General features: G+C 68.1%; 56 protein-coding genes and 1 pseudogene (2 of these 57 only partly in view). 43 read left to right on the forward strand and 14 right to left on the reverse strand.

Annotation, left to right across the window (positions count from 1 at the left end):
• The 27 genes from gcbA to ACYAF3_RS07655 all read left to right on the forward strand — a co-directional run.
• Positions 1–25, forward strand: the 3' portion of a protein-coding gene (gene gcbA, locus ACYAF3_RS07525) for a diguanylate cyclase GcbA (protein WP_003106227.1). It extends 1,604 nt beyond the left edge of the window; the window shows 25 of its 1,629 coding nt (coding positions 1,605–1,629); its start codon lies off the left edge, out of view; the stop codon is at positions 23–25.
• 77 nt (positions 26–102) lie between these two features.
• Positions 103–2,076 (forward strand): methyl-accepting chemotaxis protein CtpL, encoded by a 1,974-nt coding sequence (gene ctpL, locus ACYAF3_RS07530; protein WP_003112328.1) that lies wholly within the window; start codon positions 103–105, stop codon positions 2,074–2,076.
• Between the two features lie 159 nt (positions 2,077–2,235).
• Complete coding sequence (locus ACYAF3_RS07535; protein WP_023130337.1) at positions 2,236–4,011, forward strand: protein-disulfide reductase DsbD; 1,776 nt, start codon at positions 2,236–2,238, stop codon at positions 4,009–4,011.
• A 143-nt stretch (positions 4,012–4,154) separates the two neighbouring features.
• Complete coding sequence (aroQ, locus tag ACYAF3_RS07540; RefSeq protein ID WP_003095385.1) at positions 4,155–4,598, forward strand: type II 3-dehydroquinate dehydratase; 444 nt, start codon at positions 4,155–4,157, stop codon at positions 4,596–4,598.
• Positions 4,599–4,621: 23 nt separating this feature from the next.
• Positions 4,622–5,086, forward strand: coding sequence for an acetyl-CoA carboxylase biotin carboxyl carrier protein (gene accB / locus ACYAF3_RS07545; protein ID WP_003123531.1), 465 nt, complete (start codon positions 4,622–4,624; stop codon positions 5,084–5,086).
• Positions 5,087–5,103: 17 nt separating this feature from the next.
• A complete protein-coding gene (gene accC, locus ACYAF3_RS07550) occupies positions 5,104–6,453 on the forward strand; it encodes an acetyl-CoA carboxylase biotin carboxylase subunit (RefSeq protein WP_003095391.1) in 1,350 nt (449 codons plus the stop codon).
• A 110-nt stretch (positions 6,454–6,563) separates the two neighbouring features.
• Complete coding sequence (locus ACYAF3_RS07555; RefSeq protein ID WP_004347772.1) at positions 6,564–7,430, forward strand: EI24 domain-containing protein; 867 nt, start codon at positions 6,564–6,566, stop codon at positions 7,428–7,430.
• 80 nt (positions 7,431–7,510) lie between these two features.
• On the forward strand, positions 7,511–8,395 hold the full coding sequence (gene prmA / locus ACYAF3_RS07560; RefSeq protein ID WP_003107506.1) for a 50S ribosomal protein L11 methyltransferase: 885 nt from the start codon (positions 7,511–7,513) through the stop codon (positions 8,393–8,395).
• Positions 8,396–8,490: 95 nt separating this feature from the next.
• Entirely contained in the window at positions 8,491–9,768 is a 1,278-nt protein-coding gene (locus tag ACYAF3_RS07565) for a DUF3426 domain-containing protein (RefSeq protein ID WP_046638600.1), read from the forward strand.
• 203 nt (positions 9,769–9,971) lie between these two features.
• The gene (dusB, locus tag ACYAF3_RS07570; RefSeq protein WP_003095402.1) at positions 9,972–10,970 is read left to right on the forward strand and encodes a tRNA dihydrouridine synthase DusB; all 999 of its coding nucleotides are present in this window, start codon (positions 9,972–9,974) and stop codon (positions 10,968–10,970) included.
• On the forward strand, positions 10,967–11,290 hold the full coding sequence (gene fis / locus ACYAF3_RS07575; protein ID WP_003121116.1) for a DNA-binding transcriptional regulator Fis: 324 nt from the start codon (positions 10,967–10,969) through the stop codon (positions 11,288–11,290). Before dusB ends, fis begins: the two co-directional genes overlap by 4 nt.
• Positions 11,291–11,369: 79 nt before the next feature.
• Positions 11,370–12,977: a bifunctional phosphoribosylaminoimidazolecarboxamide formyltransferase/IMP cyclohydrolase gene (gene purH / locus ACYAF3_RS07580; protein WP_003105151.1), complete on the forward strand. Its 1,608-nt coding sequence runs from the start codon at positions 11,370–11,372 to the stop codon at positions 12,975–12,977.
• A gap of 103 nt (positions 12,978–13,080) precedes the next feature.
• Entirely contained in the window at positions 13,081–14,370 is a 1,290-nt protein-coding gene (purD, locus tag ACYAF3_RS07585; protein ID WP_003105150.1) for a phosphoribosylamine--glycine ligase, read from the forward strand.
• 103 nt (positions 14,371–14,473) lie between these two features.
• Complete coding sequence (gene retS, locus ACYAF3_RS07590) at positions 14,474–17,302, forward strand: hybrid sensor histidine kinase/response regulator RetS (protein WP_003095412.1); 2,829 nt, start codon at positions 14,474–14,476, stop codon at positions 17,300–17,302.
• A 243-nt stretch (positions 17,303–17,545) separates the two neighbouring features.
• Positions 17,546–18,139, forward strand: a complete 594-nt coding sequence (locus ACYAF3_RS07595; RefSeq protein WP_003095417.1) for a MarC family protein — start codon at positions 17,546–17,548, stop codon at positions 18,137–18,139.
• Between the two features lie 424 nt (positions 18,140–18,563).
• The gene (gene urtA, locus ACYAF3_RS07600; RefSeq protein WP_003105144.1) at positions 18,564–19,829 is read left to right on the forward strand and encodes an urea ABC transporter substrate-binding protein; all 1,266 of its coding nucleotides are present in this window, start codon (positions 18,564–18,566) and stop codon (positions 19,827–19,829) included.
• A 146-nt stretch (positions 19,830–19,975) separates the two neighbouring features.
• On the forward strand, positions 19,976–21,565 hold the full coding sequence (gene urtB, locus ACYAF3_RS07605) for an urea ABC transporter permease subunit UrtB (protein WP_023116788.1): 1,590 nt from the start codon (positions 19,976–19,978) through the stop codon (positions 21,563–21,565).
• The gene (gene urtC / locus ACYAF3_RS07610) at positions 21,562–22,641 is read left to right on the forward strand and encodes an urea ABC transporter permease subunit UrtC (RefSeq protein WP_003112319.1); all 1,080 of its coding nucleotides are present in this window, start codon (positions 21,562–21,564) and stop codon (positions 22,639–22,641) included. The genes urtB and urtC overlap by 4 nt, the downstream gene beginning before the upstream one ends.
• Positions 22,638–23,495: an urea ABC transporter ATP-binding protein UrtD gene (urtD, locus tag ACYAF3_RS07615; protein ID WP_003105136.1), complete on the forward strand. Its 858-nt coding sequence runs from the start codon at positions 22,638–22,640 to the stop codon at positions 23,493–23,495. The genes urtC and urtD overlap by 4 nt, the downstream gene beginning before the upstream one ends.
• Before the next feature lie 136 nt (positions 23,496–23,631).
• Positions 23,632–24,330 carry an urea ABC transporter ATP-binding subunit UrtE gene (gene urtE / locus ACYAF3_RS07620; protein WP_003105134.1) on the forward strand — a complete coding sequence of 233 codons (699 nt, stop codon included), beginning with the start codon at positions 23,632–23,634 and terminating at the stop codon, positions 24,328–24,330.
• Positions 24,331–24,413: 83 nt separating this feature from the next.
• A complete protein-coding gene (locus ACYAF3_RS07625; protein WP_003121119.1) occupies positions 24,414–24,866 on the forward strand; it encodes a GNAT family N-acetyltransferase in 453 nt (150 codons plus the stop codon).
• A gap of 8 nt (positions 24,867–24,874) precedes the next feature.
• Positions 24,875–25,717: an urease accessory protein UreD gene (locus tag ACYAF3_RS07630; RefSeq protein ID WP_003121120.1), complete on the forward strand. Its 843-nt coding sequence runs from the start codon at positions 24,875–24,877 to the stop codon at positions 25,715–25,717.
• 1 nt (position 25,718) lies between these two features.
• Entirely contained in the window at positions 25,719–26,021 is a 303-nt protein-coding gene (locus ACYAF3_RS07635) for an urease subunit gamma (protein WP_003099389.1), read from the forward strand.
• Between the two features lie 8 nt (positions 26,022–26,029).
• Positions 26,030–26,548: an L-methionine sulfoximine N-acetyltransferase gene (locus tag ACYAF3_RS07640; protein ID WP_003099390.1), complete on the forward strand. Its 519-nt coding sequence runs from the start codon at positions 26,030–26,032 to the stop codon at positions 26,546–26,548.
• Between the two features lie 16 nt (positions 26,549–26,564).
• A complete protein-coding gene (locus tag ACYAF3_RS07645; RefSeq protein WP_003095450.1) occupies positions 26,565–26,870 on the forward strand; it encodes an urease subunit beta in 306 nt (101 codons plus the stop codon).
• A 62-nt stretch (positions 26,871–26,932) separates the two neighbouring features.
• The gene (gene ureC / locus ACYAF3_RS07650; RefSeq protein ID WP_003099392.1) at positions 26,933–28,633 is read left to right on the forward strand and encodes an urease subunit alpha; all 1,701 of its coding nucleotides are present in this window, start codon (positions 26,933–26,935) and stop codon (positions 28,631–28,633) included.
• Positions 28,634–28,751: 118 nt separating this feature from the next.
• On the forward strand, positions 28,752–30,119 hold the full coding sequence (locus ACYAF3_RS07655; protein ID WP_003162684.1) for a hypothetical protein: 1,368 nt from the start codon (positions 28,752–28,754) through the stop codon (positions 30,117–30,119).
• A gap of 9 nt (positions 30,120–30,128) precedes the next feature.
• Here the strand turns inward: ACYAF3_RS07655 and ACYAF3_RS07660 are convergent, their stop codons facing one another.
• The gene (locus ACYAF3_RS07660; protein WP_003099395.1) at positions 30,129–30,395 is read right to left on the reverse strand and encodes a DksA/TraR family C4-type zinc finger protein; all 267 of its coding nucleotides are present in this window, start codon (positions 30,393–30,395) and stop codon (positions 30,129–30,131) included.
• A 125-nt stretch (positions 30,396–30,520) separates the two neighbouring features.
• Between ACYAF3_RS07660 and ACYAF3_RS07665 the strand changes: the two genes are divergently transcribed.
• Positions 30,521–31,135 (forward strand): hypothetical protein, encoded by a 615-nt coding sequence (locus ACYAF3_RS07665; RefSeq protein ID WP_003121124.1) that lies wholly within the window; start codon positions 30,521–30,523, stop codon positions 31,133–31,135.
• A 100-nt stretch (positions 31,136–31,235) separates the two neighbouring features.
• Positions 31,236–31,982: a hypothetical protein gene (locus ACYAF3_RS07670; RefSeq protein ID WP_003095466.1), complete on the forward strand. Its 747-nt coding sequence runs from the start codon at positions 31,236–31,238 to the stop codon at positions 31,980–31,982.
• A 6-nt stretch (positions 31,983–31,988) separates the two neighbouring features.
• Here the strand turns inward: ACYAF3_RS07670 and ACYAF3_RS07675 are convergent, their stop codons facing one another.
• Positions 31,989–32,852 carry an isocitrate lyase/PEP mutase family protein gene (locus ACYAF3_RS07675; protein WP_003121125.1) on the reverse strand — a complete coding sequence of 288 codons (864 nt, stop codon included), beginning with the start codon at positions 32,850–32,852 and terminating at the stop codon, positions 31,989–31,991.
• Between the two features lie 207 nt (positions 32,853–33,059).
• On the opposite strand from ACYAF3_RS07675, the gene ACYAF3_RS07680 reads away from it, so the two are divergent.
• On the forward strand, positions 33,060–34,325 hold the full coding sequence (locus ACYAF3_RS07680) for an Hsp70 family protein (RefSeq protein WP_003095476.1): 1,266 nt from the start codon (positions 33,060–33,062) through the stop codon (positions 34,323–34,325).
• 164 nt (positions 34,326–34,489) lie between these two features.
• Here the strand turns inward: ACYAF3_RS07680 and ACYAF3_RS07685 are convergent, their stop codons facing one another.
• On the reverse strand, positions 34,490–34,759 hold the full coding sequence (locus tag ACYAF3_RS07685; RefSeq protein WP_058133593.1) for a PsiF family protein: 270 nt from the start codon (positions 34,757–34,759) through the stop codon (positions 34,490–34,492).
• A 27-nt stretch (positions 34,760–34,786) separates the two neighbouring features.
• A pseudogene (locus tag ACYAF3_RS07690) lies at positions 34,787–34,906 on the reverse strand (PsiF family protein); the annotation flags it as partial.
• A 154-nt stretch (positions 34,907–35,060) separates the two neighbouring features.
• Between ACYAF3_RS07690 and ACYAF3_RS07695 the strand changes: the two are divergent.
• Positions 35,061–35,600 (forward strand): MOSC domain-containing protein, encoded by a 540-nt coding sequence (locus tag ACYAF3_RS07695; RefSeq protein ID WP_003095483.1) that lies wholly within the window; start codon positions 35,061–35,063, stop codon positions 35,598–35,600.
• An 88-nt stretch (positions 35,601–35,688) separates the two neighbouring features.
• Entirely contained in the window at positions 35,689–36,033 is a 345-nt protein-coding gene (gene osmE, locus ACYAF3_RS07700) for an osmotically-inducible lipoprotein OsmE (RefSeq protein WP_003095488.1), read from the forward strand.
• 43 nt (positions 36,034–36,076) lie between these two features.
• On the opposite strand, the gene ACYAF3_RS07705 is transcribed toward osmE, so the two are convergent.
• Entirely contained in the window at positions 36,077–36,484 is a 408-nt protein-coding gene (locus ACYAF3_RS07705) for a Rho termination factor N-terminal domain-containing protein (RefSeq protein ID WP_003095492.1), read from the reverse strand.
• 146 nt (positions 36,485–36,630) lie between these two features.
• Here ACYAF3_RS07705 and brlR point away from each other — a divergent pair, with 146 nt between their 5' ends.
• Positions 36,631–37,443: a c-di-GMP-binding multidrug transporter transcriptional regulator BrlR gene (brlR, locus tag ACYAF3_RS07710; protein ID WP_003095496.1), complete on the forward strand. Its 813-nt coding sequence runs from the start codon at positions 36,631–36,633 to the stop codon at positions 37,441–37,443.
• Position 37,444: 1 nt separating this feature from the next.
• Here brlR and ACYAF3_RS07715 read toward each other — a convergent pair whose 3' ends face one another.
• A complete protein-coding gene (locus ACYAF3_RS07715; RefSeq protein ID WP_016253955.1) occupies positions 37,445–39,514 on the reverse strand; it encodes an AsmA family protein in 2,070 nt (689 codons plus the stop codon).
• Between the two features lie 298 nt (positions 39,515–39,812).
• On the opposite strand from ACYAF3_RS07715, the gene ACYAF3_RS07720 reads away from it, so the two are divergent.
• Positions 39,813–40,346, forward strand: coding sequence for a ferritin-like domain-containing protein (locus tag ACYAF3_RS07720; RefSeq protein WP_003161885.1), 534 nt, complete (start codon positions 39,813–39,815; stop codon positions 40,344–40,346).
• Positions 40,347–40,621: 275 nt separating this feature from the next.
• Positions 40,622–40,894 (forward strand): hypothetical protein, encoded by a 273-nt coding sequence (locus tag ACYAF3_RS07725; RefSeq protein ID WP_003161884.1) that lies wholly within the window; start codon positions 40,622–40,624, stop codon positions 40,892–40,894.
• Between the two features lie 113 nt (positions 40,895–41,007).
• On the opposite strand, the gene ACYAF3_RS07730 is transcribed toward ACYAF3_RS07725, so the two are convergent.
• From ACYAF3_RS07730 to ACYAF3_RS07740, 3 genes are read right to left on the reverse strand one after another with little or no spacing between them, the layout of a single operon-like run.
• Positions 41,008–41,775, reverse strand: coding sequence for a molybdopterin-binding protein (locus ACYAF3_RS07730; protein ID WP_003112308.1), 768 nt, complete (start codon positions 41,773–41,775; stop codon positions 41,008–41,010).
• The gene (locus ACYAF3_RS07735; RefSeq protein WP_015647955.1) at positions 41,772–42,386 is read right to left on the reverse strand and encodes a cytochrome b/b6 domain-containing protein; all 615 of its coding nucleotides are present in this window, start codon (positions 42,384–42,386) and stop codon (positions 41,772–41,774) included. Before ACYAF3_RS07735 ends, ACYAF3_RS07730 begins: the two co-directional genes overlap by 4 nt.
• A gap of 53 nt (positions 42,387–42,439) precedes the next feature.
• Positions 42,440–43,063, reverse strand: coding sequence for a hypothetical protein (locus ACYAF3_RS07740; RefSeq protein WP_003095513.1), 624 nt, complete (start codon positions 43,061–43,063; stop codon positions 42,440–42,442).
• Positions 43,064–43,200: 137 nt separating this feature from the next.
• Here ACYAF3_RS07740 and ACYAF3_RS07745 point away from each other — a divergent pair, with 137 nt between their 5' ends.
• Together ACYAF3_RS07745 and ACYAF3_RS07750 are read left to right on the forward strand one after the other, a co-directional pair.
• Positions 43,201–43,890, forward strand: a complete 690-nt coding sequence (locus ACYAF3_RS07745) for a heavy metal response regulator transcription factor (RefSeq protein ID WP_003095515.1) — start codon at positions 43,201–43,203, stop codon at positions 43,888–43,890.
• Positions 43,869–45,260, forward strand: coding sequence for a heavy metal sensor histidine kinase (locus tag ACYAF3_RS07750; RefSeq protein WP_003095517.1), 1,392 nt, complete (start codon positions 43,869–43,871; stop codon positions 45,258–45,260). The genes ACYAF3_RS07745 and ACYAF3_RS07750 overlap by 22 nt, the downstream gene beginning before the upstream one ends.
• Here the strand turns inward: ACYAF3_RS07750 and ACYAF3_RS07755 are convergent.
• The 3 genes from ACYAF3_RS07755 to ACYAF3_RS07765 form a co-directional block, all read right to left on the reverse strand.
• Positions 45,251–46,567 carry an MFS transporter gene (locus ACYAF3_RS07755; RefSeq protein WP_003095519.1) on the reverse strand — a complete coding sequence of 439 codons (1,317 nt, stop codon included), beginning with the start codon at positions 46,565–46,567 and terminating at the stop codon, positions 45,251–45,253. The genes ACYAF3_RS07750 and ACYAF3_RS07755 overlap by 10 nt on opposite strands.
• A 219-nt stretch (positions 46,568–46,786) precedes the next feature.
• The gene (desB, locus tag ACYAF3_RS07760; protein ID WP_003121132.1) at positions 46,787–47,899 is read right to left on the reverse strand and encodes a fatty acid desaturase DesB; all 1,113 of its coding nucleotides are present in this window, start codon (positions 47,897–47,899) and stop codon (positions 46,787–46,789) included.
• On the reverse strand, positions 47,896–48,996 hold the full coding sequence (locus tag ACYAF3_RS07765) for a ferredoxin reductase (protein ID WP_003123551.1): 1,101 nt from the start codon (positions 48,994–48,996) through the stop codon (positions 47,896–47,898). Before ACYAF3_RS07765 ends, desB begins: the two co-directional genes overlap by 4 nt.
• Positions 48,997–49,154: 158 nt before the next feature.
• On the opposite strand from ACYAF3_RS07765, the gene desT reads away from it, so the two are divergent.
• From desT to ACYAF3_RS07790, 5 genes are all read left to right on the forward strand, one after another.
• Entirely contained in the window at positions 49,155–49,784 is a 630-nt protein-coding gene (gene desT, locus ACYAF3_RS07770; protein WP_003107570.1) for a TetR family transcriptional regulator DesT, read from the forward strand.
• Between the two features lie 229 nt (positions 49,785–50,013).
• On the forward strand, positions 50,014–50,517 hold the full coding sequence (ureE, locus tag ACYAF3_RS07775; protein WP_003095526.1) for an urease accessory protein UreE: 504 nt from the start codon (positions 50,014–50,016) through the stop codon (positions 50,515–50,517).
• The gene (locus ACYAF3_RS07780) at positions 50,514–51,185 is read left to right on the forward strand and encodes an urease accessory protein UreF (RefSeq protein WP_003095528.1); all 672 of its coding nucleotides are present in this window, start codon (positions 50,514–50,516) and stop codon (positions 51,183–51,185) included. The genes ureE and ACYAF3_RS07780 overlap by 4 nt, the downstream gene beginning before the upstream one ends.
• 10 nt (positions 51,186–51,195) lie before the next feature.
• Complete coding sequence (ureG, locus tag ACYAF3_RS07785) at positions 51,196–51,810, forward strand: urease accessory protein UreG (protein ID WP_003095530.1); 615 nt, start codon at positions 51,196–51,198, stop codon at positions 51,808–51,810.
• A 29-nt stretch (positions 51,811–51,839) separates the two neighbouring features.
• Positions 51,840–52,412 (forward strand): HupE/UreJ family protein, encoded by a 573-nt coding sequence (locus tag ACYAF3_RS07790; RefSeq protein WP_003135459.1) that lies wholly within the window; start codon positions 51,840–51,842, stop codon positions 52,410–52,412.
• Between the two features lie 16 nt (positions 52,413–52,428).
• Here ACYAF3_RS07790 and ACYAF3_RS07795 read toward each other — a convergent pair whose 3' ends face one another.
• Both ACYAF3_RS07795 and ACYAF3_RS07800 read right to left on the reverse strand, forming a co-directional pair.
• Positions 52,429–53,451: a FecR family protein gene (locus ACYAF3_RS07795; protein WP_116349842.1), complete on the reverse strand. Its 1,023-nt coding sequence runs from the start codon at positions 53,449–53,451 to the stop codon at positions 52,429–52,431.
• Complete coding sequence (locus tag ACYAF3_RS07800; RefSeq protein ID WP_031756958.1) at positions 53,444–53,980, reverse strand: sigma-70 family RNA polymerase sigma factor; 537 nt, start codon at positions 53,978–53,980, stop codon at positions 53,444–53,446. The genes ACYAF3_RS07795 and ACYAF3_RS07800 overlap by 8 nt, the downstream gene beginning before the upstream one ends.
• Positions 53,981–54,177: 197 nt before the next feature.
• Here ACYAF3_RS07800 and ACYAF3_RS07805 point away from each other — a divergent pair, with 197 nt between their 5' ends.
• A protein-coding gene (locus ACYAF3_RS07805; protein ID WP_277882987.1) for a TonB-dependent receptor crosses the window boundary here: on the forward strand, positions 54,178–54,861 show its 5' end (the start). 2,253 nt of this gene lie beyond the right edge of the window; the window shows 684 of its 2,937 coding nt (coding positions 1–684); it begins with the start codon at positions 54,178–54,180; its stop codon lies beyond the right edge, outside the window.

Genomic DNA, 54,861 nt, shown 5'->3' on the forward strand with positions numbered 1-54,861 from the left:
GGTATATCGTCCCGACGCTCGATAATGGCCTTTTGTCATCAGTCGGTAACCGAACGGAAATAACCTGCGGTCTCGCCGTTCCGTAGTCGGACGAGACTCGCCATGCGCCTCAAGCAACTCACCAACCTCAACACCCTGCTCCTGCTCACCGTCTGCCTCGCCCTGGGAATCACCCTGTGGTGGTCGCAACGCGCCATGGAGCGGCCCTTCCAGTTGCTCGACCAGTACCTGGAGCTGTCGCAGCGCTTCGACGAACAGGTCGCGCGCAACATCCGCCAGTACCTCGGCAGCGGCGACGCCGTGCGCCAGCAGGCCGCGCTGCAAGCCCTGGAAAGCCTCGCCGAGGCCTTGCCGGAGCTACCGCCGGACCTCGCCCGGACCCTCGCGCCAAGCCTCGCGGAGTTGCGCGAATTCAGCGCCGGCGACCTGCTCGCCGCCGGCAAGCTCGCCGGCGACCCGCAGGGCCTGCTGCTACAGGCCGAGCGCGACCTCACCGGCAACCTGGAACAATGGTCCGCCTACCTGGACGCCGCGGCGGGGCAGCCCCAGGCCGGCGCCTACCGCACCCCGCTGCTGCTCGCCAGCCTGCACCTGACCCGCCTCAGCCTGGCCCGCGCCAAGCTGGTGGAAAGCGCCAACCCGGCCCTGGCCGGCGACGTCGAGCGCGAATTGGCCAACCTGCGCGAGCAGGCCGGGCGGATCGAGGCCTTGCCGCTGCTCGGCGTGCTCGACGAGCAACGCTCGGCCAGCGACGACTTCGCCGCCATGATGGGGCTGGCCGGCGACGCCGAGGCTGGCGCCGGCAATGCCGAAGACCGCGGCGTGGCGCTGCGGCGCGAACTCGCCAGCCTGCTGCAACGCTATCCGGACGAGTTGCGCCGCACCCGCGACCTGATCGAGCGTCGCCAGCAACTGTCCGCCGACACCGGCGCCAGACTGGACGCGGTGCGCCAGGCCCTGGCCACCCTGGAACCGCAGGTGCGCGGCGAACGCCAGCGCCTGCAAGGCCAGGTACGCCTGATCCAGGGTGGGATGATCGCCCTGATCCTGCTCATCGCCCTCGCCATCGACAGCCTGCAAAGACGCCTGGCGCGGGTCCTCGGGCAACTGGTGCCGGCGCTCTCGGCCTGGGCCGACGGCGACTTCTCGCGCCCCATATCCCTGCGTACCCGCACCGAGGACCTGCGCAACCTGGAAGATTCGCTGAACCGCCTGCGCAGCTTCCTCGCCGAGCTGGTCGGCGCGATCCACCGCCGCGCCGAACAGGTCGCCGGCAGCAGCCAGACCCTGGCCGAGGTCAGCAGCGGCCTGCACGCCGGGGTCGAGCGCCAGGCCGGCGATACCGGGCAGATCCGCGACGCCCTCGGCGACATGGAAGCGGCGATCCAGCAGGTCGCCGGAGACGCCAGCCAGACCGCCGACGCCAGTCGCAGCGCAGGCCAGGCAGTGGAGCATGGCCAGCGGGTGATCGGCGAGAGCCTGGGCGGCCTGCGCGAGCTGGTCGACGAGGTGCAAGGCAACGCCCAGTCGATCGAGCGCCTGGCCGAGGAGTCGGCGACCATCGGCAGCGTGCTGACGGTGATCCGCTCGATCGCCGAACAGACCAACCTGCTCGCCCTCAATGCCGCCATCGAGGCCGCCCGCGCCGGCGACCAGGGCCGCGGCTTCGCCGTGGTCGCCGAGGAAGTCCGCTCGCTGGCCCAGCGCACCGCCGGCGCCACCGAGGAGATCCAGCAGCTCATCGGCCGCCTGCAACAGGCCGCGCGGCAATCGGTGGAGGCCATGCGCAGCCAGGTCGAGCATGCCGAACGCACCGCCGAACAGGCCGGCGCGGCGGAAGGCGCGCTGGACGAAGTGGTCGCCGCGATCCATACCATCGGCGTGATGGCCGAACGCATCGCCGAAGGCTCGACCCAGCAGAGCCAGGCGGTCGGCGAGATTCGCTCGCACAGCGAACGCATCCACGCCCTGGGCGGGGAAAACCTGCGGCTGATCGGCCATAGCCGCGAACAGGGCGAGCAACTGCGGCAACTGGGCGGCGACCTGCGCACCACGGTGCAGGCCTTCCGCCTGTGACCCTGCGGCGACGTGCCGCAAGGCGCCAGAGGAACCGTCTGGCTTCGGACCGGTCGGATACCGCTCAGCGGAACCGGGGCAGGACCTGATCAGCCGCACGGGGCTCGATCGGGCCCGGCTTTCCGCTATCATTCCGGCTTTTGATCCGACGAGATATCCATGCGCCGCCTGCTGACCCTGATCCTCCTGCTGGTCGCCCTGCCCGCCGGCGCGGGCCTGTTCGACAGCCGTCCCGGCGCCTCCCTCGGCGGCGGCCTCGATGGCGGCGACTTCCTCAAGGTCGACCAGGCGTTCAAGCCCAGCGTCGAGCGCAGCGACGCGCAGCACGTGCTGCTGCGCTTCGTCAACGCCGAGGGCTACTACCTCTACCGCCACCGCTTCCAGTTCAAGGTCGAGCCAGCCCAGGTCAGCCTCGGCCAGGTGCAGCTGCCGGCGGGCAAGCAGCACCACGACGAGTACTTCGGCGATACCGAGGTCTACTACAACATCGTCGACCTGAAGATTCCCCTGAACAACCCGGCCCGGCAGCCCTATACCCTCGTGGTGACGTACCAGGGCTGCGCCGACAAGGGCCTCTGCTACCCCCCGGAAACCAGGCGCTTCGACATCGACGGCGGTGCCGCGACGCCAGCCGCGAGCGACGCGGCCGGCAAGGGCCCGCTCGAGCACAAGGGCAAGCGCAGCCTGCTGTTCTTCTTCCTCGCCGGCCTGACCCTGACCTTCACCCCCTGCGTGCTGCCGATGCTGCCGATCCTCTCCGGAGTGGTCCTGCGCGGCCGGCCGGGCGGTGGTCGCGGCTTCGTCCTGTCGCTCGCCTACGTGCTGCCGATGGCGCTCTGCTTCGCCCTGCTCGGCGCGCTGATGGGCATGTTCGGCGCCAGCCTCAATCTCCAGGCGCAATTGCAGTCGCCCTGGGTACTGGTGCCATTCGCGGCGTTCTTCGCGCTGTTCGCCGTGGCCATGTTCGGCTTCTTCGAGCTGCGCCTGCCCGGCTTCATCCGCGAACCGCTCGACCGCCTGGCCGGCGATGCGCGCGGCGGCTCGATCCTCGGCGCGGCCACCCTCGGCGTGCTTTCCAGCCTGCTGGTCTCGCCCTGCGTCTCCGCCCCGCTGGCCGCCTCGCTGCTCTATATCAGCGCCAGCGGCGATGCCTGGGGGGGCGGCCTGCAACTGTTCGCCCTCGGCCTGGGCATGGGTACGCCGCTGGTGGTGTTCGGCGCCGGCGGCGGCGCCCTGCTGCCCAAGAGCGGAGCCTGGATGAACGGCGTGCGCAACGCCTTCGGCGTGCTGTTGCTGGCGGTCGCCGTGTGGCTGCTGGAGCGGGTGGTGTCCGGCCCGGTGGCGCTGATGCTCTGGGGCATGCTCGCCGGCGGCGCCGGCCTGGCCCTGGGCGCCCTCGAATTCACCCCGAAGAGCGCCGCACGCCGCCTGCTGCAACTGCTTGGCCTGATGTTCCTGACCTACGCGGTGGCCGCCTGGATCGGCGCCCTGCAGGGCGAGTCGGACCCGATCCATCCGCTGGGCCGCTCGGTGCCGTCGATCCATGCCGGGCCGCCGAGCACGCCCGGCGAATGGCAGAACCTGACCACCCCGGCGCAGTTGGACGCCGCCCTGGCCGAGGCACGTCAGGCCGGCAAGCCGGTGCTGCTGGACTGGTATGCGGACTGGTGCATCAGTTGCAAGGTCATCGAGCGCCAGGTTCTCACCGATCCCACGGTGCAGGCACGACTGCCGGCCTACCGCCTGCTGCGCTTCGACATCACCGAAAGCAACCCGGCCCAGCGCGGCCTGCTGGACCGCTACAACCTGTTCGGTCCGCCGGCGATCCTGTTCTTCGCCCCGGGCGGTGACGAATGGAGCGACTTGCGCGTCATCGGAGAGATCGACGCCGCCGGGCTCGCCGAACGACTGCGCCGGGCCGCTACCCGGCAGTGACATGCGCTGACATACTTCTGCCGCAATTGCCGGTCAACATGCGGCGATCTACTGCAATCTAACAGTGACTGGACAGTCATACGGAAATTCCGGCATAGTGCCCGCTTGCCGTTTGCAGCCTGTACAGGACAATCAACAAGACAATGGCGACCCTCCTCGTATTGCACGGGCCGAATCTGAACCTGCTGGGCACCCGCGAGCCCGGCACCTACGGTTCGACCACCCTCGGGCAGATCAACCAGGACCTCGAGCGCCGCGCCCGCGAAGCCGGCCACCACCTGCTGCATCTGCAAAGCAACGCCGAATACGAACTGATCGACCGGATCCATGCCGCACGCGACGAAGGCGTGGACTTCATCATCATCAATCCGGCGGCATTCACCCATACCAGCGTCGCGTTACGTGACGCGCTGCTTGCGGTGAGCATCCCATTCATCGAAGTGCACCTGTCGAACGTGCACAAACGTGAACCTTTCCGGCATCACTCCTACTTCTCCGACGTGGCGGTAGGGGTGATCTGCGGTCTCGGCGCCACAGGCTACCGCCTGGCCCTGGAATCCGCCCTTGAACAACTTCAACGCCCCTGACCTCACTGGGAGTGCTAGCGCTAATGGACATTCGTAAAGTCAAGAAACTGATCGAGCTGCTGGAAGAGTCCGGTATCGACGAGCTGGAAATCCGCGAAGGCGAAGAGTCGGTACGCATCAGCCGCCACAGCAAGACCGCCGCCCAGCCGGTGTACGCACAGGCTCCGGCCTTCGCCGCGCCGGCGCCGGCGCCGGCAGCCGCCGCTCCGGCCGCCGCTGCCGCGGAAAGCGCCCCGGCCGCGCCGAAGCTGAACGGCAACGTGGTTCGCTCGCCGATGGTCGGCACCTTCTACCGCGCCGCCTCGCCGACCTCGGCCAACTTCGTCGAAGTCGGCCAGAGCGTGAAGAAAGGCGACATCCTGTGCATCGTCGAAGCCATGAAGATGATGAACCACATCGAAGCCGAAGTTAGCGGCACCATCGAGTCGATCCTGGTGGAGAACGGCCAGCCGGTTGAGTTCGACCAGCCGCTGTTCACCATCGTCTAAGCCGCGGGGAACCTGCGATGTTGGAAAAAGTGCTGATCGCCAACCGCGGCGAAATCGCCTTGCGCATCCTTCGCGCATGCAAGGAGCTGGGGATCAAGACGGTGGCGGTACACTCCACCGCCGACCGCGAGTTGATGCACCTGTCGCTCGCCGACGAATCGGTGTGCATCGGTCCGGCCCCGGCCACCCAGTCGTACCTGCAGATCCCGGCGATCATCGCCGCGGCCGAGGTCACCGGCGCCACCGCGATCCACCCCGGCTACGGCTTCCTCGCCGAGAACGCCGACTTCGCCGAGCAGATCGAACGCTCCGGCTTCACCTTCGTCGGCCCGACCGCCGAGGTGATCCGCCTGATGGGCGACAAGGTCTCGGCCAAGGACGCCATGAAGCGCGCCGGCGTCCCCACCGTGCCGGGCTCCGACGGCCCGCTGCCGGAAGATGAAGAAACCGCCCTGGCGATCGCCCGCGAGGTCGGCTACCCGGTGATCATCAAGGCCGCCGGCGGCGGCGGTGGTCGCGGCATGCGCGTGGTCTACGACGAATCCGAGCTGATCAAGTCGGCCAAGCTGACCCGCACCGAGGCCGGCGCGGCGTTCGGCAACCCGATGGTCTACCTGGAGAAGTTCCTGACCAACCCGCGCCACGTGGAAGTCCAGGTGCTTTCCGACGGCCAGGGCAACGCCATCCACCTCGGCGACCGCGACTGCTCCCTGCAGCGCCGCCACCAGAAGGTGATCGAAGAGGCGCCGGCCCCCGGCATCGACGAGAAGGCTCGCCAGGAAGTCTTCGCCCGCTGCGTCCAGGCCTGCATCGAGATCGGCTACCGCGGCGCCGGCACCTTCGAGTTCCTCTACGAGAACGGCCGCTTCTACTTCATCGAGATGAACACTCGCGTGCAGGTGGAGCACCCGGTATCTGAGATGGTCACCGGTGTCGACATCGTCAAGGAGATGCTGCGCATCGCCTCCGGCGAGAAGCTCTCGATCCGCCAGGAGGACGTGGTCATCCGCGGCCATGCGCTGGAATGCCGGATCAACGCCGAAGACCCGAAGACCTTCATGCCCAGCCCGGGCAAGGTCAAGCACTTCCACGCCCCCGGCGGCAACGGCGTGCGCGTCGACTCGCACCTCTACAGCGGCTACAGCGTGCCGCCGAACTACGACTCGCTGGTCGGCAAGGTCATCACCTACGGTGCCGACCGCGACGAGGCGCTGGCGCGGATGCGCAATGCCCTGGACGAGTTGATCGTCGACGGTATCAAGACCAATACCGAACTGCACAAGGACCTGGTGCGCGACGCCGCCTTCTGCAAGGGCGGGGTGAACATCCATTACCTGGAGAAGAAACTGGGTATGGACAAGCACTGATCCGTCAGTCGCTGCGCACAAGGGCTGCCTCCGGGCGGCCCTTGTCGTTTCCGCCTGCCGGCCGCCCCAACGGTGCTATCCTCGTCGCCCCTCCACCACCGGACTCCTGCATGGAACGCATCCGCCGCTGGTACCGCCAATCGCTGGCCGCCGCGACCGAGGCCGCGACCTGCTTCGCCCTGGGTTTCAGGGAAAGCCTGCAACCCGCCGCACTCTTCCGCTCCGCGAGCCTGTGCATTCTCGTCAGCGTGCTGTGCACCTGGCTGTTCGTGCATTTCTTCGAACCGATCATCCGCCTCTGCGGCTGGGCCGCGCTGTACACGGCATTCAGCGTGGCCAACTTCGCCCTGATCCCCAGCGGCTCGCTGATCGAGGCCGGCAGCGGTGGCCCGTACTTCGATCCGCTGGCGGCCTTCAACGGCCTGGCGGGACTGGCGCAACTGGCGTTCTATTTCGTCGGCTATGCCGCGCTGTTCTTCGTCGTCCTGTACGCCGCCAGCATCGTCTTCGGCATCCGCCTGGGCCTGCGCATCGGCCTGCTCGGACAACTGAAGGAACAGGTCCGCCAACGCTACCCGCGACTGGCACCTGCCTCCGGCGAAAGGATCTCGCTGTGGCGTGCCGCCGGCTTCCGCCTGGCACCCTGGCTGGGCGTTTCCGGATCGATCCTGGTCGGCCTGCTGGTTCCGCTCTACAACGGTGTACTCCTGCTGCTGGCGCTGGCCTACCTGAACATCCGCTTCCTGCTGCCCGCCACGCTGGCCGGGCTGGCCGATGCCGGCGAGCAGCTCGCCGTACTTCGTGCTCGCCGCGGCAGCCTGTTGCTGTTCGGCCTGCTGATACTGCTCCTGGCGCTGGTGCCGCTGCTCAACCTGCTGCTGCCGGCGGTGCTCGGCGGCGGTACCTGCCACCTGGCCAATCGCGGCCTGGCGCAACTGCGCGGCGAGGCCACGGCAGAGAGTGGCAGCGCCGGCTAGCCTCAAGTAAGCTTGCGCGGTGGAAAACGGGTCGCCCCTGGGCGGCCCGTTTCGTTTACAGCCGCAACAGAGGTCGCCCCATGCCCTGGTTACAAGTTCGCCTGGCCATCACCCCGGAACAGGCCGAAACCTACGAAGACGCCCTGCTCGAAGTCGGCGCCGTCTCCGTGACCTTCATGGACGCCGAAGACCAGCCGATCTTCGAGCCGGACCTCGGCACCACCCCGCTGTGGTCGCGCACCCACCTGCTGGCGCTGTTCGAAGCGGACACCGACGAGACCGCCCTGCTCGCCCACCTCGCCTTGCTTACCGGCGGCGACCTGCCCGAGCACCATGTCGAGGAAATCGCCGACCAGGATTGGGAACGCAGCTGGATGGACAACTTCCAGCCGATGCGTTTCGGCCGCCGCCTGTGGATCGTGCCGAGCTGGCACGCCGCCCCCGAGCCGGACGCGGTCAACCTGCTGCTCGATCCGGGCCTGGCCTTCGGCACCGGCACCCACCCGACCACCGCGCTGTGCCTGGAATGGCTCGACGGCCAGGAACTGGCCGGCCGGCAGGTGCTCGACTTCGGTTGCGGCTCGGGAATCCTCGCCATCGCCGCGCTGCTGCTCGGCGCCGAACGGGCGGTCGGCACCGACATCGATCCACAGGCCCTGGAAGCCTCGCGCGACAATGCCTCGCGCAACGGTATCGAGCCCGCGCGGTTCCCTGTCTACCTGCCGGCGGACCTGCCGCAGCGACAGGCCGACGTGCTGGTCGCCAATATCCTCGCCGGCCCGCTGGTTTCCCTCGCCCCGCAACTGACCGGCCTGGTACGTCCCGGCGGCCTGCTGGCGCTGTCCGGCATCCTCGCCGAGCAGGCCGCGGAGGTCCGCGCGGCCTACTCCGCACACTTCGATCTCGACCCGACCGCCGAGCGCGAAGGCTGGATCCGCATCAGCGGCCGCCGCCGCGCCGATTGATGGCGCGCCGCCAGCCACCACTGATCCCGCCCCACTGCCTTCGTGCAAGAAGCTTGGGGTAGACTAGCCGCCGGATTTTCCCTACGGATCGCCGCATGAGCGAAAGCGTCATCACCCAATGTCCCCATTGCAGCACCAGTTTCCGCGTCAACGACGCGCAACTGGGCGCCGCCAATGGCGCGGTCCGCTGCGGCACCTGCCTGAAAGTCTTCAACGCCCTGCAACACCAGGTCGGTGGCGCGCCGCGCGCGAACGCTCCTTCGGCAGCCGAAGCGAAGCCGGCCGCCGCTCCGCCACCCGCGCCCAGCGTCGCGGCCGCCACCTCGGCCGCGCCCCCGGCAGCGCGCCCGCGCGACGAAACCCTGTGGATCCATGACGACCTCGACCTGGACAGCCTCAACCTCGACGAGGAACTGGCCAAGCTCGACGAATTCGAGCTGAACCAGGAATTCTCCAGCATCGAGAAGGCCCCGCGACCGGCGGAAAGCCTGCTGGCGCGCCGCGACGACGAACGCGATCCACATGACGAACGCTGGGCCGAGGCGCTGATCGCCGATGCCGAACCGGCCCAGCCGGCGCGCGGCAATCCGCGCCAGGAACCGAGCCTCGGCGAACCGCTGGCGGAAGAGCGGGTATCCTTCGTGCCGCTGCGCCGCGCCGAGGATCCGCCGGAACTTCGCCTCAGCCTCGATGACGACAATGACGACGAGCCCAGCCTCGGCAAGCGCCGCCACGGCCTGAGCGCCCTGGATGAAGACGACGAGGAAAGCGCCGAGGAACAGTCCGTCGCGCCCCTGGGCAGCGCCCGCAAACCGGACGAGGCGCCGGTCGAGAGTCTCGACCAGTTGCGCGACGAGCCGCTGCAACTGGCCTGGGAGAAGCCCCGGCGCCAATGGCCGCGGCGTCTCGGCTGGCTGCTGCTGATCCTGCTGGCGCTGGGCGGTCTCGCCGCTCAGTACATCGCCTACCATTTCGACGAACTGGCGCGCCAGGACGCCTATCGCCCCTGGTTCGCCCAGCTCTGCCCGGAAATCGGCTGCACCCTTCCCTCCAAGGTCGACGTGGAGCAGATCAGGAGCAGCAACCTGGTGGTCCGCAGCCATCCCGAATTCAGCGGCGCGCTGGTGGTCGACGCGATCATCTACAATCGCGCCAGCTTCTCGCAGCCGTTCCCGCTGCTGGAACTGCGCTTCGCCGACCTCAACGGCCACCTCATCGCCAATCGCCGCTTCAAGCCCGGCGAGTACCTCGGCGGCGAGCTGGCCGGACGAACGGAAATGCCACCGCAGGTACCGATCCACGTGTCGCTGGACATCCTCGACCCGGGTCCGAAGGCGGTGAACTACAGCCTGAGCTTCCATTCCCCGGAGTGACCGGAAAGACCTCGCCGGTCGCCGCCAGGCCGCTACGCCCACCCGCTCGCGCGGAGCGCCAGGCGCAAGTGCCGCTCGTCTTCCAACTGTAAGAACTAAGGAATCGGCTGTTCAGAATTTATCCAAAACAGCCTTTATCCGGTCATCCAGAGCGGGTATCATGCCCTCCCTTTTTTCGCAGCACCGCAAGACAGGGAAGCCCCATGTCGGTGGTACGCATCGGCCCATATACACTGCCCAACAGACTGATCCTCGCGCCGATGGCCGGGGTGACCGATCGTCCGTTCCGTCAGCTTTGCCGTCGCCTTGGCGCCGGGATGGTGGTATCGGAGATGGTGACCAGCGACGTCCGCCTGTGGAACAGCCGCAAGTCGCGCCTGCGCCTGATCCACGATGGCGAGGACGAGCCGCGCTCGGTGCAGATCGCCGGCGGCGATCCGGCCATGCTGGCCGAGGCCGCGCAGCGCAATGTGGAACTCGGTGCGCAGATCATCGACATCAACATGGGCTGCCCGGCGAAGAAGGTATGCAACAAGGCAGCGGGGTCCGCCCTGCTGCGGGACGAGGCGCTGGTCGCCGAGATCCTCGATGCCGTGGTCAGGGCGGTCGACGTACCGGTCACCCTGAAGATCCGGACCGGCTGGGACCGGGACAACCGTAACGGCGTCACCGTCGCGAAGCTCGCCGAACAGGCGGGGATCCAGGCTCTTGCGGTGCATGGCCGGACCCGCGCCGACCTGTACACCGGGGAGGCGGAGTACGAGACCATCGCGGCGATCAAGCAGGCCGTGTCGATACCGGTGTTCGCCAATGGCGACATCGATTCGCCGGAGAAGGCCAGGAAAGTCATCGAGCAGACCGGGGTGGATGCCCTGCTGATCGGTCGGGCCGCCCAGGGAAGACCGTGGATTTTCCGCGAGATCGACCATTACCTGCGGACCGGCGAGCACCTGCCGGCGGCGCCGCTTCCCGAAGTGCAGAGCATCCTGCTCGAACACCTCGCGGAGCTGCACCTTTTTTATGGGGAAGAAATGGGTGTGCGGATCGCCCGCAAGCATGTGGGGTGGTATCTCGCGACTCTGCCGGGCGCAAGGGAATTCCGCGCCCAGTTCAATCGTTTGCAGGACACGGATGCGCAGTGCGCCAGCGTCAGGCAGTTCTTCGCCGAGCGCCAGAACAACGGAACAGGGGTGGCCGCATGACAACGATGACGACCGAGACTTTAGTGAGTGGAACAACGCCCGTGAGCGACAACGCCAACCTGAAACAGCACCTCACCACGCCGACGCAAGAAGGGCAGACCCTGCGCGACAGCGTGGAGAAGGCATTGCACAACTACTTCGCCCACCTCGAAGGGCAGCCGGTCACGGACGTTTACAACATGGTGCTCTGCGAAGTCGAAGCGCCGCTGCTGGAAACCGTCATGAACCACGTCAAGGGGAACCAGACCAAGGCCTCCGAGCTGCTCGGCCTGAACCGCGGGACCCTGCGCAAGAAACTCAAGCAATACGACCTTCTTTAAGAGCGGCGGCGGGCTCCGGCCAAGGGCGCGCGTCCCGGCCGGCACCCGCGGCCGGAAGCCAGCCCTCAGGACCCTTGCAATGACCGACCAAACCACCCGCCTGCCCATCCGCCGCGCGCTGATCAGCGTTTCCGACAAGACCGGCGTCGTCGACTTCGCCCGTGAGCTGGTCGCCCTCGGCGTGGAAATCCTTTCCACCGGCGGCACCTACAAGCTGCTCCGGGACAACGGCATCTCTGCCGTGGAAGTGGCCGACTACACCGGCTTCCCGGAAATGATGGACGGTCGGGTGAAGACCCTGCACCCGAAGGTGCATGGCGGTATCCTCGGTCGCCGCGACCTGGACGGCGCGGTCATGGAGCAGCACGGCATCAAGCCGATCGACCTGGTGGCGGTCAACCTGTATCCCTTCGAGGCCACGGTGGCCAGGCCCGACTGCGACCTGCCTACCGCCATCGAGAACATCGATATCGGCGGGCCGACCATGGTCCGTTCGGCGGCGAAGAACCACAAGGATGTCGCCATCGTGGTCAATGCCGGCGACTACGCCGCCGTGATCGAATCCCTCAAGGCCGGCGGCCTGACCTACGCCCAGCGTTTCGACCTGGCCCTCAAGGCGTTCGAGCACACCTCCGCCTACGACGGCATGATCGCCAACTACCTGGGTACCATCGACCAGACCCGCGATACCCTAGGCACCGCCGACCGCGGCGCCTTCCCGCGCACCTTCAACAGTCAGTTCGTCAAGGCCCAGGAAATGCGCTACGGCGAGAACCCGCACCAGAGCGCGGCGTTCTACGTCGAGGCGAAGAAGGGCGAGGCCAGCGTCTCCACCGCCATCCAGTTGCAGGGCAAGGAACTGTCGTTCAACAACGTCGCCGACACCGACGCCGCCCTGGAATGCGTGAAGAGCTTCCTCAAGCCGGCCTGCGTGATCGTCAAGCATGCCAACCCCTGCGGCGTCGCCGTGGTGCCGGAAGACGAAGGCGGCATCCGCAAGGCCTACGACCTGGCCTACGCCACCGATAGCGAATCGGCGTTCGGCGGCATCATCGCCTTCAACCGCGAGCTGGACGGCGAAACCGCCAAGGCCATCGTCGAGCGCCAGTTCGTCGAGGTGATCATCGCGCCGAAGATTTCCGCCGCCGCCCGCGAGGTGGTCGCCGCCAAGGCCAACGTACGCCTGCTCGAATGCGGCGAATGGCCAGCCGAGCGCGCCCCGGGCTGGGACTTCAAGCGGGTCAACGGCGGCCTGCTGGTACAGAGCCGCGACATCGGCATGATCAAGGCCGAGGACCTGAAGATCGTCACTCGCCGCGCGCCCACCGAGCAGGAGATCCACGACCTGATCTTCGCCTGGAAGGTGGCCAAGTTCGTCAAGTCCAACGCCATCGTCTACGCCAGGAACCGCCAGACCGTCGGCGTCGGCGCCGGCCAGATGAGCCGGGTCAACTCCGCACGGATCGCCGCGATCAAGGCCGAGCACGCCGGCCTGGAAGTGAAAGGCGCGGTGATGGCTTCCGACGCCTTCTTCCCGTTCCGCGACGGCATCGACAACGCGGCCAAGGCCGGCATCACCGCGGTGATCCAGCCGGGCGGCTCGATGCGCGACAACGAAGTGATCGCGGCGGCCGACGAGGCGGATATCGCGATGGTGTTCACTGGCATGCGCCATTTCCGCCATTGAGTATCACGGCGGCTGAGCGCGATGCGGCCAGCCGCCCTACCCACGAATTTCACGCAGGGCGGATAACGCGGCGCGTTACCCGCCGTTGCGCCAGGAGAACCCCATGAACGTACTCATCATCGGCAGCGGCGGTCGTGAACATGCCCTGGCCTGGAAAGTCGCCCAGGACCCGCGCGTGGCGAAGGTCTTCGTCGCCCCGGGCAATGCCGGCACCGCCACCGAAGCCAAGTGCGAGAACGTCGCCATCGACGTGCTGGCCCTGGAGCAACTGGCCGACTTCGCCGCGAAGAACGTCCAGTTGACCATCGTCGGTCCCGAGGCGCCGCTGGTGGCAGGCGTGGTCGACCTGTTCCGCGAGCGCGGCCTGGATATCTTCGGCCCGACCGCCGGCGCCGCCCAGCTGGAAGGCTCGAAGGCCTTCACCAAGGACTTCCTCGCCCGCCACCGGATCCCCACCGCCGCCTATCGCAACTTCACCGAGGTCGAGCCGGCCCTGGCCTACCTGCACGAGCAGGGCGCGCCCATCGTCATCAAGGCCGATGGCCTGGCCGCGGGCAAGGGCGTGATCGTCGCCATGAACCTGGACGAAGCCGAAGCCGCCGTGCGCGACATGCTCGCCGGCAATGCCTTCGGCGACGCCGGCTCGCGCGTGGTGATCGAGGAGTTCCTTGATGGCGAGGAGGCCAGCTTCATCGTCATGGTCGACGGCCAGAACGTGCTGCCGATGGCCACCAGCCAGGACCACAAGCGCGTCGGCGATGGCGACAGCGGGCCGAACACCGGCGGCATGGGCGCCTACTCGCCGGCCCCGGTGGTCACCGCCGAGGTCCACCAGCGGGTGCTGGACGAAGTGATCTACCCGACCGTGCGCGGCATGGCCGAGGAAGGCAACGTCTATACCGGCTTCCTCTATGCCGGCCTGATGATCGACAAGAGCGGCGCGCCCAAGGTCATCGAATTCAACTGCCGCTTCGGCGATCCGGAAACCCAGCCGATCATGGTCCGCCTGGAGTCCTCCCTGGTCCTGCTGGTCGAGGCCGCCCTGGCCAAGGCGCTGGACAAGGTCGAGGCGACCTGGGACCCGCGTCCGACCGTGGGCGTGGTACTGGCCGCCGGCGGCTATCCGGGCGACTACGCCAAGGGCGAGGTCATCGAAGGCCTGGCCGAGGCCGCCGCGCTGGACGGCAAGGTGTTCCACGCCGGCACCGCGCTGAAGGATGGCCAGGTGGTCACCTCCGGCGGCCGCGTGCTCTGTGCCACCGCCATCGGCGAGAGCGTGTCCGCCGCCCAGCAACAGGCCTATCGCCTGGCCGAGAAGATCCGCTGGAACGGCTGCTTCTACCGCAAGGACATCGGCTACCGTGCCATCGCCCGCGAGCGCGGCGAGTCCTGACCGGGCCCGAAGCCGCGGGCGCCGCACGGCGCTTCCGCGGCCTATGCCGTTGCCACGGCCACTTGGCTATAATCCGGCCATTCACCTTCGAAGGGACTTCGCCGTGGTACGGCTTCGGATCGCCATAGGACTACTCGTCAGCTTCCTGCTGCTTCTGCTCGGTCCGATGTCGCCGGCGGTCGCGGACGACGCCGGCGTTTCCAGCGTTCCCCTGCAAACCACCGCCACCACCCCCAGCGTCAACCAGAACTGGCGCCTGCTGCGCGACGAGAGCGCGCAACTGCGGATCGCCGACGTCCTCCAGCGCAAGGAGCAGTTCCGCCCGCTGGCCAAGCGCTCCTTCATCTTCCCCGCCAGCCCCCAGGCGGTCTGGCTGCAGGTCCAGCTTCCCGCGCAGAAGGTGCCGAGCTGGCTGTGGATCTTCGCCCCGCGGGTGCAGTACCTGGACTACTACCTGGTGCAGGACGGCCAACTGGTGCGGGACCAGCACACCGGCGAGTCGCGACCGTTCCAGGAGCGCCCGCTGCCCTCGCGCTCCTACCTGTTCTCGCTGCCGGTCGACGGCAAGCCGATGACCCTGTACGTGCGGATGACCTCCAACCATCCGCTGATGGCCTGGTTCGACCAGATCGACGAAGCCGGCCTGGTCGGCCTGGAGAAGCCCGCCTACGCCTTCGGCATGCTGCTCGGCGGCATGCTCCTGCTGCTGATGTACAACCTGATCCGCTTCGCCTACTCGCGCAGCGCCAGCAGCCTGTGGCTGGCGGCGGTGCACGCGGCGCTGGCGGTCTGCGCCGCGGCGAACCTGGGGCTGGTGGCGTTCTGGCTGCCGGGACTCAAGTTCAACCAGTCGCTGACCGCCGACCTCGGCGCCCTCGGCGCCGCGGTGAGCCTGCTGTGGTTCGCCTGCAGCTTCTTCCGCGGCACTGCGGAAAGCCGCCTGAACCGCCTCCTGCAAGGCGAGGCGCTGTTGATCCTGGCGGTCGGCGCGATCATCGCCTTCACCCAGCAACTCTGGTTCAGTTGGCTGATCTACCTGCTGGTGATCCTCAGTTCGCTCAGCGTCCCGCTGATCGCGGCCTGGCACTGGTATCGCGGCTACCAGCCGGCGCGCCTGATCGTTGCCGGGATGATCGTGTTCAACGCCGGCTTCATGGTGTTCCTGCCGGTACTGTTCGGCACCAAGCAACTCGATCCGGGCTGGCTGGTGCTCGGCGTGTTCAGCTTCGCCACCCTCGCCGGGCTGGTCCTGAGCGTCTCGCTCACCGAACGCCAGCGGCTGATCCAGCAGCTCAACCTGCAACAGCGCACCAGCGAGGCGGCGCACACCGCGGAATTGCAGACCAAGGCCGAGTTCCTGGCCAAGATCAGCCACGAGATCCGCACGCCCATGAACGGCGTGCTGGGCATGACCGAACTGCTCCTCGGCACCCCGTTGTCGGCGAAGCAGCGCGACTACGTGCAGACCATCCACAGCGCCGGCAACGAGCTGCTCACGCTGATCAACGAGATACTCGACATCTCCAAGCTGGAGTCCGGGCAGATCGAGCTGGACGAAGTGCAGTTCGACCTCAACGCGTTGATCGAGGACTGCCTGGATATCTTCCGGGTCAAGGCCGAGCAGCAGCGCATCGAGCTGATCAGCTTCACCCAGCCGCAGGTGCCGCGGGTCATCGGCGGCGATCCGACGCGCCTGCGCCAGGTGGTCCTGAGCCTGCTGGACAACGCGTTCAAGCAGACCGAGGAAGGCGAGATCCTGCTGGTGGTGGCCCTCGACGACCAGGGCGAGACGCCACGCCTGCGCATCGCCGTGCAGGACAGCGGCCACCCGTTCGACGCCAAGGAGCGCGAGGCGCTGCTCACCGCCGAGCTGCACAGCGGCGACTTCCTTTCCGCCAGCAAGCTCGGCAGCCACCTCGGCCTGATCATCGCCCGCCAACTGGTGCGGCTGATGGGCGGGGAGTTCGGCATCCAGTCCGGCAGCAGCCAGGGCACCACCCTGTCGCTGACCCTGCCGCTCGACCCGCAGCAGCTGGAGAACCCCACCGCCGACCTCGACGGCCCGCTGCAGGGCGCCCGGCTGCTGGTGGTGGACGACAACGAAACCTGCCGCAAGGTGCTGGTGCAGCAGTGCAGCGGCTGGGGCCTGAACGTCAGCGCGGTGTCGTCCGGCAAGGAGGCGCTGGCCCAGTTGCGCACCAAGGCGCACCTGCGCGAGTACTTCGACGTGGTCCTGCTCGACCAGGACATGCCCGGCATGACCGGCATGCAACTGGCGGCGAAGATCAAGGAAGACCCCAACCTCAACCACGACATCCTGCTGATCATGCTCACCGGGATCAGCAACGCGCCGAGCAAGATCATCGCCCGCAACGCCGGGATCAAGCGCATCCTGGCCAAGCCGGTGGCCGGCTACACGCTGAAGGCGACCCTCGCCGACGAACTCGCCCAGCGCGGCGTCAGTGGCGTCACCAACTACCTGCAACCGGCCAAGGAAGCGCAGGCGCCGAGCCTGCCGAGCGACTTCCGGATCCTCGTCGCCGAGGACAACAGCATCTCCACCAAGGTCATCCGCGGCATGTTGAACAAGCTCAACCTCCAGCCGGACACCGCCAGCAACGGCCAGGAGGCGCTCAGCGCGATGAAGGCGACCCAGTACGACCTGGTGCTGATGGACTGCGAGATGCCGGTTCTGGACGGCTTCTCCGCCACCGAGCAGCTCCGCGCCTGGGAAGCCCACGAACAGCGCCCGCATACCCCGGTGGTGGCGCTCACCGCGCACATCCTCAGCGAACACAAGGAACGCGCGCGGCTGGTCGGCATGGACGGGCACATGGCCAAGCCGGTGGAGCTGTCGCAATTGCGCGAGCTGATCGCCTACTGGGTCGGCGAACGCGATCGCCGCCGCCAGGGCGACGCCCTGCCCTCCTGAGGGCAGCGACGTGCTCCGGCGCTGCACCCGGCCTCCGCCACGGCGGATAACCGCACGCGGTTATTCGCCCTACGCCCCGGTGGTCCCGCCTCACGTAGGGCGCATGACGCCAACGGCGTTATCCGCCGACATCCGGCCTCGTTGTCACATGCCACGCGAACCGGCATATTGCCAACCCGCCGGACATCGCACCGGCCCGTCGCACGCTATGCTCATGCCCACACCCGGACCGGAAGCGCCTCCATGCATTTGCTGTTCAGCGTCTACCTGAAGATGCTGGTGCTCTATAGCCCCTTCTTCGTGCTGTCCTGCTTCATCAGCCTCAGCCGCGGCTTCGGCCCGCGCGACCGCAAGCGCATGGCCTGGCGGGTGGCCCTGGCGGCGCTGATCGCCAGCGTCGCGCTGTACCTGTTCGGCCGCTACATCTTCATCCTCTTCGGTATCACCGCCGACGCCTTCCGCATCGGCGCCGGCAGCGTGCTGTTCATCTCCGCGCTGGGCATGGCCCAGGGTCGCGCGGCGGTGCAAAGCGACAACGTGCAGCAGGACGTGACCATCGTCCCGCTGACCATTCCTCTCACCGTCGGCCCCGGCACCATCGGCGCGCTGCTGGTGATGGGCGTCGGCCAGGGCTGGGAGGCCAAGCTGATCTCCCTGGTGGCGATCTTCCTCGCCTGCCTGACCCTCGGCACCACGCTCTATCTTTCCGACCGCATCGAACGCCTGCTTGGCGACCAGGGGCTACAGATCGTCAGTCGCCTGATGGGCCTGTTCGTCTGCGCACTGGCGGCGCAGATCATCGTCACCGGCCTGAAGGGTTCGCTGTTCCCAGGCTGAGCGCACCAGCCTGAGGCGAACGCCCTGGATGCCGCGCCCTGACGCACCGCGGTGGTGCCAGGACGGAGCGACGGCGTTCCCATGGACGCGCCGCCGGCGGCAAGGAGGGAGGTCAGCGCGACGCATCCCCTTCCGGTGCCCACGGCGCCTTCTCCGTCGATATCCGGCGAAAACCCGTTGAAAACGCAGCCTTCCCCGGCATAGCCAGACCTGCTCGGCATGCTTCCCCGGCGACTCGCGGCGCCTTTTCGCCGACCGATACCGGCCAGCGCCAAGAAGAGGCACAGCCTTTGCTCTGGAGCCTCGACGAAGAGATCCAGGCCGCAGTGCGCACCCCGCCGTCCACCGGACGGATGCCCGACGACAAGCACGACGCCTCCTGAAAACTGCCGCCCCGACCGCTGGTGAATGGAGAACAACACCAATGAAACGTCGCAGTCTGCTCAAGGCCTTCACGCTGTCCGCGTCCATCGCTTCCATGGGCCTGTCCTGGTCCATCCAGGCCGCCGAAACCATCAAGGTCGGCATCCTCCACTCGCTGTCCGGGACCATGGCGATCTCCGAGACCTCGCTGAAGGACATGGCCCTGATGACCATCGACGAGATCAACGCCAAGGGCGGGGTCAACGGCAGGAAGCTGGAGGCGGTGGTGGTCGATCCCGCGTCGAACTGGCCGCTGTTCGCGGAAAAGGCCCGCCAGTTGCTGACCCAGGACAAGGTCGCGGTGGTCTTCGGTTGCTGGACCTCGGTGTCGCGCAAATCGGTGTTGCCGGTGTTCGAGGAACTCAACGGATTGCTGTTCTACCCGGTCCAGTACGAGGGCGAGGAACTCTCGCCGAACGTCTTCTATACCGGCGCGGCGCCGAACCAGCAGGCGATCCCGGCGGTGGAGTACCTGATGAGCGAGGACGGCGGCGGCGCCAGGCGCTTCTTCCTGCTCGGCACCGACTATGTCTACCCGCGCACCACCAACAAGATCCTGCGCGCCTTCCTGCACAGCAAGGGCGTGGACGACAAGGACATCCAGGAGGTCTACACGCCGTTCGGCCACAGCGACTACCAGACCATCGTCGCCGACATCAAGAAGTTCGCCGCAGGCGGCAAGACCGCGGTGGTCTCCACCGTCAATGGCGACTCCAACGTGCCCTTCTACAAGGAACTGGCCAACCAGGGCCTGGAAGCCACCGAGGTGCCGGTGGTGGCCTTCTCCGTAGGCGAGGAAGAACTGCGCGGCATCGACACCAAGCCGCTGGTCGGCAACCTCGCGGCATGGAACTACTTCGAGTCGGTGAGCAATCCGGTCAACGAGAAGTTCGTCGCCGACTGGAAAGCCTACGCCAAGGCAAAGAACCTGCCGAACTACGGCACCGCGGTGACCAACGACCCCATGGAAGCCACCTACGTCGGCATCCACATGTGGGCGCAGGCCGTGGAAAAGGCCGGCAGCACCGAGGTCGACAAGGTTCGCGAGGCGATGGCCGGGCAAAGCTTCAAGGCGCCATCCGGCTACACGCTGGTCATGGACAAGAGCAACCACCACCTGCACAAGCCGGTGATGATCGGCGAGATCCAGGACGACGGCCAGTTCGAAGTGGTCTGGAAGACCCCCGAGCCGCTTCGCGCGCAACCCTGGAGCCCGTTCATCCCGGGCAACGAGAAGAAGCCGGAGCATGCGCTGAAGAGCAACTGAGTTCTGCCGTGAAGAACCCTGCCCCCCTGACCAGGCGTTCCCATGAACGGAACGGGAACGCCCCGGTCGCGCGCCTAACGGCCCCCTCGTCCTTCAGGGAGAGGGCGGGGGACCGGCCATACCGCACGTCGCCCAGGAACCCCAGCATGCCCCTTGCCCTCCTCACCCGCCCGCTCCAGGCCTGTGCCCTGGTCCTGGCCGCCCTTCTCGCGGTGACGGCCTACGCCGGACCGGCGCAGGACTTCGCCGCTGCCGACAACGGCGGTCGCGCCCACCTGCTCGAACACTGGGCGGCGACGCCCGACGCCGATCGCCTGGCCTTTCTCGAAGCGCTGCGCCACAACCGCATTGCGCTGGACAGCCGCCAGCAGCCATTCATCCTCGGCGCCGACCAGCGTTTCCAGGCCGCCGAAGGCGACGCCCTGCCGGACGGCGAGCCGAAGCCGCTGCGCCTGAACAATCGCCTGCGCGGCCTGCTCAACACCGCCCTGGCCAGCCACCAGTTGGTGGCCAACGAAGTGCCGCTGCGGCAGGCCGCCGCGCAGCAGTTGCAGAAAACCGCCAAGGCCGCGCAACGGCCGCTGCTCGAAGCGCGCCTGCGGATCGAGAGCGACGCTGGCGTGAAGGAAGCCCTCGGCCTGGCCCTGGCCAACCTGCAACTCGGCGATCCCGACCCGGCGCTACGCCTTTCCGCCGTGCGCCTGCTCGGCGAGTCCGGCGATCCGCTGGCGCGAACCCGCCTGGAGAACCTGCTCGACCCGGCGGTGGAACCGGAGGAAGGCGTGCGCATCGCCGCCGCCACCAGCCTGGCCCAGGTCAAGCGCCGGCTGCTGGTCGGCGACCTGCTCGGCCAGGCCTTCAGTGGCCTGTCGCTGGGCTCGATCCTGCTGCTCGCGGCGCTCGGCCTGGCGATCACCTACGGCCTGCTCGGGGTGATCAACATGGCCCACGGCGAAATGCTCATGCTCGGCGCCTACTCCACCTACGTGGTGCAACTGCTGTTCCAGCGCCTGGCGCCGGAATGGCTGGCGCTCTACCCGTTGCTGGCGCTACCGGTGGCGTTCTGCGTCAGCGCCGCCATCGGCATGGCCCTGGAGCGCACGGTGATCCGCCATCTCTACGGCCGGCCGCTGGAAACCCTGCTCGCCACCTGGGGCATCAGCCTGGTGCTGATCCAACTGGTGCGGATGCTGTTCGGCGCGCAGAACGTCGAGGTAGCCAACCCGGCCTGGCTGTCCGGCGGCATCCAGGTGCTGCCGAACCTGGTGCTGCCGTGGAACCGCATCGTCATCATCGGCTTCGCCCTGTTCGTGCTGCTCCTCACCTGGCTGCTGCTGAACCGCACGCGGCTCGGCCTGAACGTCCGCGCGGTGACCCAGAACCGCAACATGGCGGCCTGCTGCGGGGTGCCCACAGGGCGCGTGGACATGCTCGCCTTCGGTCTCGGCTCGGGCATCGCCGGGCTCGGCGGGGTAGCCCTGTCGCAGGTCGGCAACGTCGGCCCGGACCTCGGCCAGGGCTACATCATCGACTCCTTCCTGGTGGTGGTGCTCGGCGGCGTCGGCCAGCTCGCCGGCAGCGTCCTCGCCGCCTTCGGCCTCGGCGTGGCGAACAAGATCCTCGAACCGCAGATCGGCGCGGTGCTGGGCAAGATCCTGATCCTCGCGCTGATCGTCCTGTTCATCCAGAAACGCCCGCAGGGACTGTTCGCCCTGAAAGGGAGGGTCATCGATTGAACCAGCCACTCACCGTCACCCTCGCCCGCCGGGCCGGCGGCCGCGTCACCGCTATCGCGCTCGGCGCAGCCTTCGCCACGCTGCTGGTCATGCCGCTGCTGCACCTGCTGCCGGCGGACAGCGCGCTGCACCTCTCGGCCTACAGCCTGACCCTGACCGGCAAGATCCTCTGCTACGCCATCGTCGCCCTCGCCCTCGACCTGGTCTGGGGCTACGCCGGCCTGCTGTCCCTCGGCCACGGGCTGTTCTTCGCCCTCGGCGGCTACGCCATGGGCATGTACCTGATGCGCCAGGCCTCCGGCGACAGCCTGCCGGCGTTCATGACCTTCCTTTCCTGGAACGAACTGCCCTGGTACTGGGCCGGCACCCAGCACTTCCTCTGGGCGCTGTGCCTGGTGGTGCTGGTGCCCGGCGCGCTGGCCTTCGCCTTCGGCTACTTCGCCTTCCGCTCGCGGATCCGCGGCGTGTACTTCTCGATCATGACCCAGGCCCTGACCTTCGCCGGCATGCTGCTGTTCTTCCGCAACGAGACCGGTTTCGGAGGCAACAACGGCTTCACCGACTTCCGCAGCATCCTCGGCTTCCCGATCACCGCGCCGGGCACCCGCGCCGCCCTGTTCCTCGCCACCGTCGCGCTGCTCGCGGCCAGCCTGCTGCTCGGCTGGCGCCTGGCGCGAAGCAAGTTCGGCCGGGTCCTCACCGCGCTGCGCGACGCCGAGAACCGCCTGATGTTCTGCGGCTACGACCCGCGCGGCTACAAGCTCTTCGTCTGGACCCTGAGCGCGGTGCTCTGCGGCCTCGCCGGCGCGCTGTTCGTGCCGCAGGTGGGGATCATCAACCCCAGCGAGATGTCGCCGACCAACTCCATCGAGGCCGCCGTCTGGGTCGCCCTCGGCGGACGCGGCACCCTGCTCGGCCCGCTGCTCGGCGCCGGCGTGGTGAACGGCGCGAAGAGCTGGTTCACCGTGGCCTTCCCGGAATACTGGCTGTTCTTCCTCGGCGCGCTGTTCATCGTCGTCACCCTGTACCTGCCGCGCGGCCTGCTCGGCCTGCTGCGCAAGGAGAAGGAGCAATGAGGACCACCCCGCACCTGATGCTCGAACCGGCCTTCCACCCCGGCCTCGATACCGCCGGCAGCGGCCGCGACGCCATCGGCCTGGGCGCCGCCACCAGCGGCCGGCTGGACGCGCGCCACGGCACCATCCTCAGCCTGGAAGACATCAACGTCAGCTTCGACGGCTTCAAGGCCCTGCGCGACCTGACCCTGTACATCGGCGTCGGCGAATTGCGCTGCATCATCGGCCCCAACGGCGCCGGCAAGACCACCCTGATGGACGTGATCACCGGCAAGACCCGCCCGCAGAGCGGTACCGCGTATTTCGGCGACACCCTCGACCTGACCCGCATGAGCGAGGTGCAGATCGCCCAGGCCGGGATCGGTCGCAAGTTCCAGAAGCCTACGGTGTTCGAGGCCCTGAGCGTGTTCGAGAACCTCGAACTGGCGCAGAGGGCCGACAAGTCGGTGTGGGCCAGCCTGCGCGCGCGGCTCGACGGCACGCAGAGGGAACGCATCGAGGAGGTGCTCGCCACCATCCGCCTGCTGGAGTCGCGGCAGCGTCCGGCGGGTTTGCTGTCCCACGGCCAGAAGCAGTTCCTCGAGATCGGCATGCTGCTGGTGCAGGAACCGCAGTTGCTGCTGCTCGACGAGCCGGTGGCGGGCATGACCGATGCCGAGACCGAATTCACCGCCGAGCTGTTCAAGTCCCTGGCGCGCAAGCACTCGCTGATGGTGGTGGAGCACGACATGGGTTTCGTCGGCAGCATCGCCGACCATGTCACCGTGCTGCACCAGGGCCACGTGCTGGCCGAAGGCTCGCTGGCGGAGGTACAGGCCGACGAACAGGTGATCGAGGTCTACCTCGGTCGCTGACGCCAGCCATCCGCTCGGCGGGTAGCGCCTGCCAAGTGGCGCCCGTCGCGTAGGGCGAATGACCGCTCGCGGTTATCCGCCGAGCCAGGTTGGGAATCGCAGTGAAGAACCATCACGGGACAAATGGAAGAGAACCATGCTGCAAGTCGACAAGCTCCACCAGTACTACGGCGGTAGCCATATCCTCCGTGGCCTGAGCTTCGAGGCGAAGGTGGGCGAGGTGACCTGCCTGCTCGGTCGCAACGGGGTGGGCAAGACCACCCTGCTGCGCTGCCTGATGGGCCTGGTCCCGGCCCGCGAGGGCCAGGTCGCCTGGGAAGGCCGTTCGCTCACCGGACTCAGGCCGCACCAGCGGGTCCGCGCCGGGATCGCCTACGTGCCGCAGGGACGGGAAATCTTCCCCCGGCTGACGGTGGAAGAGAACCTGCTGATGGGACTGTCCCGTTTCAGCGCCAGGGACGCCCGGGCGGTGCCGGACTTCATCTACGAGCTGTTCCCGGTCCTGCGCGAAATGAAACAGCGCCGCGGCGGCGACCTCTCCGGCGGCCAGCAGCAGCAACTGGCGATCGGCCGCGCCCTGGCCAGCCAGCCGCGACTGCTGATCCTCGACGAACCCACGGAAGGCATCCAGCCTTCGGTGATCAAGGAGATCGGCACGGTCGTCCGCAGCCTGGCGGCGCGCGGCGACATGGCGATCCTGCTGGTCGAGCAGTTCTACGACTTCGCCGCCGAACTGGCCGACCAATACCTGGTGATGGCGCGCGGCGAGATCGTCCAGCAGGGCCGCGGCCGCGACATGGAGAGCGAGGGCGTGCGCGGGCTGGTGGCGATTTGAACGGACTGGGACACACTGCCGCTGGCGCAACCGGGGCCTGCGCTGGCAATCTCTATGCCCTCGTCTTTCCGCAGGAGGTCGAAATGACCGTCACTCTGCGCCCGGCCGTCCAGGCCGACGCGGGCTTCGCCGCGCTCTGCGTCGCCGCCGCCTATGCCCCGTGGATCGCGGTGATCGGCCGCAAGCCCTGGCCGATGACCCAGGACTACCACGAGGTGATCGCCAGCGACCGGGTCCTCATCGCCGAGCACGACGGCCAGCCGGTCGGCCTGCTGGTGACGCGGGAAACCGCCGACGGCTTCCTCGTCGACAACCTCGCCGTGCTTCCCGAATGCAAGGGCCAGGGCATCGGACGACAACTGCTGGAGCGTGCCGAGCGCGACGCGACGAGCCTCGGCTACCGCTCGCTGTACCTCTACACCAATGAGCGGATGACGGAAAACATCGAGCTCTACGCCAGGGTCGGCTACCTCGAATACGAACGCCGCCAGGAAGAGGGATTCCGCCGCGTGTTCATGCGCAAGGCCCTGGCCTGACCCGACCGATGACCGCCGCCCTCCCCGACCTGAGCTTCCACCCCGCCTGGCACGCCCAACTGGAGCTGGCCTACGCCCGCGCCGGCGACGCCACCCGCCCGGTGACGCGGCGCCACTCCGGACCGCTGCGGGTGCAGAAGCACCTCTACGCCGAAGGCCCGGAAGTCTGCCAGCACATCCTCGTGCATCCGCCCGGCGGCATCGCCGGCGGCGACAGCCTGGCCTTCGACGTGCGCCTCGGCGAACGCGCCTGGGCCCAGCTCACCAGCCCCGGCGCGGCCAAGTGGTACCGCGCCGCCTGCCCGTCGCGGCAGACCCTGGAGATCCACCTGGAGCCCGGCGCCACCCTGGAATGGCTGCCGCAGGAAAGCATCGTCTTCGCCGGCGCCCAGGCCGAACTGGAAACCCGTATCCAGCTGCGCGGCGACGCCCGCCTGTTCTACTGGGACATGGTCGCGCTCGGCCGCCCGGCCAGCGGCGAGCGCTTCGTCAGCGGCCACTTCGTCGCGGCCCTGGACATCCGTCGCGACGACCGCCTGCTCTGGCACGAGCGCCAGCGCATCGACGGCGGCGACCGCCTGCTCGACTCGCCGATCGGCCTCGCCGGGCATCCGGTGCTGGCGACCCTGGTCGCCAGCGGCGAGATCGACACCGACCTGCTGCAACGCTGCCGCGCGCTCCCCTGCGCCGGCCGCGGCAACCTCAGCCAGTTGCCCGGCGGCCTGCTGGTGGCGCGCTGCCTGGCCGACGAGGCGCTGCACGCGCGTGCCTGGCTGATCGAACTCTGGCGCCTGCTGCGGCCGGCGCTGCTCGGCCGCGAGGCCGTTCCCCCACGCATCTGGAGTACCTGAGATGGACTTGTCCCCTCGCGAGAAAGACAAGCTGCTGATCTTCACCGCCGGCCTGCTCGCCGAGCGCCGGCTGGCACGCGGTCTCAAGCTGAACTACCCGGAGGCGGTGGCGCTGATCTCCGCCGCCCTGCTGGAGGGCGCGCGCGACGGCCGCAGCGTCGCCGAGCTGATGCACTACGGCACCACCCTGCTGAACCGCGAGCAGGTGATGGAGGGCGTGCCGGAGATGATCCCGGACATCCAGGTGGAGGCCACCTTCCCCGACGGCACCAAGCTGGTGACCGTCCACCAGCCCATCGCCTGAGGCCGGCCATGAGCGCTTCGATCCGCGACGCCGGCGTCGCCGACCTGCCCGGCATCCTCGCCATCTACAACGACGCCGTGGGCAATACCACGGCGATCTGGAACGAAACCCCGGTGGACCTGGCCAACCGCCAGGCCTGGTTCGACACCCGCGCCCGCCAGGGCTACCCGATCCTGGTGGCGAGCGACGCCGCCGGCGAAGTGCTCGGCTACGCCTCCTACGGCGACTGGCGGCCCTTCGAGGGCTTCCGCGGCACCGTCGAGCACTCCGTCTACGTGCGCGACGACCAGCGCGGCAAAGGCCTCGGCGTGCAACTGCTGCAGGCGCTGATCGAACGTGCGCGGGCCCAGGGCCTGCACGTCATGGTGGCCGCCATCGAAAGCGGCAATGCCGCCTCGATCGGCCTGCACCGGCGCCTCGGCTTCGAGATCAGCGGGCAGATGCCGCAGGTGGGCCAGAAGTTCGGCCGCTGGCTCGACCTGACCTTCATGCAACTGAACCTCGACCCGACGCGCAGCGCGCCCTGAGCCCCAAGGAGCCCCCATGATCCCCGGTGAATACGACATCCAGCCCGGCGATATCGAACTCAACGCCGGCCGCCGCACCCTCGCCCTGAGCGTGGCGAACACCGGCGACCGGCCGATCCAGGTCGGCTCGCACTACCACTTCTTCGAGGTCAACGACGCCCTCGCCTTCGACCGTCCGGCCACCCGTGGCATGCGCCTGAACATCGCCGCCGGCACCGCGGTGCGCTTCGAACCGGGGCAGAGCCGCGAGGTGGAGCTGGTGGAAATCGGCGGCGGACGGCGGGTATACGGCTTTGCCGGGCGGGTGATGGGGGACCTCTAGGGCCCCACTGGCCAGGTTCGACCAAAGACAGCGAACACCGACGATCGCCAAAGGAGCGTTCGATGAAAATCAGCAGACAAGCCTACGCCGACATGTTCGGCCCCACCGTCGGCGACCGCGTGCGCCTGGCCGACACCGACCTGTGGATCGAGGTGGAACGGGACTTCACCGTCTATGGCGAGGAAGTGAAGTTCGGCGGCGGCAAGGTCATCCGCGACGGCATGGGCCAGAGTCAGCTGGGCGCGGCGCAGGTGGTCGACACGGTGATCACCAATGCGCTGATCCTCGACCACTGGGGCGTGGTCAAGGCCGACGTCGGTCTCAAGGACGGGCGCATCCAGGCCATCGGCAAGGCCGGCAACCCTGACATCCAGCCCGGGGTGAACATCGCCATCGGCGCCGGCACCGAGGTGATCGCCGGCGAGGGCATGATCCTCACCGCCGGCGGCATCGACACGCACATCCACTTCATCTGCCCGCAGCAGATCGAAGAGGCGCTGATGAGCGGGGTCACCACCATGATCGGCGGCGGCACCGGCCCCGCCGCCGGGACCAACGCCACCACCTGCACCTCCGGTCCCTGGCACATGGCGCGGATGCTCCAGGCCGCCGACGCCTTCCCGATGAACATCGGCTTCACCGGCAAGGGCAACGCCAGCCTGCCGCTGCCGCTGGAGGAGCAGGTGCTCGCCGGCGCCATCGGCCTGAAGCTGCACGAGGACTGGGGCAGCACCCCGGCGGCGATCGACAACTGCCTGGAGGTCGCCGAGCGCCACGACATCCAGGTGGCGATCCACACCGACACCCTCAACGAATCCGGCTTCGTCGAGACCACCCTCGGCGCCTTCAAGGGCCGCACCATCCACACCTACCACACCGAGGGCGCCGGCGGCGGCCACGCACCGGACATCATCAAGGCCTGCGGCTTCGCCAACGTGCTGCCCAGCTCGACCAACCCGACACGGCCGTTCACCCGCAATACCATCGACGAGCACCTGGACATGCTGATGGTCTGCCACCACCTCGACCCGGCCATCGCCGAGGACGTGGCCTTCGCCGAGTCGCGCATCCGCCGCGAGACCATCGCCGCCGAGGACATCCTCCACGACCTCGGCGCGTTCAGCATGATCAGCTCCGACAGCCAGGCCATGGGCCGGGTCGGCGAAGTGATCACGCGCACCTGGCAGACCGCCGACAAGATGAAGCGCCAGCGCGGCCGCCTCGACGGCGACGGTGCGCGCAACGACAACTTCCGCGCCAGGCGCTACATCGCCAAGTACACCATCAACCCGGCGATCACCCACGGCATCAGCCATGAAGTGGGCTCCGTCGAAGCCGGCAAGTGGGCCGACCTGGTGCTCTGGCGCCCGGCCTTCTTCGGCGTCAAGCCGAGCCTGATCCTCAAGGGCGGGGCCATCGCCGCCAGCCTGATGGGCGACATCAACGGCTCGATCCCCACGCCGCAGCCGGTGCACTACCGACCGATGTTCGCCAGCTACGCCGGCAGCCGTCACGCGACCAGCCTGACCTTCGTCAGCCAGGCCGCCTTCGCCGCCGGCGTACCGCAGCAGCTCGGCCTGCGCAAGGCCATCGGCGTGGTCAGCGGCTGTCGCGGTGTGCAGAAGACCGACCTGATCCACAACGGCTACCTACCGACCATCGAGGTCGACGCACAGAACTACCAGGTACGCGCCGACGGCCAGTTGCTCTGGTGCGAACCGGCGGACGTGCTGCCGATGGCGCAGCGCTATTTCCTGTTCTGATTCCCACGCGACGGGTCCCGGCGCCACGCCGGGACGTCGACCGCTCCGTTCGGACAGCTTGGCTTGTCGGCGCTAGCGGCGACAATGGCGCCTACCCGTAGCCGCCGGCAGTCCGTCCATGTCCTCCCGCCAATCGTCCCGCAACGCTTCCACCCCGTATCTGGCCAAGGCCTTCCAGGCAACGGCCATCGTCGTGGTGAGCTACTTCCTCTACTGGACCTACCAGCTCTACCAGTACGGCGAGATTCCCATCAGCAAGAAGGACGTGATGCTGCGCCAAGCCATCCTCGCGCGCTTTCCGGCGGACTACGAGGTGGAGATCAAGGGCGCCGACCTGCTCGGCTTCGGCGAGAAATTCCTGGTCGCCTACGGCAATCGGCGCTTCGTCGGCAAGGCCTTCGCCATGGACGACCAGGTCATCGAGCGCCTGGAGCGGAACCAGGGACGGACCAACCTGCCGCTGGTGAAGGTGTTCTACATCGCCGAACCCGGCCTCCTCTCCTCGCTGCTCAACCTCTCCCCGTTCCTGGATATCCAGAAGAACATGGTCGAGCTGAGCCTCCGGGAATACCGGAAGATCCAGTTGGTCCCCTTCGATCCGGACGCGAAGCGGAAACCGCGCGAGCAGTTCGAAACCGATTATGCCTTCCCCCAGCTGTTCAGCCTCAGCCAAATGGAAGTCGCCGACTACGACGGCGACGGCCGCGACGAACTGCGCCTGGGCTACCTGTCCTACGCCGGCGGTTCGGGAGGGACGCGCTGGTCGGTGATCTACGACCTGAAGGACGGCGCGCTGACCGCCCATTCCGGCTATCCGGAAATGCTCGACATCGACGTCGCCCGGTTCATCCAGGCGGTCAACCTGTACGCCGGCCTCGACGGCACCCTGCCACGCGACCAGCGTCAGCTGGAAGACGTGGTCGGCCGAGGCAGCGAGCGCTTCGCGCTGACCGCCGCGGAGCGCCAGGCACTGGTCGCCGACCCGCCGCAGCGGGACGACTACGCCAGGGTCCTGATGAGCCTTTCGCCGCGCTCGCCCTACGCCCCCGATCGCTTCATCGACCTCGGCGACGGCAGCCGACTGACCCTGGCCCCGCGCCATACCGACGATTACTCGACCTTCCTCGACATCGGCGGGAAGAAAATCTTCGTCGAAGCCTTCTACGTCGACGACGACGCCTGCCACTGGTGCGAGCATCGCTGGCGAGTGATGGCTTTCCATTACGACGACGGTCGCTGGATCTCGGACCGCACCATCAACGGCGACAGCTTCAACGGGCAATGGCTGCGCAACGCGGAGCCGCTGGGCCTCAACGACGTTTTCGGCACCTACCGCGACCAGGGCCCGGCGGGCCTGGCCTGGTCCTTCATCGACCCGCGCTGGACCGCCTCCAGCCAGCATGACATGGACGATCCGCTGGGCGTGGGAATGCGCACCCTGTCGCCGGTGGAGCAATGGGTGAAGGAACGCTATCGGGAAAACTGAGGCAGGCCTTCAGCGCAACTGGCTGTCCTTGCTGCCGCGGCGGTTGTAGCCGCTGAACTTCGCCTGTTCCCTGTCGTGCTCGGCCTGGCAGTTGACGCACAGGCGCACGCCGGGAATCGCCCGGCGCCGCGCCTCGGGGATAGTCGCGTCGCACTCTTCGCAATGGGTCAGGCTCTCGCCACGAGGCAACTGGCTGCGCGCACGAGCGATGGCATCCTCGATCGTGCTGTCGATCTGTTCCTGCACCGCACCGTCGTTCGCCCACCCGCTGGCCATGACTGACTCCTCTGGCTGAAACCCTGGAACCTCCAGATATGGGCGTTCGCCCGCGGCTTTGCAAGGGCGGCGCGACCATCGGCCTGGCGTGGCACAATCGCCAGCCAAGCCTGAAGGTACACCGCATGATGGGACCGTTCCGCCGCCTCGCCCACCTGATCGACCAGGGCCGCCAGCTCGACGCCGCGCTCGCCGGCGATCCGTTCGCCCTGCCGGCGCCGGAGGACCGCTATAGCGTCCGGCAACTGCACGGCCTGTATCCGCGCCGTCATCCCGGTCTCTACGCACCGCTGCTCGGCAGCCTGGCGCTGCTGCTCGGTGCCGCGCCGCTGGGTCTTGCCGCGCTGCGCCTGGCATTGCCGGAGGCTCCTTTGCGGCCGCTGGGCTGGCTCTCCGCCCTGCCGCTGCTGGCGGCCTGGCTGTGGCTGATCGCCCTGCTCTCCCGTGGCGCCAGCCTCGGCCCGCGCCTGGCCCGCGACGCCAGCCTGCTGCTGGTCGCCACCGGGCTCCTGCTGCGCCTGGCCAGCGGCGAGACGTCGGGCCTGGTGGCCCTCGGCGGCGGCGCCTGTGCCTGGCTGCTGTTTAACAGCCGGGCGATGCAACGCTACATGGAACTGGTCTACGCCCAGCGCCTGTACCGCGCCCAGTCGGCCAACCGCCCCGGTTCGGCGCAGCGGCGCCTGGCCAACCAGGCCGCCTACCGCGAACGCAAGCGACGCGAGCGCTCCGGGCGATCCTGAACCAGACTGTCGCCCTGCGACCTTCTGCGCATTGGCGGGCGCCGCCACCAGCGCGTAGGGTAACGCGCTCTCTCTCCTCGGCCTCAAGGACGACCCGGACATGAAGATCGACTCAGCCTCCAGCTCTCCGAGCCTGGCCCAGCGGCAGCTGATGACCCGCACTCCCGACCAGGATTTCCAGCGCGACTTCCAGGCCGCCTACGCGCGCCTCGCGGTCGCCGCCGAAGGCAGCGCGGAGCAGGCCGGGGCGCTGGCCGACACCCTCGGCGCCACCCAGCTGGAATACAGCCGGGTGCGCGGCGTCAGCCTGGAAGACCAGTTGCGCTTCGCCCATGTGCTCAACCGCGCCTGCGAAAACGGCGCGCAACTGGACGCCCGCGGCTTCCTCGCCCGCCTGGGCGCCGACGACCTGCAGGCGCTGCAGCGCAACATGGGCCTGGCCGAGCCGATCCGGGTCGAGGCGCTGAGCGAGGAAGGCGCGCGCAACCTGCTGCTGCCGGAAGGCTACAGCGTCGACCTGGACGGCGACGGCATCACCGAGGTGGGCGCCGCGAAGATCCGCCACTTCCCCCCGCGCGACGCACCGCAGGCCTTCCTCGACCAGTGGCTGGCGCTCACCGCCGGCATGGACGGCGCCGCCTATTCGAACGCCCGCGACGGGTTGCAATGGGCTTTCGATATCCGCGCCATGGCCGGCCAGCCCCTGGCCACCGACCAGTTGGCCAGCTACCGCACGGCGGTGGACGACTACCTGGGCATGCTCGCCGAGCACCGCCACGCCCTGGTTCCCGGCCAGTACGAACGCGACCTGCCGCTGTACCAGGCGCTGCGCCAGCGCCTGGCCTGAGGTCGCCTACTCTTTGACTTCCATGTAGTCGCGGGCCCAGGCCTGGTATTCCTCGGGGAAGGTGTACTTCTTCGACAGCTCCGAGGCGGTCAGGTCCGAGGCCACCGCACCGCGCTCCTCGCGCAGGCAGTCGTAGGTCGCCTTGATCGCGGCGAAATAGGCGGCGTGGCCGTTGACCACGACACGCACGCCGAGCCGCGCCAGGCGGGCGTCGTCGCGCAGTTGCGGATTACCGTAGGTGACCAGCATCAGCGGGATGTGCAGGTGCTCGGCGATCGCCTCGAGGTGGGCGAAGTCGCGCACGCCGACCAGGCAGATGCCATCGGCGCCGGCTTCCTGGTAGGCCAGGGTGCGCTGGATCACCGCATCGACGTCGATCAGTTCGGCGTTGGTCCGGGCAATGATGGTCAACGCCGGGTCGACCCTCGCCTCCAGGGCCGCGCGAATCTTGCCGACGCCTTCCTCGACGCAGATCAGGTCGGTGGACTTGCGCCCGAACTGCGCCGGCAGCAGGGTGTCCTCGATGGTCAGCGCAGCGATTCCGGCGCGCTCCAGTTCGACCACCGTACGCATTACGTTCAGCGCGTTGCCGTAGCCGTGGTCGGCGTCGGCGATCACCGGCAGGCGCGCCACCCGGCCGATGCGGGTGGCCTGCTCGACGAATTCGCTGAGGGTGATCAGGGCGAAGTCCGGCGCCGCCAGGACCTGCAGGGAAGCCACCGAACCGCCGAGGATGCCGCACTCGAAGCCGAGGTCGGCGGCGATGCGCGCCGACATGGGATCGAACACGGAAGCGGTGTGGTAGCAACGGGAGGAGTCCAACAGCGCGCGAAACATCGCACGCAACTCATGGTGTGAGGCTCTATGCATGACGAAATCCAGGACAACACGGCAAGACGGAGTGGGAAAGCAGCGCCAACATAGCACCATGCGCAGGCCCCTTGGCAAATCCGTATACAAAGGTCGGGGCGGCCCGCACGGACGTCCCAGGACGCTTCCTGCCGATCGCCGGCGGTGAAATCCGCGACGCTCTCGCATACACTGCGCGGCCGTTTTTTTCCCGGACCGTTTCGCGCCATGAACCCGAGCACCGCCGCCCGCGCCCTGGGCATCGATTTTGGCACCTCCAACTCCACCGTCGGCTGGTGGCGGCCGGAGGTCGAACCGCTGATCGAGCTGGAGGACGGCAAGATCACCCTGCCCTCGGTGGTGTTCTTCAACGTCGAGGAGCGCCGCCCGGTCTACGGCCGCCAGGCGCTCGGCGAGTACCTGGAGGGCTACGAGGGCCGGCTGATGCGCTCGCTGAAGAGCCTGCTGGGCTCCAAGCTGCTGAAGAGCGAGACCACCGTGCTCGGCAGCGCCCTGCCGTTCAAGGACCTGCTCGGCCTGTTCATCGGCCAGCTCAAGGCGCGCGGCGAGGCCGCCGCCGGGCAAGCCTTCGACGCGGTGGTGCTGGGTCGCCCGGTGTTCTTCGTCGACGACGACCCGGAGGCCGACCGCGAGGCCCAGGACACCCTGGTGCAGGTGGCCAACAAGCTCGGCTTCAAGGAGGTTTCCTTCCAGTACGAACCGATCGCCGCGGCCTTCGACTACGAGCGCGGCATCCAGCGCGAGGAACTGGTCCTGATCGTCGACATCGGCGGCGGCACCTCGGACTTCTCCCTGGTGCGCCTGGCGCCGGAGCGGCGCAACCTGGCCGAGCGCCAGGACGACATCCTGGCCACCGGCGGCGTGCACATCGGCGGTACCGACTTCGACAAGCAGCTCAGCCTGGAAGGCGTGATGCCGCTGTTCGGCTACGGCAGCCGGATGAAGAGCGACGCCTTCATGCCCACCAGCTACCACCTGAACCTGGCCACTTGGCACACCATCAACGCGGTGTACGCGCAGAAGTCGCAATTGGCGCTGAAGAACATGCGCTACGACATCGTCGACAGCACCGGCATCGACCGCCTCTTCAGGCTCATCGAGGAACGCGCCGGGCACTGGCTGGCGATGCAGGTGGAAGACAGCAAGATCCGCCTGACCGAAACCGAGCGCCTGCACCTCTCGCTGGAGCGCATCGAGGCCGGGCTCGGCGTGGAGCTGACCCGTGGGCTGTTCGAGAACGCCGTCGACGGACTGCTGGAGCGCGTGCGCAACAGCGTCGCGCAACTGCTGGCCTCGGCCGGGGTCGACCCGGACCGGGTCGACACGGTGTTCTTCACCGGCGGTTCGAGCGGCATTCCGGCGCTGCGCCGGAGCGTCTCGGCGATGCTGCCCAACGCCCGTCATGTCGAGGGCAATCTGTTCGGCAGCATCGGCAGCGGCCTGGCCATCGAGGCGAAGAAGCGCTACGGCTGAGCCGCCCTGGCCGCGCCCCTGCCCTATAGGGGGATAAGGTCACACCGGGCCCGCCATGGCGGATAACCGCGAGCGGTTATTCGCCCTACGCCAAGACCACGCCGCAGGGCGGATAACGCCACAGGCGTTATCCGCCGCCACACCGAGCCCGACGAGGGTGGGGCTCACTTCTTCAGGCAGGTGCTCATGAACGCCTTGCGTTCGTCGCCCTTGAGCGCCTTGGCGGTGGCGTCGGCGTTGCAGGTCTTCATCTTCTCCTGCTGGGTCGCCGCCTTGGCGCTGCCGCCGGCCTTCAGGCAACTGCTCATGAACGCCTTGCGTTCGTCGCCCTTGAGCGACTTGGCACTGGCGTCGGCGTTGCAGCTCTTCATCTTCTCCTGCTGGGCGGTGGCCTTGCCGCCGGCAGGCGCGCCGGCCTTCAGGCAGCCGCTCATGAACGCCTTGCGTTCGTCGCCCTTGAGCGCCTTGGTGGTGGCCTCGGCGTTGCAGGCGGTCATCTTCTCCTGCTGCGCGGTGGCAGCGAAACCATGGGCCGAGACGGCCATGGCCAATACGAACATCGGGATACGCAGGATATTCATCGAACTCTCCTTGAAGGGCTGCACGTTCGCATGCAGGTGCGCTGAAGTCTAGCGACTGCGGCGGGCTTTGCAGGGGCTGGGAACGCGTCCTGTGCGCTTGCGACAAGCGTCATGTTTCGCGGCTAGACTGACGCTTCGCACGAGGAGGAGCTCCATGCAACAGGTCATCGCGGTGAGCCTCTGCGCCACCCACGCGTTCAGCAAGCAGGTGCGTCCCGCCATCCGCCTCCTGAAAGGCCTCGGCGTCGAGGGCGACGCCCACCACGGCGTCACCGTGAAGCACCGCTCGCGGGTGCGGCAGGACCCGACCCAGCCGAACCTGCGCCAGGTCCACCTGATCCACGAGGAACTGCACGACGAGCTACGCGCCAGCGGCTTCGCCATCGGCCCGGGGACCATGGGCGAGAACATCACCACCCGTGGCGTCGACCTGCTCGGCCTGCCCACCGGCACCCGCCTGCGCCTGGGGGAAAGCGCCCTGGTCGAGCTGACCGGCCTGCGCAATCCCTGCTCGCAGCTGGACAACTACCAGCCCGGACTGACCGCCGCCGTGCTCGGCCGCGACGAACAGGGCAACCTGATTCGCAAGGCCGGGGTGATGGCGATCGTCCTGGAAGACGGCGAGGTTCGCCCCGGCGACGCCATCGATATCCAGCTGCCCCCCTTGCCGCACCGGGCCCTGGAGAAGGTCTGAGGCAATCCGCCGCGATTCCGGGCGAACTCTGCGCGAGGGCCTGCGTTCCAATGTTGGCAAGCACCGCTCAACCACAAGGAGTCACAGCATGTACAAGCAGTCACTGGCGGCACTGTTCGTGATGGCAACCCTGGCCGGCTGCGCGTCGACCAAGGTGCAGAACCCGGTCAACTACATCACCTTCCGCAACGAACCGCTGGTCAAGGATGTCGAGAAAGGCATGAGCCAGCAGGAAGTCCTGCGCATCGGCGGCACGCCTTCCGGCACCCAGAAGCGCCTGATGAAACCGGGGAGCTGCAACAGCTACATCCTCAACAAGGACGGCCAGCAGCAGCCGTTCTACGTCAGTTTCGACGGCAGCGGCAAGGTCGACGGCTCGGGCTTCCTGAGCTGCTCCGAGCTGGACCGCCACGAGCGCGACGCCCGCCCCTGACGGCTCGACGCCCCGCTTCCTTACGGAGGCGGGGCGTCTGCGTTCAGGCCCGGGACAGGGCCTCGATCAGTTCGGCCTTGCGCATCGTCGAACGACCGCGGATGTCGCGCTTGCGCGCCAGCTGCATCAATTCCTCGCGGGTCATCTCGCTCACCGAGGTGCTGCCTTGACGTTTGCCACGGCTCGCCGAGCCGCGGTTGGCCGGTCTCCCTGAGCGGGCCTGGGCGGCGCGATGGGCCGAGTCCTTGCGGTCGGCGCGCTTGGCCGTCTCGCTCTTGGCGCGGCCGGAACCGCCCTTGCGCTCGCCGCCGCCGGACTGCTTGTTCACCGTCGCCCAGGCGCGCGCCTCGGCTTCCGATTCGCTCACACCCTTGGCCTTGTAGCTCTCCTCGATGTGCTCGGCCTTGCGCTGCTGCTTGTCGCTGTACTTGCTCTTGTCGCCACGGGGCATGGGGATATCTCCCTTTGCGATGGGTTCACTGTTGGGACCGGGAGGCGGCGGCGGACGTTCAGAGAAAGTGCGCACCGGCACAAACCCCTTGACCTTGCCCCAGGGGCAATCCGTAGTCTGCCGCTATCCCGCAGCAGGAACCGGAAATGCTCACCATCGGCCAACTGGCGCGAATCTTCGAGATCTCCACCAAGACGCTTCGCCACTACGATGCCATCGGCCTGTTCGTCCCCGCGCGCACCGGTAGCGACAACGGCTACCGCTACTACCAGCCGGAACAGATCGAGCAGCTCTCGCGCATACTCGCGCTGCGCCGGCTGGACGTTCCGCTGGAAGCCATCGACCGCCTGAAACGCGATGGCGCGCTGGACGACCCGCAACGCCTGCGGCATTTCCTGCAACGACACCAGCACACCCTGCGCGAAGAGATCAGCGCCCGCCAGCGCCTGCTGGCGGAACTCGACCGAACCCTGGCGACGCTCGCCCACTGGAGGATCCGCAACATGCATGCACGAATCGTCGAACGTCCCGCCTTCAGCGTGGTGGGCATGGAATACTTCGGCAGCGCCCCCGGCGACACCATCGGCCAGCTCTGGGAACGCTTCATCCCGCGCGAGCACGAGATCGCCGGCAAGCACGATCCCGAGGTCTCCTATGGCATCTGCGCGCAGCAGCCCAACGGCGAATTCCACTACGTCGCCGGCTTCGAGGTGCAGGAGGGCTGGCCGGTGCCGGAGGGCATGGTGCGCTTCCAGGTGCCGGCGCAGAAGTACGCGGTGTTCACCCACAAGGGCACGGCGCCGCAGATCGCCGAGAGCTTCCAGGCGATCTACAGCCACCTGCTCGCCGAACGCGGCCTGGAGCCCAAGGCGGGGGTCGACTTCGAATACTACGACCAGCGTTTCCGCGGACCGCTGGATCCGAACTCGCAAGTCGACCTGTATATCCCCATCTACTGACTCAGCGCTTGCCGGCCGGCGCCTTGGCCGGCTGGCGCATGCGTTGCAGCAGGGCGGTGCACTGGTTGTCGTCGCTCTTGCTCGGCGCCACCAGCGCCAGCAGGCTGGCCGCCGGGCCCACCGCCACGCCGAGGGCGATCATTCCCGCGCCGCGCGCCACCAGCGGCCCGGCGTGGACCCCGGCGTCGGGCTTGGCGAAGGTGCCGCGCACGTACAGCGGCGAGCGCAGCGAGAAGATCCGCAGGCCCTTGCTGTGCGGGGTGACATCGAGGTCGAGCTTCTCGTTGGCGAAGTTCACCGTGCCGTCGACGTTGACCAGCGCGTTCTCGGTGTCGAAGACGAACAGCCGGCTGGTCATCAGGCCCTTCTGCAGCCCGAAGTCGGCGGCCGCGCAGTTGATCTTCACCTCGTCGTCGCCGAACAGCTTGGTCACCAGGTAGTTTCCGACATTGAGGCCGGCGATTTCGGTCAGGCCTTTGCTGATCGCACCGTCGTTGATCAGCATCTTCAGTTCGCCATCGGCGCCACCGAGGATCTTCGCCACCGAATTGCCGCTGCCGCTGAGACTGGCGTCGCCGTTCAGCTCGCCGAAGCTGGTCTGCATCGGCGCGAAGCCGGGGAACAACTGCTTCAGCTTGAAGCCCCGCGCGCTCATCTTCACTCGGCTCTGCATCGGCTGCTTGCCGCCGTCCAGGCGGATGTCCGACTCCAGCTTGCCGCCGGCCACGCCGAAGCGCAGGGGCTCCAGGCGCAGCAGGCCGTCGTTGAGCACCAGATGGGTATAGAGGTCGCTGATCGGCAACTGGTCGCTGTGGACGATACGCTTGCCGGTGAATTCCACGTCGGCGTCCATGTCGCGCCAGCGCTCGGTACGGAATTCCTCCACCGGCAGCACCTTGTCGCCCGGCTGGCGGCTGGTCTGCCCGCGCTTCTGTTTTTCGGCATTGCTGTCGGCGCCGATCAGCGGGCCGAGGTCGGCGAAGCGCAGTTGCTCGGAGGTCAGCTTGCCGGACAGCTTCGGCCTAGGCTGGCGAGCGACGAAGGTCAGGCTGCCGTGCAGGTCGCTGGCGCCGACCTTGCCGTTGAAGTTCTCGTAGCGGAACAGTGCGCCGCCCTCCTCCTTGAGCCGCGCCAGCAGGTGTCCGTCGGTGGAGTAGGCCGGAGTGTCCGGCAGGGTGATGCCGGTCAGCGGATAGAGATTGGCCATGCTGGTCCCGGACAGCTTCAGGCGCAGGTCGAGGGCGCCGAGGTTGAGCGGGTCGGTCAGGGTGCCGACCACCGCGGCACGGGTGCTGCCGGCACTGACCTCGGCCTGTAGCGGGAAGGGCTTGCTCGCATCCTGCAACGCCAGCATCCCGCCGACCTTGCCCGAGCCGGCCAGAGCCTGGCCCTTGTAGGTGCCCTTGACCTTCCAGCCGAACACATAGTCCTGGGCGTTCGCCGCATCGCCCGTGGCCAGCGCCTTGCCGGCCAACTGACCGAACGGCACCGGCTTGCCGAGCGGGTCGACCAGCACTTCCAGACGGGTCTTCAAACGCTGGTCGTCGAGGCTGACGCTACCCTTGTCGAAACCGATCTCGCGGATGTCCAGTTGCCAGGCGGACGGCTCGTCGCTGTCGCTGGCAGGCAGGTCGAAATCCCAATTGGCGCGGCCGTCGGCCAGGCGCAGGAGCTCGGCGCGCGGCTGGGTCAGCTTGATCTGTGGAATGCGGATGGTCTGCCAGAGCAACGGCAACGGCGCGAGGCGGAATTCGATGCGTTCCAGGCTGGCGAACTCGCTCGCCTTGGTCTTGCCCGCCGTCCACTCCGGGTTGCCGAGGGTGATGTCCTCGGCGCTGAAGCGCGGCCAGGGGATCCAGGCGCGCCAGCCTTCCTCGCCCTCCTCGCGGCGCCAGGCCACGACGAGGTTGCCGTTGATGGCGAACGGGCGGTTCAGCGCCGCCGAGACCTTTTCGTTGAGGGTGGGCTTGATCAGGTTCCAGTCGAAGGTGGCGATGAACACCACCAACGCCGCCAGCAGCAGGACCAGGCTGGCGAGGCTCCAGGTCAGGATCTTTCGGCCGCGCGTCATGCACAACTCCTTTTCGCCGCGTCGGTTGTCGGGCAGGCGCGGCAGCGCGCCTCGCTCAGCCCGTCAGTGTGCAGGCTGGCCCATGGACTCGCCAGCGCGAATACGCCGGCCCGTTCCGTTAGGACCGGCGAAACGCCGGCATTGCTCCCCGTCCCACGCATTTCAGGCAAAAGGCCAGTTCGGCGGCGGGTCGATAAAACTTTTTCGACCGCGCGGGACTCACACCTTAGGTAAGCAGAAAAAAGCCGGCCGCAGAGCCGGCCCCTTTTTCACCGGATCAGCCCCAAGGAGATAACCGATGACCACCGCTCAACTGACGGACGTCCAGACCCTTCGCGACCGTGCCCGCAAGAACATCCAGGAAGGCGCGGTCACCGAAGGCTATTCGGCCGATCGCCAGACCGTCCTGCGCCTGCTCAACGAAGCGCTCGCCACCGAGTTGGTCTGCTTCCTGCGCTACAAGCGCCACTACTTCATGGCCACCGGCCTTAAGGCGAGCATCGCCGCCGCCGAGTTCCTCGAGCACGCCAACCAGGAAATGCAGCATGCCGACCAGTTGGCCGAGCGCATCATGCAACTGGGCGGCGAGCCGGACTTCAATCCGCGCGGCCTGGAGGAGCGCTCCCATGCCGAATACGTCGAAGGCAAGACCCTGAAGGACATGGTCACCGAGAACCTGATCGCCGAGCGCATCGCCATCGACAGCTATCGCGAGATCATCACCTACCTCGGTAACGACGACCCCACCACCCGACGCATTTTCGAGGAAATCCTGGCCCAGGAAGAAGAACACGCGGACGACATGGCCGACATCCTCGACGACCTCGCCTGACTCCAGAGCAAGACCCGTCCGAGAGCCGGCGCCCGCAGCGCCGGCTTTTCTTTTCGCCTTATTTATCCAATTTATCGATTAAATAGAGAAAAGCTAACTATCCTTTACGAAATCTTCGACATCACAAAAATAATAAACTAACTTACTGATAAATAATAAGAAAACACATAATCACCCATGTCGATAGACACTATCATCGCACTTCGTTTTTAAATCGACTTATCCGAACTGAAAATGACTCCAACGCAATCGACAACCCACTCGGAGTCACCGTCATGAAAGCTTCCCTGATCCTCGGCCTCGCCCTCGCCACCCTGACCGCCAACGCCGCCTTCGCCGCCGACGGCTCCAGCCGCACCATCGACCGGCTGCACCAGGACATGTCCAGCGTCGAACTGCGCATCGCCGACAACGGCAGCGAGCAGACCGTCGACCGCCTGCACAAGGACATGACCAAGGCCGAAGCCCGCCTGGCCGACAACGGCAGCGAACAGACCGTGGACCGCCTGCATCGCAGCATGAGCCGTTTCGACCTGCGCACCGCCTGACCGCTAGCTACGCCGCAAGGCGCGAGAAAAGCCCGGCTCGATGCCGGGCTTTCCTATTTTCCCATCCCTGTCGCGCTGGGCGCATGGCCCGAGGCAAGCCGTACTCTCCCGCCTCAGACTCCGCTGAACCAGTTGTAGCCCTGGTCCTCCCAGTAACCTCCGGGATTGCTGTTGCTGACGAAGATCTCCACCACGTGCTTGGCGTTCTTGAAGCCGAGCTTGGTGGGAATCCGCAGGCGCAGCGGATAGCCGTTCTCCTCCGGCAGCGCCTGCCCGGACATCTCCAGCGCCAGCAGGGTCTGCGGATGCAGCGCGCTGGGCATGTCGAGGCTGGAGTAGTAGCGGTCGGCGCACTTGAAGCCGACGTACTTCGCCGAGGTGTCGGCGCCGACCAGCTCCAGGAAGGTGCGCAGCGGCACTCCGCTCCACTGGCCGATCGCGCTCCAGCCCTCGATGCAGATCAGTTGCGTGACCTGGCTGGCCTGCGGCAGCCGGCGCAGTTGCTCCAGGCTCCAGGGGCGCTTGTCGCGGACCCGCCCGGAAACCTGCAGGCGGTATTCCGGCAGGTCGATCTCCGGCACGTTGTAGGCCGGGTAGAACGCGTTGAAGGGGAACGGCGAGGCCACCTGCGACGGATCGAAGGTCGGCGCCAGCCGCGTACGGCTGAACAGCCAGGCCTGGACCCGGTCGTTCCAGCGCGACATGGCCCAGAGTACCTTGTCGACCGAATCGCCATCCTGTAGCCGGCACCCCGAGAGCATCGCCAGGGCGCCCAGGGACAGGCCGCCGCGCAACAGCAGGCGGCGTTGCAAATCGACCATCTGCCGCTCGCTGGACGGGTCGATCGCGATCTTCGCGCGCTTCTTCTCCGGCCCCTTCATCCTTCGCTCCTCCGTCCGCGCCGCCACTCGCGTCCGATGATCATCGGCAGCAGGGTGCGCGGCACCAACAGCACCAGCAGCAGGTGCACGACGACGAACCCGACGACCCCGGCCATGGCCAGGAAATGCACCCAGCGCGCACCCTGGAAGCCACCGAACAACACGGTCAGCCCGTGCAGTTGCACCGGTTTCCAGATCGCCAGCCCGGACAGCACCAGCAGCGCGCCGAGCCCCAGGACCAGCCAGTACAGCAGGCGCTGCACCGCGTTGTAGCGGCCCGGCTCATGGACCAGGCGCAGGCCGAGGGCGAGGCGCAGGTCGCGCCAGACGCCGGCCGCGCTCAAAGGCAGGAAGTCGCGACGAAAATGCCCGCTGGACAGTCCGTAGGCGAGGTAGCACAGACCGTTGCCGAGCAGCAGCCACATGGCGGCGAGATGCCAGGCGATGGAACCGCCGAGCCAGCCGCCGAGGGTAGCCCAGGCGGGAAAACGGAAATCCAGCAGCGGCGAAGCGTTGTAGATGCCCCAGCCGCTGCCGATCAGGCAGGCCATGGCATAGGCATTGAGCCAGTGGCAGAGTCTCACCGGCCAGGCGTGCAACGCACGGTTCATGGCTTTTCTCCCAGGAAACCCGGCCGGGACGGACGCGCCGTCCCGGCGAAACCTCACATCGGCGGGGTCACGCCGTCCTTGCCAACCGAGATGGCCAGGGCGGTGAGGCTGCCGTCGGCGCCCTTCTGCGGGAACAGCACGACCTTGGCGCCAGGCTTGAGCAGGCTGCGCTCGCCCGGCTCCAGGCTGACGATGGGCACGTCGTCCGGCACCACCACGGTCTTCTCGCCATCGCCGTATTTCACCGTCATGCGCCGGCCCTGGCTGACCACCAGGTTGCCGACCGTACCGTTGGTCATGGTCGAGGCGCTGCCATCGGCGTTCTCCCAGGGCCGGTGGCCTTCGCCGCTGCCGCGCAGGCTGGGGGCGAAGACATGCACCTCGAGGGCCTTCAGGGTGCCGTCGGGCTGCGGCACGGCGGCGGTGCCGATGAAACTGTCGGGCTGGATGTCCTCCGGCTTCGCCAGCGACACGGCGCGGATCGCGGTCTTGTCGGTGAGCCTGACCGTCAGTTGCTGGCCGTTGCGGGCCTTCAGTTGCAGGTGGTCGTCGGCGGCCTGCTGGATGGTGCCGCGCAGCGGTTGCAGCATGCCCGCAGGCGGTTGCGCGGCGAAGCTGGCGGCACTGGCCAGGAGCAGGCCGAAGAGCAGCGCGGGGGAAGCCTTGAGTCGAAGCATCGGTCGATCCTCGGTGGGGTTGAGCCTCGATGGTCGCCCCGCCGGCGGTACCCGGAGATGACTTTCGCATGACAAAAATGTCACCGAGTCCGCGCCGCGCGCTGGCTAGAATGGCGGCGAACGAGGGGGAACGAGACATGCGCATCCTGGTGATCGAAGACGATACGAAGACCGGCGAGTACCTGAAGAAGGGCCTCGGCGAGTCGGGCTATGCGGTCGACTGGTCGCAGCACGGCGCCGACGGTCTCTACCTGGCGCTGGAGAACCGCTACGACCTGGTGGTCCTCGACGTGATGCTGCCCGGCCTGGACGGTTGGCAGATCATGGAAGTGCTGCGCAAGAAGCACGATGTGCCGGTGCTCTTCCTCACCGCTCGCGACCAGTTGCAGGACCGTATCCGCGGCCTCGAACTGGGTGCCGACGACTACCTGGTGAAACCCTTCTCCTTCACCGAGTTGCTGCTGCGCATCCGTACCCTGCTGCGCCGCGGCGTGGTCCGCGAGGCAGAGCAGGTGCAACTGGCCGACCTGCAGCTGGACGTGCTGCGGCGCAAGGTCAGCCGCCAGGGGCAGGTGATCGCCCTGACCAACAAGGAGTTCGCCCTCCTGCACCTGCTGATGCGCCGCGAGGGCGAGGTGCTGTCGCGCACCCTGATCGCCTCGGAGGTCTGGGACATGAACTTCGACAGCGACACCAACGTCGTCGACGTGGCGATCAAGCGCCTGCGCGCCAAGGTCGACAATCCCTTCCCGAACAAGCTGATCCATACCGTGCGCGGCATCGGTTACGTCTGCGAGGAGCGCCCGTGCCCGCCCGCCGCTCCCTGACCCTCTACGCGGCGCTGCTGTTCGCCGCGGTGGCGGCGCTGGTGGTCAGCGCGGTCGGCTTCTACCTGTACCGCTCGGTGGAAGAGGCGATGCTGCGGCGCAGCGACGTGATGGTCGCCGGCCGGGTCGAGCACTTCCGCAACCTGCTGCGCGACAACCTCACCCTGGCCGAGCTGAAGGCGCGCCCGCGTCTGTTCGAGAACATGCTCGGCAACGAGCAGGACATCCTGCTCCTCGGTCAGCCCGGCGAGGCGCCTATCGTCGCGGTCAACCCGCGCCACGAACGCCTGCCGTCGCTACGGGTGGTCGCCGCCGGCCAGGCGTTGAATCCGTCCGTCGTGCACGCCGCGCTGACCCACGACGGCATCCCGATGCGCGTGCTCGCCGCCGAGGTCCTGGTCGGCGGCCGCGAGCCGTTGCAGATCACCGCCGCACACCTGCTGCTGGGCGAGACGCGGATGCTCGCCCAGTACCGCGACCGGGTCATCGCCGCCGTGCTGCTGGCGTTCCTCGGCACCGCCCTGCTCGGCTGGCTGGTCCTGCGCCACGGCCTGCGCCCGCTGCGCACGCTGGCGGCGAAGGCGGCGGAGATCCATCCGACCAGCCTGGATACCCGCCTCGACGTCGCCGCCGCGCCTGCCGAGTTGCAGCAGGTGGCACAGTCGTTCAACGCCATGCTCGAACGCCTCGACGACGGCTACCAGCGCCTGCAGCAGTTCTCCGCCGACCTCGCCCATGAGATCCGCACGCCCATCGGTTCGCTGATGGGCCACGGCCAGGTGGCCCTGCGCCAGCCGCGCAGCAACGAGGAGTACCAGGCGCTGATCGCCTCCAACCAGGAAGAGCTGGAGCGCATCGCGCGGATGGTCGAGAGCATCCTGTTCCTCGCTCGCGCCGACGACGTGCGGGCAGCGGTGGAGCGCAGCCGCCTGGACCTGGGCGAAGAGCTGCGGCGCCAGGCGGAGTATTTCGAAGGGCTGGCCGAGGAACGAGGGCTGAGCCTCGACATCCAGGTCAGCGGCCAGCTACGCGCCGATCCGCAACTGTTCCGCCGGGCGCTGAGCAACCTGCTGGCCAACGCCATCCGCTACGCCAGCGCCGACAGCCTGATCGAAGTGCGCGGCCTGCGCCGCTCGGGGGAATTCCTGCTGAGCGTGGAGAACGCCTGCGACAGGCTGCCGGCCGAGCCGCTGTCGCGCCTGTTCGACCGCTTCTACCGTGGCGACGCCGCGCGCAGCGACGCCCAGTCCAGCGGTCTCGGCCTGGCCATCGTCCAGGCGATCATGCGCCTGCACGGCGGCCGCGCCGAAGCGAGTGCACCGGCTCCGGGACGCATCCGCTTCGACCTGGCGTTCCCGGCTCAGGACTGAGCGGGTTTCTCGCCGGCGTCCGGCTCGCCGTCGGAGCGGCCGATATTCGCCGGCGCCTCCACCACCAGCTCCTCCGGCACTTCCTCGACGCGCGGGTCGAGGGTGGCGGCCATCGGGCTGACCGTGTCCGGCATCGCCACGTGTTGCAGCGGCGCCTCGTCGACCCGGTGTTCGCCGGTGACGCGCTTGGGCTGCACCCAGAACACCAGCAGCACCGCGTAGCCGGACACCAGCATGTAGAACAGTCCCGGACCGAAGTGGCGCATCAGCGCGCCGGCCACCAGCGGACCGATACAGGCGCCGACCCCGTAGGTGGTCAGGAGCATCGCCGACAACGCGACCCGGCGCGGCTGCTCGACGTGGTCGTTGGCCAGCGCCACCGCCAGCGGATAAAGGGTGAACAGCAGCATGCCGGTAACGAACCCGTTGGCCAGCAGCAACCAGTACGGCAGCGTCACCAGCCCCCACATCGGGATCGAGGCCAGGCACAGCAGCACCGCATTGCCGCGGATCAGCCAACTGCGGTCGAGGCGGTCGGACAGCCAGCCCAGCGGCCACTGCGCACAGAAGCCGGCGACGATGCACATGCCGACGAAGAAACTCGATTGCGAGGCATCCAGGCCGTTGCGGTTGGCGTAGACCGGCGCCAGGCCGTAGAAGGCGCCGACCATCAGGCCGGCGATGAAGATGGTGCCCAGCGCCTGCGGCACGCGCTGCCAGAAGAAACGCACTTCCAGCGGCGCGGCGACCAGCTTGGCCGGGTGCACGCGCCGGGTCATGGCCAGCGGGATCAGGCACGAGGCGAAGCAGATGGCGACCAGCAGCAGCGGCTTGTAGTCGAGGGTCGGGCTCAGCGCCAGCAGGCCCTGGCCGAGCACCAGGCCAAGGTCGACGGCGACCATGTAGCCGGCGAACACCTTGCCGCGCTGGTGGCTCTCGGCCTGCTCGTTGAGCCAGCTCTCGATCACCATGTACTGGTTCATCATCACCGCGCCGGTGATGAAGCGCAGCAGCAGCCAGACTTCCAGCTGATCGACCAGGGCATGCAGCAGCACGGTCACGGTGGCAATCCCGGCGCAAGCCACGTAGGAACGGATATGGCCGAAGCTGGCGATCAGCTTGTGTCCGAATTTTCCACCGCAGACCAGGCCGAAATAGTAGGACGCCATCAGCCCGCCGACCCACAGGTCGCCTGCGCCTTCCTGGGTCAGGCGCAGGCCGATGTAGGTGGTGAACAGGCCGGAGCCGGCCAGCATGAGCAGGGTGGCGGTGTAGAGCGCGGGAAAGGTGACGAGCGGGCTGAACATGACGGTTCCTGGACGGACGGGCCCCACGGCCGGCATCCGCCGAGCATTGTTAGATTCGGGAAGGATCGACGCTGCTGGCCGATCGCGGGCGCAGGCCGTCCTGCGTTCGGCGAGACTCCGACGCCACGCGGCGGCCGGAAGCCACGTCGCGGTGCACAGGGCGGCATTATCCCCGCTCCGGAGCGGCCCCGCCACGGGCGCCGCGAGCGTTCCGTCGGCTCAGCCGCGCCCCGCCGGGAGGGGCTCGCGCGGCGGCAGCCGATATACCCAGATGCGCCGCAAGACAGTGAGGAATTGCCGTCCCAGGCGTCCGCTGTTGTAGGTCTGCCCGTAGCGCCGGGCGATTTCGCGGACCTCGCGGGACAACGCGGCGTAGCGACGCGCCGGCAGGTCCGGGTAGAGGTGGTGCTCGATCTGGTGGCTGAGGTTGCCGGTCAGGATGTGGAACAGCGGCCCGCCCTCCAGGTTGCTGGAGCCGCGCAACTGGCGCAGGTACCAGTGGCCACGGGTCTCTCCCTCCAGCACCGAGGGCGGGAAGACCACCGCCTTCTCGGTGAAGTGGCCGCAGAAGATCACCGTGAAGGTCCACAGGTTGCGCAGCACGTTGGCCAGCAGGTTACCGACGAACACCGCGCCGAAGCCGCCGGCGAACAGGCCGAGAAGCGGGAACAGCAGGTAGTCCTTGGTCCACTGGCGACCCAGCTTGGCACGCAGGCGGCGTAGCAGCGGCATGAGTTCGGCCTTGTCCAGGCGCCCCTTGGCGTACTTGTCCAGGCGCAGATGCTGGATCGCCACCGCGTACTGGAACAGCAGCGCCTGCAGCGTCACCCACAGCGGTTGCCAGCGGTAGAACGGCTTCCAGCGCTGCTCCGGGAACAGGCGCACGACCCCATAGCCGACGTCGTCGTCCTTGCCCAGCACGTTGGTGTAGGTGTGGTGGATATGGTTGTGGGTGTGCCGCCAGAAGTCGGACGGCCCGGCGATGTCCCACTCGTAGGCGCGGCCGGCGAATTCCGGATCGTTCATCCAGTCGTACTGGCCGTGCATGACGTTGTGGCCCAGCTCCATGTTCTCGAGGATCTTGCCCAGGCCGAGAAGCAGGCTGCCGAGCAGCCAGGTCGGCGGCAGCCAGCCGAACATCAGCAGCGCCCTGCCGCTCCAGCAGCAGACGCGCACCGCCGCGCGGACCCGGCGGATGTAGCGCGCGTCGTCCGCGCCGAGATCGGCCAGGGTACGCAGGCGCAGGGCATCGAGTTCGGCGCCGAAGGCCGCCAGTTGTTCCGGGGTCAGTTCGCGGTCGTCGCGCATCGCAGGGCTCGCAGGTCGGTTCACAGGTCCAGCGCCAGGTCGCCGTGGGCGGCGCTGACGCAGAGGCGGATAGGCTGGCCGGGCTCGCTGCACAGCGCGCCGCTGCGCAGGTCGCGCACGCAGCCGCTGAGCAGGACGCAGGTGCAACTGGCGCAGATGCCCTGGCGGCAACCGTGGGCCGGGCGCAGGCCGTGGGCCTCGGCCTGTTCCAGCAGGCTGGCGGCGCTGTCGCCGGAGACTTCCCGCTGCGACCGGGCGAAGCGCAGGCGCACTTCGCGCGGCGCCTCCCCGCTGCGCCAGCGCGGGACGCTGAAGGATTCCGTCTGCAAGCCGGCGAAGCGTGCCCCCAGTTGCTCGCCCACCGCCTCGACGAAAGCCGCCGGCCCGCAGGCCAGGGCCTGGCTGCGTGCCAGGTCGGCTGCCCAGCCGTCCAGGTGGCGCGGCTGGAAATGCCCCTCCAGGCAGCCATCGGCCCGCGCCCCGCGGGTCAGGCTCCAGCGCAACTCCAGGTTCGGGTGGCGCGCCGCCAGCGCCTCCAGCTCGCCGAGCCAGGCGCGCTGGCCGGGATGACGGACGTAGTGCAGCCACAGCACGGGACCGCGATAGCCGTTCTCCAGCGCCTCGCGGAGCAGGCCGAGCAAGGGCGTCAGGCCGCTGCCGGCGGCCAGCAGGCAGACCGCCTCGGCCTGCATCGGCCAGCGCAGATCGCCTTGCGCGGGTTGCAACTCGACACGCTGGCCGACCGCCAGGTGTTCGCACAACCAGGGCGAGAGCAGCCCGTCCGGGTGACGCTTGACGGCGATTTCCAGGCGCTCGCCGACCACCCGGGTCAGGCTGTAGCTGCGCCCGACCCGCACCCCGTCGCGCTCCGCCAGCAGCTGGATGTGCTGGCCCGGCCGCGCCGGCGGCCAGCCGGGGGCGGTACGCAGGGCCAGGGCGAGCATATCGTCGGCCACCCAGTAGCGTGCCTCGACCCGCGCATAGTGGCGGTTCAACGACGCCAGCGGATGGGCGTGGCGCAGCAGGCCGTCGACATCGGCCTCACGCAGCCAGCCACGGGCGGCGAGACGGCGCAGGGGTGCGAGCAAAGGGGTCAGGAGCGCGAGGGGAAGCAAGGCCATGGAAAATATTTCAGTGAACGATCGTTCACAAAACTTTGCCCGTTCCGCGCAATCGAGTCAACAAGCGTTCACTGATGTATCCTTCGACCGCTGCCGTCCCCGGTTCGACCGGGTCGCAGGGCTTTTGCTACAGTCGCCGGTCCGCCAAAGGAAGCCGTATGTCCTCACCCCGCGCCGAACAGAAACAGCAGACCCGCCACGCGCTGATGAGCGCCGCGCGCCACCTGATGGAAAGCGGGCGCGGCTTCGGCAGCCTCAGCCTGCGCGAAGTGACGCGCGCCGCCGGCATCGTCCCGGCCGGCTTCTACCGGCACTTCAGCGACATGGACCAGCTCGGCCTGGCGCTGGTCGCCGAAGTCGACGAGACCTTCCGCGCCACCCTGCGCGCGGTGCGCCGCAACGAGTTCGAACTGGGCGGGCTGATCGACGCCTCGGTGCGCATCTTCCTCGACGCGGTCGGCGCCAACCGCTCGCAGTTCCTCTTCCTCGCCCGCGAGCAATACGGCGGCTCGTTGCCGATCCGCCAGGCCATCGCCAGCCTGCGCCAGCGCATCACCGACGATCTGGCCGCCGACCTGGCGCTGCTGAACAAGATGCCGCACCTCGACGGCGCGGCCCTCGACGTGTTCGCCGACCTGGTGGTGAAGACTGTCTTCGCCACCCTTCCGGAGCTGATCGACCCACCCGCCGCCGATCTGCCGCCGCACCTGATGCCGGCCGCGAAGATCACCCACCAGCTGCGTTTCATCATGATCGGCGGCAAGCACTGGCACGGCCTGCCCGGCTGACCCCGCACCTCCCCAGCGGACCTCCGGCTCGGCGTTCGTCCGCGGACTAGACGCGCGCGCACCTTTCCGGTGCGGCAAAAAAGTCGTTGCGCACCAACCTGGCGCGCTGCAATATTTTGTTACATCCCTATGGCCCCGTTTTCCCGGTACAGGCGTCCCGCATCGACCTGGCAAGGCCCTTGCTGGTGCTTGTTGTGATCCCTTTCCTGTCGCATTGCGGAAACTGCCCATGCTGGTCATCCACCAACGCCTGCCCGCCCGCTCGCCCCGCTGGGACGAAGAACTCCACCTGACCTACGAGGCGCGCAGCAAGAGCCGCCTGCGCTGCTTCGCGGCGAGCGGCGAGGAGGTCGGCCTGTTCCTCGAGCGCGGCCAGCCGCCGCTGGCCGACGGCGACTGCCTGGAGGCCCGCGACGGTCGCCTGGTGCGGGTCGTCGCCCGCTCCGAACGTCTGCTCCACGTCACCTGCGCCAGCCCGCTGGAACTGACCCGAGCCGCCTACCACCTGGGCAACCGTCACGTCGCCCTGCAGGTCGGCGACGGCTGGCTGCGCCTGCTCGACGACTACGTGCTGAAAGCCATGCTCGAACAGCTCGGCGCCACGGTGGAGGCCATCGAGGCGCCGTTCCAGCCGGAGCACGGTGCCTACGGCGGAGGCCACCACCACTCGCACCATGGGGAGGCGGAGTTCAACTACGCGCCGCGCCTGCACCAGTTCGGCGTGCGCCGGTGAACAGCATCTGGGCGCGCCTGCGCCTGGCCAGCTCGCAGTTGCCGATCGGCGGATACAGCTATTCCCAAGGCCTGGAGGCGGCCCTCGACAATGGCTGGGTGCGCGACGCCGAGAGTGCGCGGACCTGGCTGGTCGACCAGTTGCAACTGAACCTGGCGCGCTTCGAGGCGCCGCTGCTGGCCGGCCTGCTGCGCGCCGCGTTGATCGGCGACTGGGCCGCCTGCGATGCGGCCAGCGAACGCCATAGGGCCAGCCGCGAGACCCGCGAGCTGGCCCAGGAGAGCCGGCAGATGGGCTTTTCCCTGCACCAATTGCTGGAAGCCCTGCCCGAACTCGACGCTCCCGGCCGCGCCTGGCTGGCGCGCCAGGACCCGCCCAATCTCGCCGCCGCCTGGGCGATGGCCGCGCGCGCCTGGCGCCTGGACGCCGAGGAGGCGCTGAGTGCCTGGTTCTGGAGCTGGCTGGAAAACCAGTTGGCGGTGCTGATGAAAACCCTGCCGCTCGGCCAACTGGCCGCGCAGAAACTTGCTTCCAGCCTACTGCCGGAACTCGACCGCGCCTGCGCCGAGGCGCTGCGGCGGCCCGCCGTCGAGGGCAGCGCCGCGTTCGGCCTGGCGCTGGCCAGCATGACCCACGAAACCCAGTACAGCCGTCTGTTCCGTTCCTAGGAGAAACCCCATGACATCCCAACCCCTGCGTGTCGGCATCGGCGGTCCGGTGGGCTCCGGCAAGACCGCCCTGACCCTGGCCCTGTGTCGCGAACTGCGCGAGCGCTACAACCTCGCGGTGGTCACCAACGACATCTATACCCAGGAAGACGCAGAGTTCCTGGTGCGCAACGAGGCCCTCGCCCCCGAGCGGATCATCGGCGTGGAAACCGGTGGCTGCCCGCACACGGCGATCCGCGAGGACGCCTCGATCAACCTGGAGGCGGTGGACCAGCTCAACCGGCGCTTCCCCGGCCTCGAACTGATCCTGGTGGAATCCGGCGGCGACAACCTGTCGGCCACCTTCAGCCCCGAGCTGTCCGACCTGACCCTCTACGTGATCGACGTTTCCGCCGGCGACAAGATCCCGCGCAAGGGCGGCCCCGGCATCTGCAAGTCGGACCTGCTGGTGATCAACAAGATCGACCTGGCGCCGCTGGTCGGCGCCTCCCTCGACGTGATGGACCGGGACGCCCGGCGCATGCGCGGCGACAAGCCGTTCGTGTTCAGCAACCAGAAGACCGGCCAGGGGCTGGACGAAATCATCGCCTTCATCGAGCGCCAGGGTCTGCTGACCGCCGCCTGACGCCACCTCGCAACGACAAGGAACCGCCAATGAAACTGCCCAAGCTGCTCGCCGCCCTCGCCCTGCTCGCCGCGCCGGCGCTGGCCTTCGCCCACCCCGGCCACGGCGAACACGGCCTGGTCGCCGGCCTCGCCCATCCGCTCACCGGCCTCGACCACCTGCTGGCGATGTTCGCCGTCGGCCTCTGGGCCGCCCAGCAACAGGGAGCCGCGCGCCTCGCCCTGCCCTGCACCTTCGTCGGCACCATGCTGGTCGGCGGGCTGCTCGGCTTCGAGGGCCTGCAACTGCCGTTCATGGAGACCGGCATCGCCGCCTCGGTGCTCGCCCTCGGCCTCTGCGTGGCCCTCGCCGTGCGCCCGCCGCTGGCGCTGGCGATGGCCGCCACCGCACTATTCGCCCTGGCCCACGGGGTCGCCCACGGCCTGGAGCTGCCGGACCTCTCCAGCCCCTGGCTGTACGCGCTCGGTTTCGTCGCCGCCACCGCCGCGCTGCACGCCGCCGGCTACGCGCTGGTGCGCTTCCTGCCGCAGGCGGCCGCGCCCCTGGTACGTCTCGCCGGGCTGGCCTCGGCGGGCGCCGGGGTCTGGTTGCTGGCCGGCTGAGCCGCCGCGCCTCCCCTCAGCGCCTGATCAGCACCCGTCGGCCTTGGTGCACGAGGCGCAGGCCATGGGTCTGCGCCAGCATCGCCAGGGCCAGCGGCAGGTCGTCGACGGGAAAGGTGCCGGAGACCCGAAGCGGGTCCAGCGACGGCTCGCACTCGATGCTCTCGCCGCCGTAGCGCATCAGTTCTCCCGCCCACTGCCGCAGCGGCATGTCGTCGGCCACCAGCAGGCCCTGGCGCCAGGCCAGCGCGGCCTCGCTGGCGGACTCGACGGGGCCGATCCGCTGGCGATCGAAGCGCACCCGCTGGCCAGCCTCGATCACCCGGCCATCCGCCGCGCTCGCGGCGCCCTCCGGACGCACCTGGACCGCGCCTTCGTACACCGCCAGCACTGTCTCTGCGCCCTCGCGTCGGACGCTGAAAGCGGTACCCAGCGCGCGCATCAGGCCCTGTTCGGCGCGCACCAGGAACGGTCGCGGCGGCTCGCGCCGATCCGCCGCGGTGCGGAGGTAGATCTCTCCGCGATACAGGCGCAGCAGGCGCTGGCCGGCGTCGTAGCGCACGTCCAGCGCGCTGTCGGTGTTCATCTCGACCTGGCTGCCGTCCTCCAGCACCAGGTCGCGCCGCTCGCCGACGGCAGTGAGGTAGTCGGCGCCGAAGCCGTCGCGCCAGACCTGGGCGCGCCATCCCCACCAGACCAGCGGCGCGCCGCCGAGCAGCAGGGCGAGGCCGCGCAGGACCGCGCGCCGGCCGCTGCCGGACGGACGCTCGAGCGCACGCCGGGCCAGCGCCGGCGGCAGCGAACCGATATTCGCCAGCAGACGCTCGGCTCGCCGCCAGGCGCGCTGGTGCTCGGGGCTGCGCGAGCGCCAGGACTCCAGCTCGGCCTGCTGCGCCGGAGCCAGCGGCCCCTCCTGCATCAGCAGCAGCCAGGAGGCGGTCTCCCTGAGCACCTGCGGGGCGATCGCCTCGGCGGCCGGCGGCCCGGAAAGCTCCGAATCGCCCGCCTGCGGCGCCCGGCTGGAAGCGCGGTCATTCATCGGGCATCAGGCTCAGGCAGGTCACGTAGGCCTGGTGGATGAACTTCTTCACCGTCGGCAGCGCGACGCCCAGCGCCTGGGCGATGTCCTTCTGCTTCATGCCGTCCAGCGTCGCCATCAGGAATGCCTGTTTCACCCGCGGGCGCAGGGTGTCGAGCAGCGCGTCGATCTCGTGCAGGGTCTCGACGATCACGCTCTGTTGTTCCGGCGACGGCTGCAACGGCTCGGGCAACGTGGCCAGGGCCTCCAGCCAGGCGAGTTCCAGCGATTGGCGACGGCGCCAGCTGACCAGCACGCAGTTGGCGATGCGGGTGAGGTAGGCGCGCGGATGACGGATCGCGTCACGCTGGCCGCCATCGCGGCTGGCGAGAATGCGCAGGAAGGTGTCATGGGCCAGGTCGTCGGCCACGCCGCGTCCCCAGGAGCGGAGTCGGTAGGCCAGCCAGTTGCGCAGCCAGGCATGGTTTTCACGGTAGAGCGTGGCGACGCCGTCGCGGTCCGCGGACAGGCAGGAACTCGGCGCATTCATCGGAGGCGCATTCATCGGAATAGTCAGCTGGATTCAATCGCAAATGAAAACTATTATCACTAATTTTGCGTTGACCACAATGCCGGCGACCCTTTCCGTCCGGCCCGCCGAACCCGAAATATCCCTTTTCCGATCTCGTGCGACAGAGGGAATGAGAGCCCGCAATGACGGGCGCCAACCCTGCGAGCGAAGAAGTCATGTCCCTACAACGCCCTATCCCCAGCCTGGCGCGTCCCTTGTCGCGCCTCTCCCCGCTCACCCTTGCCCTGCGCTGCGCCCTGCTCGGCCTGTCGGCGGTCGGCGCCGGCCTGCTCGGCGGCGGCCTGGCCCACGCGCAGAGCGTCGGCCAGCACAGCGCGGCTACCCGCCTGGACGACGCCACGCCACGCAGCTACGACATCCCGGCGGGGTCGCTGGGCGCCTCCCTGGGCGCCTTCGCCAGCCAGTCGGGCCTGCTGCTGTCCTTCGACCCCGAGCTGACCCGCGGTCGCACCGCGCCGGCGCTCAAGGGTCGCTACAGCGTACTGGAAGGCTTGCAGCGAGTGCTGTCGAACACCGGCCTGCAGGTCGCGGCGGGAACCTCCGGCGCCTACCTGCAGGTCGAGCCGCGCATGTCCGGCGAAGCCCCGGCCGACCTGTCGCCGGTGGTGGTCTCGGCCGCCGAGCTGGCCGATCCGCAGAAGGAAACCTATACCGCGCCGCGCTCGTCGGTGTACCTCTCCAGCGAAGAGATCGACCGCTTCGGCCGGGTTTCCGTGGGTGACCTGCTCCAGGGCATCCCGGGCGTACAGGTCGGCGACAGCCGCAACGGTGGCGCGCTGGACGTCAACATCCGCGGCATCCAGGGGCAGAGCCGGGTGGCGGTGCGGGTCGACGGCGCG

It is taken from the genome of Pseudomonas sp. TZ252 (genome assembly GCF_056110345.1).

Coding starts and splice junctions, on each gene's coding strand:
- ctpL (WP_003112328.1), top strand. CDS start 103: ATGCGCCTCAAGCAACTCACCAACCTCAACACCCTGCTCCTGCTCACC.
- ACYAF3_RS07535 (WP_023130337.1), top strand. CDS start 2,236: ATGCGCCGCCTGCTGACCCTGATCCTCCTGCTGGTCGCCCTGCCCGCC.
- aroQ (WP_003095385.1), top strand. CDS start 4,155: ATGGCGACCCTCCTCGTATTGCACGGGCCGAATCTGAACCTGCTGGGC.
- accB (WP_003123531.1), top strand. CDS start 4,622: ATGGACATTCGTAAAGTCAAGAAACTGATCGAGCTGCTGGAAGAGTCC.
- accC (WP_003095391.1), top strand. CDS start 5,104: ATGTTGGAAAAAGTGCTGATCGCCAACCGCGGCGAAATCGCCTTGCGC.
- ACYAF3_RS07555 (WP_004347772.1), top strand. CDS start 6,564: ATGGAACGCATCCGCCGCTGGTACCGCCAATCGCTGGCCGCCGCGACC.
- prmA (WP_003107506.1), top strand. CDS start 7,511: ATGCCCTGGTTACAAGTTCGCCTGGCCATCACCCCGGAACAGGCCGAA.
- ACYAF3_RS07565 (WP_046638600.1), top strand. CDS start 8,491: ATGAGCGAAAGCGTCATCACCCAATGTCCCCATTGCAGCACCAGTTTC.
- dusB (WP_003095402.1), top strand. CDS start 9,972: ATGTCGGTGGTACGCATCGGCCCATATACACTGCCCAACAGACTGATC.
- fis (WP_003121116.1), top strand. CDS start 10,967: ATGACAACGATGACGACCGAGACTTTAGTGAGTGGAACAACGCCCGTG.
- purH (WP_003105151.1), top strand. CDS start 11,370: ATGACCGACCAAACCACCCGCCTGCCCATCCGCCGCGCGCTGATCAGC.
- purD (WP_003105150.1), top strand. CDS start 13,081: ATGAACGTACTCATCATCGGCAGCGGCGGTCGTGAACATGCCCTGGCC.
- ACYAF3_RS07595 (WP_003095417.1), top strand. CDS start 17,546: ATGCATTTGCTGTTCAGCGTCTACCTGAAGATGCTGGTGCTCTATAGC.
- urtA (WP_003105144.1), top strand. CDS start 18,564: ATGAAACGTCGCAGTCTGCTCAAGGCCTTCACGCTGTCCGCGTCCATC.
- urtB (WP_023116788.1), top strand. CDS start 19,976: ATGCCCCTTGCCCTCCTCACCCGCCCGCTCCAGGCCTGTGCCCTGGTC.
- urtD (WP_003105136.1), top strand. CDS start 22,638: ATGAGGACCACCCCGCACCTGATGCTCGAACCGGCCTTCCACCCCGGC.
- urtE (WP_003105134.1), top strand. CDS start 23,632: ATGCTGCAAGTCGACAAGCTCCACCAGTACTACGGCGGTAGCCATATC.
- ACYAF3_RS07625 (WP_003121119.1), top strand. CDS start 24,414: ATGACCGTCACTCTGCGCCCGGCCGTCCAGGCCGACGCGGGCTTCGCC.
- ACYAF3_RS07630 (WP_003121120.1), top strand. CDS start 24,875: ATGACCGCCGCCCTCCCCGACCTGAGCTTCCACCCCGCCTGGCACGCC.
- ACYAF3_RS07635 (WP_003099389.1), top strand. CDS start 25,719: ATGGACTTGTCCCCTCGCGAGAAAGACAAGCTGCTGATCTTCACCGCC.
- ACYAF3_RS07640 (WP_003099390.1), top strand. CDS start 26,030: ATGAGCGCTTCGATCCGCGACGCCGGCGTCGCCGACCTGCCCGGCATC.
- ACYAF3_RS07645 (WP_003095450.1), top strand. CDS start 26,565: ATGATCCCCGGTGAATACGACATCCAGCCCGGCGATATCGAACTCAAC.
- ureC (WP_003099392.1), top strand. CDS start 26,933: ATGAAAATCAGCAGACAAGCCTACGCCGACATGTTCGGCCCCACCGTC.
- ACYAF3_RS07655 (WP_003162684.1), top strand. CDS start 28,752: ATGTCCTCCCGCCAATCGTCCCGCAACGCTTCCACCCCGTATCTGGCC.
- ACYAF3_RS07660 (WP_003099395.1), bottom strand. CDS start 30,395: ATGGCCAGCGGGTGGGCGAACGACGGTGCGGTGCAGGAACAGATCGAC.
- ACYAF3_RS07665 (WP_003121124.1), top strand. CDS start 30,521: ATGATGGGACCGTTCCGCCGCCTCGCCCACCTGATCGACCAGGGCCGC.
- ACYAF3_RS07670 (WP_003095466.1), top strand. CDS start 31,236: ATGAAGATCGACTCAGCCTCCAGCTCTCCGAGCCTGGCCCAGCGGCAG.
- ACYAF3_RS07675 (WP_003121125.1), bottom strand. CDS start 32,852: ATGCATAGAGCCTCACACCATGAGTTGCGTGCGATGTTTCGCGCGCTG.
- ACYAF3_RS07680 (WP_003095476.1), top strand. CDS start 33,060: ATGAACCCGAGCACCGCCGCCCGCGCCCTGGGCATCGATTTTGGCACC.
- ACYAF3_RS07685 (WP_058133593.1), bottom strand. CDS start 34,759: ATGAGCGGCTGCCTGAAGGCCGGCGCGCCTGCCGGCGGCAAGGCCACC.
- ACYAF3_RS07695 (WP_003095483.1), top strand. CDS start 35,061: ATGCAACAGGTCATCGCGGTGAGCCTCTGCGCCACCCACGCGTTCAGC.
- osmE (WP_003095488.1), top strand. CDS start 35,689: ATGTACAAGCAGTCACTGGCGGCACTGTTCGTGATGGCAACCCTGGCC.
- ACYAF3_RS07705 (WP_003095492.1), bottom strand. CDS start 36,484: ATGCCCCGTGGCGACAAGAGCAAGTACAGCGACAAGCAGCAGCGCAAG.
- brlR (WP_003095496.1), top strand. CDS start 36,631: ATGCTCACCATCGGCCAACTGGCGCGAATCTTCGAGATCTCCACCAAG.
- ACYAF3_RS07715 (WP_016253955.1), bottom strand. CDS start 39,514: ATGACGCGCGGCCGAAAGATCCTGACCTGGAGCCTCGCCAGCCTGGTC.
- ACYAF3_RS07720 (WP_003161885.1), top strand. CDS start 39,813: ATGACCACCGCTCAACTGACGGACGTCCAGACCCTTCGCGACCGTGCC.
- ACYAF3_RS07725 (WP_003161884.1), top strand. CDS start 40,622: ATGAAAGCTTCCCTGATCCTCGGCCTCGCCCTCGCCACCCTGACCGCC.
- ACYAF3_RS07730 (WP_003112308.1), bottom strand. CDS start 41,775: ATGAAGGGGCCGGAGAAGAAGCGCGCGAAGATCGCGATCGACCCGTCC.
- ACYAF3_RS07735 (WP_015647955.1), bottom strand. CDS start 42,386: ATGAACCGTGCGTTGCACGCCTGGCCGGTGAGACTCTGCCACTGGCTC.
- ACYAF3_RS07740 (WP_003095513.1), bottom strand. CDS start 43,063: ATGCTTCGACTCAAGGCTTCCCCCGCGCTGCTCTTCGGCCTGCTCCTG.
- ACYAF3_RS07745 (WP_003095515.1), top strand. CDS start 43,201: ATGCGCATCCTGGTGATCGAAGACGATACGAAGACCGGCGAGTACCTG.
- ACYAF3_RS07755 (WP_003095519.1), bottom strand. CDS start 46,567: ATGTTCAGCCCGCTCGTCACCTTTCCCGCGCTCTACACCGCCACCCTG.
- ACYAF3_RS07765 (WP_003123551.1), bottom strand. CDS start 48,996: ATGGCCTTGCTTCCCCTCGCGCTCCTGACCCCTTTGCTCGCACCCCTG.
- desT (WP_003107570.1), top strand. CDS start 49,155: ATGTCCTCACCCCGCGCCGAACAGAAACAGCAGACCCGCCACGCGCTG.
- ureE (WP_003095526.1), top strand. CDS start 50,014: ATGCTGGTCATCCACCAACGCCTGCCCGCCCGCTCGCCCCGCTGGGAC.
- ureG (WP_003095530.1), top strand. CDS start 51,196: ATGACATCCCAACCCCTGCGTGTCGGCATCGGCGGTCCGGTGGGCTCC.
- ACYAF3_RS07790 (WP_003135459.1), top strand. CDS start 51,840: ATGAAACTGCCCAAGCTGCTCGCCGCCCTCGCCCTGCTCGCCGCGCCG.
- ACYAF3_RS07795 (WP_116349842.1), bottom strand. CDS start 53,451: ATGAATGACCGCGCTTCCAGCCGGGCGCCGCAGGCGGGCGATTCGGAG.
- ACYAF3_RS07800 (WP_031756958.1), bottom strand. CDS start 53,980: ATGAATGCGCCGAGTTCCTGCCTGTCCGCGGACCGCGACGGCGTCGCC.